Source organism: Acidiphilium rubrum (genome assembly GCF_900156265.1).
Taxonomy (GTDB): domain Bacteria; phylum Pseudomonadota; class Alphaproteobacteria; order Acetobacterales; family Acetobacteraceae; genus Acidiphilium; species Acidiphilium rubrum.
On sequence record NZ_FTNE01000003.1, the window covers coordinates 1 to 54,978 of the forward strand.

Consider the following 54,978-nt stretch of genomic DNA (forward strand, 5'->3'; position numbering starts at 1 on the left):
AAGGAAATCAGCACCCAAATCGCAGCCTCCGCCCACGCGATCCTGGTCTGCGACGGTGCTGGCTGGCACCAGCCAGGCGAACGCCTGATCGTGCCCGACAACATGACCCTGATACCACTGCCGCCCTACGCCCCCGAACTCAATCCAATGGAAAATGTCTGGGATTATCTGCGCGGAAACAAGCTGAGCAGTCTCGTCTGGAACAGCTATCAGGACATGCGCAATGCAGCCAAAAACGCTTGGAACTTCCTCGTCAGCGATCCTGCAAAAATTACCTCAATCGGGACTAGAGATTGGGCACAGGTTACGCGTTAGGGCGGTTGGTATTAAACGTTGAAACTGGAGCGAAGATCAGAGTTTTATGTGCAAAGGCCAGACGCACGAAAAATCTTTTGTTGATTTCCTAGAGTTACCACGGTCGACGTCCGGAGACCGAGTGCCGGTCAGTGACTTCGCGGGCGAATAACTTGAGCGCCTGAGCCAGCACCGCCGCGCTGTTTTCCCCGTATGAGGGGCTTATGCTGGAAGGGGACAAACCAATCTCGATAACGGCAACGGCTGTGTCAGGCGCAGCAACACAAGCGTAGCAAAGTTCAGCATTCGGCGAATTTGTCGCAACCCCTGAACCGGGTGTAGTTTTGGACGTGATTGAACCCCACGAATTGCCTCCGGGATGATGCGACACCGATGGACATTCATGGACAGCAACAAAATGGCGGATGGGGTGGGATTCGAACCCACGGAACGCTTTCACGTTCGGCGGTTTTCAAGACCGCTACCTTAAACCGCTCGGTCACCCATCCAGCGGTACTGCAGCCACCGATGTAACCTGCCCATCGTCTGCACTCAAGGCCGCGCGCTTGCATTGCCTGACGCCGTGAAGCGCCTATACTGGGTGCTCGCGTCAAACGAGTTTCGCCCTGAAAGTCCAAGCCTATGGCCGATGCCCTGGTGTCCACCGACAATCTGTTTCTCCGCGATGTCGCGGCGTTGCGTTCGAGCGCGCAGGGCTTTCTTGCCGCGCGGCCGCGTGCGCCCCAGGCTGCCGCCACGATCGCCCTGCTGCAAACCGCCCTGACCATCGAGATCGTCTGCGTCTGGCGCTACACCATGATGTCGGTCTCCGCTCGCGGCCTGCGTGAAGAACGGGTCGGTTTCGAGTTCCAGGAACAAGCGAACGACGAGCGCAAGCACACGCGGATGGTGGCCGAACGGATCGAGCAACTCGGCGGCGTGCCGGATTTCCAACCCAAGGGCCTGATGTCCGGCCTGGCGATGGATTACAACGCCGATTTCGACGGCATGATCGCCCAGAACCTCAAGGCCGAGCAGTCGGTTGTCGAATACTACACAGACCTGATCAACCATTTTCAGGATTCCGACCCGCAGACCACCGCGATGCTCGAAATCATCCTGCAGGACGAGGAAGATCACGCGACCGATATGCAGGACCTTCTCGCGTAACCAACTCATGGCGTGCACGAAACGAGTTATGTGATACCAATCACAGAAGCTCCGACATGAAATTACTATGGATACCTGGACGGCGACACGATCGCCCTTCACCCGAAAGGTATCCATCATGTACAACCAATATCGTCACATCGTCCTCGCCGAACCCAAAGCAACCCCGGTCAGACCGATCGGTTCAATCGATCATGAATTGGCCAGCTTCACCGCGCCAGCCAAACCTTCGAAACTCCGCGAAATCGCCTCAAACGTAGCACCGGCCATGCCGTTCGTGGTCGCCATCGTGATGATCGCAGGCTTCGCTCTCGCGGCCTATCCGCTCATCGTCCACGATCTGCCGGTCTTCCTCGCCCAAAGCCCGCTCGGCTGATCACGCCACCGGCGAGATCGACGATACCAGCCCCGCTAGCCGGGCGCGATCGAGAATGGTGATCCGCCCTGGCGACAGGGCGATCAGCCCCTGCATCTCGAGGTCGCGCAACCGCCGGTTCACCGTCTCGCGCGCCGACCCGACCACGCGGCCCAGCGCGCTCTGCGTGATATCGATCCGCGCCAGACCCCGCTCGTCATAGCGGCGCAACAAATACATGATCAATCGCTGATTGACGTCCTGAAACACCATCGAATCGAGTTGCGCGATCGTGGCGCGCAGCCGGGCGCAAATGATTTCCACCACCCGGTGCGCGAAGCCGCTGTCCTGCTCCATCAGCCGCAGCGTCGCCGCGCGTTCGATCACCAGCAGCCGGCCGTTGGTCACCGCAACCGCATCGGCACTGCGGGATTTGCCGTCGAACAGGGCAATCTCGCCGAACACCGCGCCCTGGGTCAGCACGTTCAGCACCTGGTCCTGGCCATCCTCGCTCGGCAGCAGAATCCGCACCTCGCCGGCCAGAATTGCCATCATCGAGACGCCGGGATCCCCGCGCTGGAATAGCGTTTCGCCGGCGCGCATCGCCCGCTCATACGCACAGCCGAACAACGCATCGAGATCGTCCGGGCGAAACGGCGCAAACAATGGTATCCGCCCCAGCAACTGCCGGCCGTCGCGGATCACCATGTCAAACCGAGCCTGCGCAAACCGTCATCACGTCATATCAGTAACGAAAACGCGAACGGATCGCAACGTCGGGGCGTACAGGCGCACGGAAAAGGAAGCACTGCTTTTTTGTAAAAAAGCAGCAAAAAACTTTCTTTAATTTGGTGCACGGGCGTTTTCGTAAGCACAGACCCAGACAAATAAAAGTTTTTTGCTTCTTTTTTACAAAAAAGAAGCACTTCCCCTCCTTTCTTTCCTTACAGCAAATCCTCCATCAGAATCGGCGTCTTGCGCACCCGCACACCTGTGGCGTGGTAGACCGCATTCGCAATCGCCGCCGGCATGCCGACAATCCCGACCTCGCCGACCGCCTTGGTGCCGATCGCGTTCACGACGCTATCGTGCTCATCGAGCATCTCCACCACCACCTCGCCGACATCCGCGTTCGCCGCGAAATGATACGACGCCAGATCGGTATTGGCGAAACGCCCGCGCGCCCGGTCGATCTGCGATTCTTCGAGCAGTGCCGAACTCGCGCCCCAGATCATGCCGCCCATCAGATTGCTGCGCGCCGTCCGCGGGTTGATGATCCGCCCGCAGGCAAACACGCCCACCATGCGCGCCACCCGGATGGTGCGCAGCAGCGGATCGATCCGCACCTCGGCAAACTGCGCGCCGAACGAAAACGACACATGCGTCCCACCAACCGGCCCGGCAAACGCCATGCCGCCGGCCAGGCCCTGCTGCATCGTCTTGTCGTCCATATCGGTCGGTTTCCAGTCGGCATGCTCCTCGATCACGCCGCCCGGCAAGCCGCCGATGATATCGCTGATCGCCCGGCGAGACCCATCAGGCAGCACGACGTGCCGATCCGCGAGCGTCATCTTTGAACGATCCTGCCCGGCCGCAACCGTCGCGAACAGGCGTTCGCGCACCGCGCGTGCGGCCATATGCACCGCCGAACCGGCCGAGCCCGTGGTGATCGAACCACCCGAAACCGGGCCGGAGGGATGCCGGCTATGCCCCATCTCGACCGTGACAAGCTCATCCGGCACGCCCAGCACATCCGCCGCCACCTGGCCGAGCACGGTGTAGGCGCCGGTGCCGACATCATGCGCGGCGCAATACACCACGCACGAGCCATCGGCCGAAAGCCGCACCCGCGCCGAGGATGGCGCCATCGCCGAAGGATAGGTCGCGGTCGCGCAGCCGTACCCGATCAATGTGCCATCCGCCGCGACCATCGAACCGGGCTTGGGGTTACGATCGCTCCAGCCGAACAGCGCGGCACCGCGCCGGTAGCATTCCACCAGCAACCGGCTGCTCCACGGCAGCCCGCTCACCGGATCGCGCGCCGGTTCGTTCATGATGCGCAGTTCGACGGGGTCGATCCCGAGCGCGACGGCAAGCTCGTCCATCGCACTCTCGAAGCCAAAGAAGCTCGGCGCCTCGGCCGGTGCGCGCATGAAACCGGGTGAATTCACATCGGTCGCAACGGTTGCCGCGCGCATGCGGATATTCGGCGAGGCATACATTTTCGAGGTCGCCTCCATGCCCGCAAACGCGACATGGTCGATCACCGCGCTCTGGCCGACCTCGTCATGCATCACCGCGGTCAGCTTGCCCTGCCGCGTCGCCGCCAGCCGCACCCGGCTGCGCGCGGCCGGGCGGAAACTGCCCACCGTGAAACCTGCCTCGCGCGGCACCACCAGCTTCACCGGCCGGCCCAACCGCCGGGCTGCCATCGCCACCAGCACGACATGCGGCAGGATCGACGCCTTGGCCCCGAACGCCCCGCCGACATACGGGCTTTCCACATGCACATCCTCGATCGGGATGCCGAACACCTTGGCGAGCCCTGCGCGCGTGCCCATCACCCATTGGCTCGGCAGGTTGATCAGTAATTTGCCGTCCTGCCAGGCGGCCGAGGCGGCGTAGAGTTCAATCGGGTTGTGATGCTGCGCCGGCGTTACATACGTTGCATCCACCTTGACCTCGGCCGCCGCGAACGCTGCCTCGGCGTCACCGACATCGATACCGCTATCGGCTGGTTCCTCGGTCAGCCCGGCATCGTCCATCGATGCCGAAGCCGCCTCGCGCGCGTAATCGATCGCGACCAGCCGCGCCGCTTCCTCCGCCGCCTCCAACGTATCAGCGATCGTCAGCGACACGATCTGCCCGGCGTAGTGGATTTCATCGGAGGTGAGCGGCAGGAACGAGGACTGCATGTGCCCGCCCTTCATCACGAAAGTCTCGTCACCGAGGCTCTCGTTCAGGCTGCGATGGGTCAGCACCATCCGTACCCCGGCAACCGCTTCGGCCGCCGCGGTGTCGAGCCGGCTGATCCGCCCGCGCGCCACCTTGCTCAGCGTCAGCGCCGCATAGGCGGTATTTTCATGCGGAAAATCGGCTGCGTATTGTGCCACGCCAAGTACCTTGGCCATCGCATCGCGGCGCACCACCGGCACACCGATGCCGCCATTACCCATATTGATATCCATGATCAGTGCTTTCCTTTCGCGACCATGGCGGCCCGCGCCACCGTGCGCGCCCCCAGATCGATCTTGAATCCGTTGTGCCGCAACGCCTTGGCATCGGCGAACGCTGCCCTGCCCGCTTCCAGCGCCACCGCCTGGTTCAGCACCTGGCCGACCAGCGCCGCCTCGGCCGCCGGGGCGCGCCACGGCTTGCTCGCAACGCCACCGAGCGAAACCCGCGCGGCGGTGACCCGATCACCATCCAACTCCAACGCGACCGCGGCCGATGTCACCGCATAGGCGTAGCTCTGCCGGTCGCGCACTTTCACATAGGTCGAATGCCGTCCCGCCGGTGTCGCCTGCACCAGAATCGCGGTCACGATCTCGCCCGGCTGCAAAATGCTCTCGCGCGCCGGATCATCGCCATAGGCCACGTGAAAATCCGCGAACTTCACGGTCTTGGTGCCTGCGGCCGAGCTGATCTCGATGCTGGTATCGAACGCCGCCAGCGCGGTTCCCCAATCGCCCGGATAGGTCGCCACACACCGGTCGGAGGCGCCGAACAGAGCCATCTCGCGATCTTCGCCATCCAGCGCCGTACAACCCGAGCCGGGCACGCGCTTGTTGCAGTCGGACACACCGTCGCGGAAATAAACGCAGCGTGTCCGCTGCAACAAATTGCCGCCCAAAGTCGCCGCGTTGCGGATCTGCTGCGAGGCGGCCAATTGCAAACTCTCGACCAGCGCCGGGTAGTTCTGTTTCAGAAACGGCAGCTCCGCCACATCCGCCATCCGCGCCAGCGCGCCGAATCGCAGCACCGGGCCATCCAGCTCAACCTTGGCCAGGCCCGGCAGATGACCGATGTCGATCACGTGCTCGGCCCCTGTGAGATCGCCACGCATCAAATCGACCAGCGTGGTGCCGCCGGCCATGATCGCGGCGTGGCTCTGCGCCGCCTCGCTCATCGCCTGCTCCAGCGACGTCGCACGGCTGTATAGAAACGGGCGCATCAGGCAGCCTCCGCCATGGTCGAACCCGCAACTTCGCGCACCGCCGCAACGATGTTCGGATAGGCCGCACAGCGGCACAGATTGCCGGACATATATTCGCGGATCTCGTCATCCGAACCCGCATGACCCTCCGCCACGCAGGCCACCGCCGACATGATCTGCCCCGGCGTGCAATAGCCGCACTGCAACGCATCGTGTGCCACAAACGCCGCCTGCATTGGGTGCGGCGCACCATCGGCGCCCGCCAGACCCTCGATCGTGGTGATCGCCGAACCCGCCGCCGCCGCCGCCAGCATCAGGCACGACAACTGCCGCCGGCCATCGATATGCACGGTGCACGCGCCGCAGGTGCCGTGGTTGCAGCCGACCTTGGTGCCGGTGAGGCCCAGATGCTCGCGCAGCGCATCGAGCAGCGTCGTGCGCGGATCGAGCTGGATGTCGTGATCCGCGCCGTTTACCGTCAATGTCACCCGCATGCGCGGACCCGTCGCTTCGCTACCCATCGTTTCAATGCCACTCATGAGCCAATGCCCCCTATCGCCAGATATTTGATTTCCAGATAATCCTCGATCCCGTATTTCGAGCCCTCGCGCCCCAGGCCGGAGGATTTCACGCCCCCGAACGGCGCCACCTCGGTCGAAATCAAGCCCTCGTTGATGCCGACGATGCCGTACTCCAGCGCCTCCGCCACGCGGAAAATCCGCCCGACGTCGCGCGCATAGAAGTAACTCGCGAGGCCGAACTCGGTGTCGTTCGCCATCGCCACCGCCTCGTCCTCGGTCTTGAACCGGAACAGCGGCGCCACCGGCCCGAATGTTTCCTCGCGGAAAATCAACGCCGCGCGCGGTACATCCGCCAGCACGGTCGGCTCGAAGAATAGCCCGCCCATCGCATGCGGTTTGCCGCCGGTCACCACGCGCGCGCCGTGCTTCAACGCATCCGCGATATGCTCCTCGACCTTCTCGACCGCCGCGCGGTTGATCAACGGCCCCTGGGTGACACCCTCATCCATCCCGTTGCCGACCTTCAACGCCTCGACGGCGATTTTCAGTTTCGCGGCGAACGCATCGAACACGCCGTCCTGCACCAGCAAACGATTGGCGCACACACAGGTCTGCCCGGCATTGCGGAATTTCGAATCGATCGCGCCCTTCACCGCCGCATCCAGATCGGCATCGTCGAACACGATGAACGGCGCATTGCCGCCCAACTCCATCGAGGTCTTCTTCACCGTCGGCGCGCATTGCGCCAGCAACTTGGCACCCACCCCAGTGCTGCCGGTAAAGCTCAGCTTGCGCACCAGCGGGTTGGCGGTCAATTCCCCGCCGATCGGCCCGGACGGGCCGGTGATTACATTGCACACGCCCGGCGGCATGCCGGCACGCTCGGCCAAAACGCCCAGCGCCAGAGCCGAAAACGGCGTCTGGCTCGCCGGCCGGATCACGCCGGTGCACCCCGCCGCCCAGCCCGGCCCGGCCTTGCGCGTGATCATCGCGGCGGGAAAATTCCACGGCGTGATCGCGGCAAACACGCCGATCGGCTGCTTCTGCACGATGATCCGGCGCCCCTTGGCATTTTCCGGAATCGTATCGCCATAAATCCGCTTGGCCTCCTCACCGAACCACTCGATGAACCCGGCGGCATACGCGATCTCGCCCTTGGACTCCGCCAGCGGCTTGCCCTGCTCCGCCGTCATGATCACGGCCAGATCGTCCTGATTTGCCATCATCAGGTCGAACAATCTGCGCAAAATCCTGGCACGCTCCTTGGCCAGCATTCCCCGCCAACCCGCAAGCGCCGCATCCGCCGCCACAATCGCCCGCCGCGTCTCCGCCGCGCCCATCGCCGGAACCCGGCCGACCAGCGCACCGGTCGCCGGATTCAAAATCTCGATCGTCGCCCCATCATCCGCCCCCACCCACTTGCCGCCAATCAAATTGGCCTCACGCAGCAAGGTCGGGTCACTCAATTTCAGCTTGCTCGGCTGGTCCAGCATGGCATCCTCCACTTCACTGCGGCATCACATAGGGATGCCTCGGTGGAATCAGAACCCGCCAGATGTAAAACAATGCGGTCGGGGTGATCGGGGGAGGAAGTGAGGGAAGGTCTTCTTTTTTGGGAAAAAAGAAGCAAAAAACTTTTGGCCCTCTGGGTTCGCGGCGGTTTTAGCGGCTTGGGCCAGGGATGTCGTGACCGCATTTGGGCGGGTTATTGCGTCGCTGACGAACTCCATGAGTCGAGCAAGCCGCGTATCTTCATTTTAGTCATGCCGCCTGCAAATGGCGGTCCGATGCCGTTACCGGAACGAAGACGCGCAGGATCGGGTCAGTGATATGCGAACTGCTTGAATTATGGCACCGCCGCATCGGTCAAAAATTTGATCACGAAATCAATACCCCCATCAATAACGCTTGGCGCGGCCCATAAGATTTAAGAGCGATCGCTTGACCTGTCACCGCGGTCGCCATGATAACTTCATCTGCGTCATTCTGGACCGATCGTAGTGCGGGTGCGACTCGATTTCCTTGATATCGGATTCTGAGACAGGATAGCCTTGATGAGTTCCCCTGAAATACGTCGTCTTAACAAATCGAAGGCCCTCGATTATCGGACCATCCGTCTTGATGCGCTCAAGCGCTCTCCGGACGCTTTCGGATCGACCTATGAAATAGAGGCGGCTCGAATGATTGAAGAGTTCGAACAAAGATTGACTGATACAGTTGTTTTCGGTGCGTATTTAGGGTCCACAATCGTTGGAATGGCTGGATTTATAAGACAGGTTGGACAAAACATTATCACAAAGCAGTCCTTTGGGGCATGTATGTTCAACCCGAATTTCGTGGTAACGGTATTGGAAGTGCGATTATTAGCGAACTTATTTTATTTTCTAAAACGATGGTTGAACAAATCACTTTGACCGTGGTGAAGGACAATGAATCAGCAGTTGCGCTTTATCGGAAGTTTGGTTTTCAGGTCTATGGGACTGAGCCACGAGCATTGAAAAGCCCATCCGGTTACGTAGACGAAATTCTAATGATAAAATTTTTAAATAATTAATATAGAATTGAATTATAGGTGAAAAATAATTGCGCGTTGATTATGTCGCGCAAAATTCACGCTCAATAAGGTCATTTACTTTTATCCGTAGAACCCTATTTCTTGACCATTGCAAAATCGCGTGCCCGGATACGGTCAGTGACCATCACCGAAAAGAGCACGTCGGTAGCACGGATATGGTGGTGAGCCCTTCCGTACCCAACCGCTCTCACCAGGCTTCAACCTTCTCGTCTTCCGCTAAATTCGCCTCCAAATCCTTGGCAACACGGCGGCATTTGGCGCGCTTGGCGTCGGTTCGTTCGATGTCTTGCGGCGGCTACGTCTGCTATATTGTTTCGTATTCGTAATGAAATAGCTGTGGTGGGGCGGTGGGCTCGGTGTGGGTTGATATTTGTCGGTCCCGGTCCTCCGATGTTTCCGGAACCCAAGCGGTGACCCAGGCGGTGGGAGGGACGCTGGGCGGCGCGGCGGGCGGGGGTTCGGGTTCGTGGTGCGCGGGTTCGGGTTGGGTTGGTTGGGGGATGGCGAGGATGGCCGGGCGTTCGATGCCGAGGGCTTCGAACAGGGGGCGGAGGATGCGGCCGATGGCGGGGTTGGTTTCGATCAGCTCGGCCATCGTGGGATCGGCGAGCAGGTCGTGGAGTTGCTGGGCGGGGTAGGTGACGGCGGCGGGCATGTCGTGCGTGCCGGGGAAGACGCGGGGCAGCCAGCCGAAGCCATCCGGCAGGGATGGGCGTTTGGCGCGGTTGGGCTTGGCTGGCGTGAGGCGCTTCCGGCTTGAGGTGGGGCCGCGCAGGACAGCGCGCGCGAAGCGGGCGGCGATGCCGGTGAGGCGTTGCCAGATGGCGATGATTTTGGCCCCCGGAAGGTGTTGCGCGTGGCCCTGGTTGACGGCGATTTCGGCCAGCATCGCCATGATGAGGGCGAAGCGGTCGAGCAGTGAGATCGTCAGAGGGGTTGGGTTGGTGCGCACCAGGGGAGCTAAGCATGGTGGGCGGGGGGTGAGAAAGGGTTTTGTTAGGGGTTACGTTAGAATCTTGGGTTTGAGCGGTGGCCGGGCTGGATCGCCGCGCTGCGCTCGCGATGACGTGTTGGGGTCCTGGCTGGGCATCGGCGGTTCCAACAGCAACAGCCCAGATTAACAAAGTTTTTTTTGCTTCTTTTTTGTTCACAAAAAAGAAGACTCTTCCTTCCGCGTCTGTCTTGCTTGTGTTCAGTCCGTATAACAGCCTGAAGTCGGCCTCACCGCGCCAGTGCCACCAGCGTCGTCTGCGGTGGCATGCCGGGCTGGACCGTGGGCCAGCGGGTTGCCGGATTGGCGAAGCTTGCGTTCGGTGTGGCGCCGGGGTGCCGGGCGACGGTGAATATCGTGTGTCCCAGCGGGCCGAACGCTGCCGCGCCGATCGCGCCACCGATCGGGGCGAGGTAGAGTTCGGTCAGCGCGTATCGGTCGTAGCCTGTAACGTCCATCACGAACAATCCATCGGCGGTGTCGCTGACCGCGCCGCCTTGGTCGGTGCCGACGTACAGGCGGTTGGCCGGACCGAAATTCAGGGAATAGGGCGCGCGCAACCAGGCTTGCGATCCTGCACCGTAGCGGGCCGAGGGGTCGGTGGTGGGGTCGCCGCCGAGCAGCGCGACCTCGCCGGTGAAGCGCGAGGCGGCGAGATCGCCGCCGGTTGGCCGGAGCGCCAGAATATGGCCGCCGCCGTTGCCGGCGCGTGGATTGAGCGCGTCAACCTGGTTCACGCCGCGACCCGGATTGCCGGAGCACGCGAGGTAAACCGTCCGGTCCGGCCCGATCGCGAGGCCGGCCGGCGCATCGAACCGCGCGCCGTGCCGCCCGGCGGAGAGTGTTGCGGTGATGCTGGGCAGCCCCTCCGGCAGGTCGTGCCAGACGATCGATGTGCCTTCGATCGTCGCCACGGACAGCGTGCCGGCGTCGAGTGCGGCGCTGCCGTCGCCGATCGGTGCTGCGCCTTTGAAGCGGAACAGGCGGCCGATCGGCGCGTCCTCGGTCATGAAGACCACGGCCGAGCCATCGGCTGCGATGCCTGCCGCCACGCCGGCGCGCGGCATTCGGCCCAGCGCGGTGCGTTTGGCGGGGAACGAGGTCGGGCTCAGCGCATCGAGTTCGACCACCCAGCCGAAGCCGGCGCCGACGGTGGGCGCCGCGAAGCCTGCGGTGCGGCCGGCCAGACGGGTGACCCAGGTATCGGTCCGGCCTTCGGGCAGCAGCACGGTGTTCCACGGCGTGACGCAGCCGAGTCCCGGTGCCAGCACGCCTTGCACGCTCGCGCCGATTGTGCTCGCCGCCGGCCCGGTGATCGTGCAGAGCGTGCCATCGGTGATCCGGCGGGACTGATAGCCGCCGTCCACCACCACCCAGCGGCCGCCGCGCTGCGACAAATTCAGCACCGATGCGCCCTGGAGCTTGCCGGCAATCCGTGGCTGATCGCGCCCGCCGGGGAACACCATGCGCGGCGATACATCCGGGTGGCTGACCACCATGACGAGCCGCGCGATGCCGTCCTCGGCCTGCGGCGGTGTGACGATGCCGGCGATGATGCCATCCCAGCCGAATTGGCGCGCGGCCTCGGCTTCGGTCAGGCGGTTCGGGGTGAACGGCGGCGCGTTGGCCAGGACCGGATCACCCCAGCGGATGATCACGTCCCGGCGCAATCCTTCCGCCACCACATCGTTCAATTGCGGCGATTCGGGGTCGGCACCTTGCAGCAGGGGCGATATGGTTTGCGCCCAGGCGCGGGCCGGCACCGCCAAGGGTGCCAGCGCCACGCCCGCCATCAGGCTACGCCGCGTCGCCATGGCTCAGAACCCCGACAATCCGCTGTTGCCGCTGGCACCGCCGATATCGCTCTGGCCGCCGCTGCCGAACCCGCCGGCGCCGGTGCCGCCGAGCGGATTATAGTGCCCGACGCCGCCGACCAGCTGCTGGAACAGGCTCGCGTGGCCGCCCGGGGCGGGGGTGTGGCCGCTTGCCATCGCCACGTTGACGGCCGCTTTCTTGCCGACGTCGTGGATCGATTGGAGCACGCCGGCATTATTGAAGGTGAGTTTGACGACTTTTTGTTTCAGGACACCCTGGGTCTGGCCGATCCGCCGCTTGGTGACCTGGCTGACGTAGAGCCATTGATTCCGGTCGAACGTTTCATGCAGGGTCGGCGAGCCGAGCAGCGCGGTTGCATCGGCTTCGGTCGAGACGCCGGGGGTCAGCTGTTTGATCGCGTGGGCCGAAACGTCGTTGCCGCGATAATGCGGTGCCGCCGAAAATATCGCACATCCGCCGAGCGCCGGCAGCAGCAGCAGGGGCAACAGACGGTGGAGCTTGATGGCTGGTTTGCGCACGCGGCTCGATCCTTACGATAGAAACGTTGGTGATATCAGGCTGTGCGGCCTGATGGCGGTGCCGCCGGCCGCATGCCCATGATCGCCGGTTCTATGGGCGAGCTTCCCGCTTCGCGCAAGATGCGACATGATCGCGCCATGACCGACACGCCAGACCCTATTCTGTCCCATAGTTTCGACCTGTCGCGAGTCGCCGATGTGCGGCGTCGCGATCCGGCGACCGAGATCAGCATCACCGCGACCGAAGCGCAATGCGCCGCGATCGCCGCCGGCTTTGGCGTGCCGGGGATTGCGGCGCTCAGCGGCAGTTTCGCGCTCCGCCGCGCGCCGGATGGGCTGGTGCACGCGACACTGACGCTGCGCGCAAGGGTTACCCAGACCTGCGTTGTTACCATCGAGCCGTTCGAACAGGATGTTGCGGAACGGGCAGAGCTGATTTTGCTCACCGAAGCGCAGGCCGCGGCGCGGCGCGATGCGGGCGCGGACGAAGCAATCGACCCCGACGCGCCGGATGATATTATCGCCACCGGCACCATCATCGATCTGGGTGCGATTCTCACCGAGCAACTCGCCCTCGCGCTCGACCCGTATCCCCGCAAGCCCGATGCGGCGATTCCGGCTGATTTTGCACCCCAGCGCGAAAGCAAGTTCAGCGCCCTCGCGCAGCTGCGCGATATTGCGAATGCTGCCGGAAAGCCGCGCCCGGAATGAGGCGCGGCGCTTGCCGGGTTGGAGTGCCTCTGCTAGACGGCGTGGTCTTGAACCACCCCCATCACGGGGCGGTCGCGCATTGCTGCGCCGCCGATACATGAGATACGAGAGTTGATATGGCCGTACCCAAGCGTAAAACCAGCCCGTCCCGCAAAGGCATGCGCCGGAGCCATCAGGCCCTGGTGATCCAGCCGCACGCCGAGTGCAGCAATTGCGGCGAACTGAAGCGCCCGCATCACGTCTGCGGCCATTGCGGCCATTACGACGGTCGGGAAGTCGTTGCCGCCGGCAAGGACATCAAGGGCACGGTCCGGGTCTGATCTTCCATTGATCGCGCCACCAAAGCCGCCGCGCCAGGCGCGATCATGACATCCGAAGCCAACCAACCTGTCGCAGCGGCACCGCAAGCTGGCCGTGCGGAGGGTGTTGATGCGGCCGACGCCTCGGGCGTTCTGGCGGTTGACGCCATGGGCGGCGATCATGCGCCGGATGTCATTATCGCGGGACTCGATATTGCGGCCGAGCGCCATCCCAAGGCGATCTTTCATGTGTTCGGCGACGCTGCGCTGATCGAGCCGCTGGTGCGCGCCTCGAAGCGGCTGGCGGCCCGGGTTGTCGTGCACGGGACCTCCGAAATCATTGCGGATGATCTGAAACCCACCGCCGCGCTGCGCCTGCGCGACGCCTCGATGCGCCGGGCGATCGATGCGGTCGCCAGCGGGGAGGCCGCCGGCATCATTTCGGCCGGCAACACCGGGGCCATGCTCGCGCTCGCCAAAATCGTGATCAAGACCATGGCGGGCATCGATCGTCCGGCGATGGCCGCCATCGGCCCGTCCGCCAAGGGCGATGTCGTGATGCTCGACCTGGGTGCCAACATGGTCTGTGACGCCCGCAACCTGGTTGAATTCGCGGTTATGGGCGAAATGTTCGCCCGCACCGTGCTCGGCCTGCCGAAACCCACCATCGGCCTGCTCAACGTCGGCTCGGAGGAGATGAAGGGCGACGAGACGCTGAAACGCGCCGCCGAAGCCCTGCGCGCCGGCCCGATCGGGCCGCAATTCCACGGCTTCGTCGAAGGGCATGATATCGCGGGCGGCACCGTCGATGTTGTCGTTACCGATGGTTTTACCGGCAATGTCGCGCTGAAAACCGGCGAGGGTGCGCTTCGCCTGGTCGGCGATTTGCTCAAGCGCGTCTTTACCGCGAGCCTCGCCGCCAAACTCGCCTATCTGTTGGCCAAACCCGGCCTCAACCGCCTGCGCGAATGGCTCGATCCGCGCCGCTACAACGGTGCGGTTCTGCTCGGCCTCAACGGCGTTGTGGTCAAATCGCACGGCGGCACCGATGCCGAAGGCTTTGCCCATGCCGTCGACGTTGCCATGGACATGATCGTGAACCGCTTCAACGAACGCATCAAGGACGGTTTGGGCCAGCACGACAACCGCGACGCTTTGGTCGCCGATGCCGCGCCGCGAATCGCCCCCCTCCCCGCCCCGCCGATCGCCTCTGCCGGATGACCAAGCCGCACACCACGCTGGATGGCGTCGGCGGGTATCTGCCGGAACGCATCGTCACCAATGACGACCTCGCCACCCGCATCGATACTTCGGACGCGTGGATTCGCGAACGCACCGGCATCACCATGCGGCATATCGCGGGACCGCACGAAACCGCCACGTTCATGGGCGAACAGGCCGCCCGGCGCGCGCTGACCCGCGCCGGTGCGACGGCCGAGGACGTCGATGCCATCATTGTCGCGACCGCGACACCCGACCAGGGCTTCCCGGCCACCGCCGTCAGCATTCAGCACGCGCTCGGTGTAACCGGTGGTTTCGCGTTCGATATTTCGGCGGCGTGCTCGGGCTTCGTTTACGCGCTCGCGGTGGCGGATGCGATGATCCGCGCCGGGCAGTGCCGCGGCGTTCTGATCATTGGCACCGAAGTCTACTCCCGCATCCTCAACTGGCAGGACCGCGGCACCTGCGTGCTGTTCGGCGATGGCGCGGGTGCGGCGTTTCTACGCGCCAACACAAACGGTGCGGATCGCGGCGTGATTTCCACGCATATCCATGCCGATGGCCGCTACGGCGATATTCTGTATATCGACGGCGCCACCGGCCAGACCGCCAAACCCCAGCATCTGGTCATGAACGGCCGCGAAGTGTTTCGCCACGCTGTGCCAAAACTCGCCGGTGCGGTCGATGAGGCGCTCAAGGCCAACAACCTCAGTCACACCGATATCGATTGGCTGGTGCCGCATCAGGCGAACCGGCGCATCATCGATGCCATGGGCAAACGCCTGAACCTCGGGCCGGACCAGGTTGTCGTCACCGTCGATCGCCACGCCAATACCTCGGCCGCCTCGATCCCGCTGGCGCTGGACGATGCCATCACCGACGGCCGCATCAAACCCGGCCATCTCGTGCTGATCGAGGCGCTCGGCGGCGGGCTGACCTGGGGCTCCGCGCTGATCCGGATGTGATCGGGCAGCTCGGCGGAGTGGGAGCGCTGGACACCCGATCTGGCTCACCAACCGAGACACCGCCGCCTGTCCCAATCAGTGCGAAATCGTATTTTTTCTTTGATTTCCAGCGACTTTGGTAGGGAGGCCGACATTTCGGTTGACCCGGTTGGCTTTCTTGCTAATCTTGTTTCATGGGCACATTAACGCGCGCGGGTCTGGCGGAATCGATTTATGCAGCGGTCGGTCTGTCGCGCAACGAGAGTGCGGCGTTATTGGAATCGGTGTTGGACCGGATGAAGACGGCGCTGGCCGAGGGTGATTCCATTAAAATCAGTGGCTTCGGCACCTTCTCGGTCCGCCAGAAGGGCCGGCGGATTGGCCGCAACCCCAAAACCGGGGATGAGGTGCCGATCCTGCCGCGCCGGGTCCTGATTTTCCGGGCGAGCCAGATCCTGCGCGAGGCCGTCGATCATGGCGTGCCGGATGGGGCCGTGCGGTCTTGAACGGCGAGACCGGCCCGATGCTGGCCGAAAATGACGAGTCCCGCGGCCGTACCCGCAAATCGGCCGATGCCTACCGCACGATCAGCGAGGTCGCGGATGAGTTGCACGTCCCTCAGCACGTCCTGCGCTTCTGGGAAACGAAATTCCCCCGCATCAAACCCCTGAAACGCGGCGGCGGCCGCCGCTACTATCGGCCGGATGATGTCGTGCTGCTCCGCCGCATCGCGAATTTGCTTTACATTCAAGGCTATACGATCAAGGGCGTCCAACGCCTCCTCAAGGAAGGCGGCGGCGCCCTGCACGACGAAATCCCGCCCGCCTCTGAGGAAGAGCGCGCCGCCGCCGCCGCCGAACGCGCCCAGACGTCCGTCCTCGCCGCCAGCACGCCGCCGCGCGCCGATGTCCCGGAATTGCCGATCCACCACACACCGCCCGCACAAGCCACAACGCCAGCACGGCCCCAAGCCCTCACGACCGACCTCGAGTCGATGCTCGCCCGCAGCCACCACATCAACACCATCCTGCGCACGACACTCCAAACCACCCTCGCCGAACTCGAACACCTCCGCGCCCGCCTGACCGGCTGATGCCGGACATGGGTGGGGTGGCTTTCGGGCAAGCAAGGCCAGGGGCTCTGCCCCTGGACCCCGTTAAAGGCGGAGTCTTTAAAATCCATTAGTTTTAGGCAAGGGGAGGGCGACACAGGCCAGATCGACGGAACCACCGAGGCAGCGCCCTCCCCTTGCCTAAAACTAGCGGGTTCTAAGGGCTCCGCCCTTAGTGGGGGTCGAGGGGGCAAAGCCCCCCGCCTTGCTTGCCCGAAAGCCACCCCACCCTCGGCCTGTGCATCGCCGGGGTGGTGGGGGTTTGCCCTTGGGTGATCTACTTGCTAAGGACCGTGTCGTCGGAGCGTAGCGCAGCCTGGTAGCGCATCAGTCTGGGGGACTGGGGGTCGTGGGTTCGAATCCCGCCGCTCCGACCATTCAAACCCCTCTATATTTCCCGATGGTCTGGCGCATGAACGCGAAGCTCAGCGCGTAGAAGAATGCGCGTTGTGAAGCATCGGCGCCGGCGCCGTGGCCGCCTTCGGCTTGTTCGTAATAGATTGTGTCGTATCCCATCGATTGCAGTTTTGCCGCCATCTTCCGGGCGTGACCGGGGTGGACCCGGTCGTCGCGGCGGGTGGTGTTGATGAAGGCGGGCGGGTAGGTCTGGCCGGCCTGCACGAGCTGGTAGGCCGAAATTTCGTGCAGGAACGCCCAATCTTCGGCGATGTCGGGATCGCCGTATTCGGCGATCCAGGAGTGGCCGGCGAGGAGTTTGGTGTAGCGCCGCATATCGAGCAGCGGCACCGCGCAGATGATGGCGCCGAATGCTGCGGGATGGCGGGTCAGCATGTTGCCGACCAGCAACCCGCCGTTGCTGCCGCCAGAGCCCAGGATGCGGGCTGGGGTCGAAAGTCCGCGGGTCACCAGGTCGGCGGCGACCGCGGCGAAATCATCCTGTGCGATTTTCTTGCCGGCGCGAATGCCGGCCTTGTGCCAGTCCGGCCCGAATTCGCCGCCGCCGCGGATGTTCGCGAGCACGAATGCGCCGCCGGTGCGGCACCACAGCGCGCCTTGGGTGGCGAGGTAATAGGGGGTCAGCGAAACCTCGAACCCGCCGTAGCCGTAGAGGTAGGTTGGAAATCCGCCGGCCGGCGGACCACCTTCGGGGGCGACGAAAAAATAGGGGATTGCCGTGCCATCGGTTGCGGTTGCCTCGTACTGGCGGACCGTGAGGCCGGTTGCGTCGAATTGCGCGGGGAGTTGTTTCAGCAGCGCCGGTGCTTGGTGCGGGCTGCCGAGCATCAGTTGATCGGGCGTCAGGAAGCCGCTGACGTTGAACAGGAGCGCGTCGGACTCGTAATCATCGGCCGATAATTCCCGCACCGAAATCGCGCTGTTCGCCGGCACGCCCGGCACGGGCTGCACGGACCAGCCGGTTGCGGCGTCGGCGAATTCGATCACGCTCGCCACATTGTCCAGCACGGTCAGGACCACGCCGGATTTCAGATTGACCCAGCTTTCGAGCGCGCGCTTCGGCGTCGGCGTGAAGACTGGTGTGAAATCGCGGGAACCGGCGATGAATTCATCGATCCCGATGGTCAGCAGGCTGCCGGGCGGGAATCCGGCGAGCATCGAGCGCGGCCGCACCAGCAACCGCCCGTGCCCGATATCCACATCCGCATCTTCGGGCAGATCGAGCCGCACGCGGTCACCGCCGATCGGCTGATAGAAACACTGGTTGCGATAGAACGCGATTGACCGTGTGAACCACAAGAACCGGTGCGCCGGATCGTGGCTGCACGAGCCCGACGCCGCCATATCGCCGGCTTCGACCTCGAACACGATTGGTGCGTCCTCGATCGCGGTGCCGCGCCGCCATTGCCGGACGGTGCGCGCGTAGCCCGAGGACGTCACGTCCCCGCCATAGGCCGAACCGAGCAGCACGGTATCGGCATCGACCCACGAGACCGCGGTTTTGGCGACCGGCACGATGAACCCATCCGCCACGAAGCGCCGGCTCACCATGTCGAATTCGCGAACCACCCCGGCATCCGAGCCGCCGGGCGAGAGGCTGATCAGCGCGCGCTCATGGCCCGGCGGCAGGGTTTGCGCGCCGTGCCAGACCCAGCTTTCGCCCTCGCTGGCGCACAGCGCATCGAGGTCGAGCAGCACATCCCAATCGGGCGAATCACTGCGATAATCGGCCAGCGTCGTCCGCCGCCACACACCGCGCTGATGCGCCGCATCGGTCCAGAAATTATAGACGAACCCGCCGCGCTGCACGATTGCGGGGATGCGCGCATCGGAATTGAATTGCGCGGTCAGAACCGCCTTGTCGGCCTCGAACCCGGCATCGCACAAGCGGGCGACGCTCGCCCGGTTTTGTGCTTCGACCCATTCGATCGCCCGATCGCCTTCGATCTCCTCAAGCCAGAGGAATTCGTCGGTCTGCGTATCGATATCGTTCATGCCGTGCTCCGCGGGGTGAAAGCCTTACCCGCGAATAGAGCGCGCCCGGCCGGTGAAGTCCACCGTCCGGGCGCGTCAGGCAACAGGCGCCGATCAGTAGCCCGGCGGCGGCGGGGGCGGCGGTCCACCGTTGTAGTAGCCGGGTGGTGGCGGCGGCGGCGGTCCGCCATTGCCGTAGCCTTGGCCGTACCCAGGGCGTTGCCCGCCATAGCCCTGATTGTTGTAACCACCGTGATTGTAGTAAGGCCGCGGCGCCTGCGGTGTGGTCAACGCCCCACCCAGCGCGCCGATCGCGCCGCCGATCAACGCACCACCCGCCGGGCTGCCGCCGGTCGCCGCCCCGATCGCCGCGCCAGCCCCCGCGCCGATCGCCCCGCCGCCCAGCGCGCGCTGGCCCGGACTATAGGGGTTGGTGCAGCCGGCCAGGCCGAGTGCGGCAACCAGCACCACCCCCGCCAACCCGGCACGGCGCGTGCGCCGGCCTGAAATCATCGTGCTCATGGTTTGTCCTCCTCCGAACATGCCAAGTATATGGGGAACGACCATGGCCGGCGCAGGGTCAAATCATGGCGAAATCCGCACGCGCCTCACCGCGGCGGCGGCGGCCCGCCCGGCTGCGCCATCGCGCCGTTCTTGTGAAACTCGATCGGCACGACAAACTGCATCCGCGGCGGCGCATTGGCCGGCAATTGCTTGAGGATAGCCTTGCCGATCGCCGCCAGCGCCAACCGGTCGAGCGAAGCCCGGCCGGACGGCCGCACCACCCATTCGCTCAGCACATGCCCGGCGCGATCGACCGTGAACCCGTAAAACCCGACATGCCGCACCCCCTTCTGTGCCAGCAACTGCGGCACCTGGCGCGCAATCGCCGCCTGGGTTGCCGCACTGATCGGATGCTGCACCGGCGCCTGGGCACGCGCGGCGACTGGAAGCGCCATCATCAACAAACCGACCCATCGACTGCCCCGCATCCGCCACTCCTTCACGACATCATGACAATTCCTCGCAATCGGCCTGCCCGATCCCCACCTGCCGGTCAATTCATCCATCAGGAGAGCCGCATGACCAACATCCTCATCGTCACCACCTCGCACACCAATATCCCCGGTTCGGACGATCGCACCGGCGTCTGGTTCGAGGAATTGGCAACCCCCTACTACGCCTTCATCGATGCCGGCTGCACCGTCACCCTTGCCTCGGTGCGCGGCGGCGAAATCCCGATCGATGGCCGCAGCCTTGCCGAAACCCCCCTGCCCGCCTCGGTGCAGCGCTTCCACGATGATCCCGCCGCGCTCGAAGCCGCCCATCACAGCAAATCCGTCGCCGATCTGACCGCGACCGATTACGACGCGATTTATCTCCCCGGCGGCCACGGCACGATGTGGGATTTCCCGAACAACCCGAGCCTCGCCACCGCCATCACCACCATGCTCGATGCCGGTAAAATCGTCGCCTCGGTCTGCCACGGCCCGGCCGCATTCCTCGGCGTCGAACGGATCGACGGCTCCCCGCTGATCAAGGGCCGCTCGATCACCTGCTTCACCGATGATGAGGAACGCGCCGTCCACCTCGACGACAAAGTGCCGTTCCTGCTGGAATCCAGCCTCCGCGCCGCCGGCGCCCAGGTCGCCACCGGCCCGGATTTCGCGCCGCATATCATGGAGGATGGCAATCTGCTGACCGGGCAGAACCCGAAATCGTCCGAGCCGTTGGCGCACGCGGTGGTGGATGCCTTGAAGGCTCGGAAGTTGCAGGCAGCTTAGGAAGAAGGGTTCTTTTTTGTAAAAAAGAACCAAAAAACTTTTGTTCGTCAGAGCGCGCCGCCCCGCCGTCCCACCGCCGCGCCCAGCCGCAGCCGTAGCGCGTTCAACTTTATGAACCCCGCCGCATCCTGCTGGTTATAGGCGCCTTGGTCATCCTCGAACGTGACCATGCGCGCCGAATACAGCGAATGCGGGCTGTCGCGGCCGATCACGATCACATTGCCCTTGTAGAGTTTCAGCCGCACGGTGCCGGTGACCGAATGCTGGCTGGTGTCGATCAGCGCCTGCAGCATGTGCCGCTCCGGGCTGAACCAGAACCCGTTATAGATCAGCTCCGCATAGCGCGGCATGATGCTGTCCTTCAGATGCGCCGCCTCGCGATCCAGCGTGATGCTCTCGATCGCCCGATGCGCCGCCAACAGGATCGTGCCGCCCGGCGTCTCGTACACGCCGCGCGACTTCATGCCGACGAAGCGGTTTTCCACCAGATCCAGCCGCCCGATGCCGTTGTCGCGCCCGAGCGCGTTCAACCTGGTCAGCAAGGTCGCGGGCGACAAGGTCTCGCCATTGATCGAGACCGCATCGCCCTGCGCAAACCCGATCGAAATCACCGTCGCCACATCCGGCGCCGCTTCGGGGCTGATGGTGCGCTGATAGACGATTTCGTCCGGCTCCTCCGCCGGGTCTTCCAGCAATTTTCCCTCGGAGGAGGAATGCAGCAGATTGGCATCGACCGAAAACGGCGCTTCGCCACGCTTGTCCTTGGCAATCGGAATCTGATGCGCCTCGGCGAATTCCAGCAGCCTCGTCCGGCTGGTCAGATCCCATTCGCGCCACGGCGCGATCACCCGCACATCCGGCTTCAGCGCATAATAGGCGAGTTCGAACCGCACCTGGTCGTTGCCCTTGCCGGTGGCACCATGCGCCACCGCATCGGCCCCGACCAGCTCGGCGATTTCGATCTGGCGCTGCGCGATCAACGGCCGCGCGATCGAGGTGCCCAAGAGATACTGCCCCTCATACAGCGCATTGGCGCGGAACATCGGGAACACGAAATCCTTGGTGAAGGTCTCGCGCAGATCCTCGACGAAAATTTCCTTGACGCCGAACATCTCGGCCTTGCGGCGCGCCGGCTCCAGCTCCTCGCCCTGGCCCAGATCGGCCGTGAAGGTGACGACTTCGGCGTTATATTCGGTCTGCAACCAGCGCAGGATCACGCTGGTATCCAGCCCGCCGGAATACGCCAGCACCACTTTTTTCACGGTCTTGTCGGCCATCGCGCTCACCCTCTGTTCAGAGCGCGCGCCGTATCAGCCCCATGCCGCAACCGCAAGACATCTCAGGTCGGCGTCGTCGCGGCCGGCTTGGCGACGACGCCCGTTGCAGGCCCGATCAGCTGGCGCACCCGCGCGACCGTGCCCGCGCTGTTCCAGTTGCCCGCACCGCTCAGCGTCGCCACCACTTCGCTTTTGCGGTTCACGATCACGGTGAGCGGGATGCCGTTGACCTGGAACGCCTGCAAGGCGCTCGAATTCGGGTTGAACAGCATCGGCACGCCGGTGATCCCATGTGCCTTGTAGTAGGGGGCGACCGCCTGGATGCCGTTGGAATCGACCGAAATCGGCAATACCCTGATGCCCTCGGGCAGCAGCACCTTGTTGATCGCGACCAGCGAGGGCAGCTCCGCGCGGCACGGCGGGCACCAGGTTGCCCAGAAATTCACCACCAGCCCCTCGCCGCGATAATGCGCGAGCGTCAGGCGGCGTCCCGCGGCGTCCATGAAATGAAACGAGGGCACCGGCTGCGGCAGGGTTTCCGCCAGATTCTGGCCGACATCGGGCAATTGTCCCGCCCGCGCCGATTTGCCGAAGCCGGCAAGCGCCGTTAAGTCAGGCAGTATCACCCCCGCGCCCAACGCCGCGAACTGCCGCCGTGAAAGTCCGATTGCCATGAATGCCGATGCTCCACCAGAAAATATCTCTAAACACGCATCTGATCATAACCCGCCGCGTGCGCAATGGGCCAATCTTCAACGGGCCAGTCTGCAATGGGGTGGGCGGTTTTCCGAGGGGCCGGCCGCGATCATGCAGGCGATCAACGCCTCGATCGGGTTCGATTACCGGCTCTGGCGCGAAGATATCCAGGGCAGCCTTGCGCACGCCTCGATGCTGGCCAGCCAGGGCATCATATCACAATCCGACGAGGCCGCGATCAGCGCGGGCCTGACCGAAATCGGCGATGCCATCGCCGCCGGCACATTCACCTTCGACCCCGCGCTCGAAGACATCCACACCAATATCGAGGCCTGGCTGGTCGGCCGCATCGGCGAGGCCGGGCGCCGGCTGCACACCGCGCGCAGCCGCAACGACCAGGTCGCGACCGATTTCAAGCTGTGGGTGCGCAACGCGATCGATGCGACAGATATTCAGCTGCGCGACCTGATGCGCGCCCTGGCCGATCGCGCGGCGGAACACGCCGGCGCGATCATGCCCGGTTTCACCCATCTGCAGACCGCGCAGCCGGTGACCTTCGGGCATCATCTGCTCGCTTATGTCGAAATGCTGGCGCGCGACCGCTCCCGCCTCGCCGACTGCCGCCACCGGCTCAATCAATCGCCGCTGGGGGCGGCGGCGCTGGCCGGTACCACTTTTCCGATCGACCGCAGCATGACCGCGCAGGCGCTCGGCTTCGACCGCCCGACCGCGAATTCGCTGGATTCGGTCTCGGACCGCGATTTCGCGATCGAATTTTTATCCGCTCTGTCGATCATGGCGATGCATCTGTCGCGCTTCGCCGAGGAAATCATCATCTGGGTCAGCGCGCCGTACCGGTTCATCCGCCTGTCGGATGCGTTCACCACCGGGTCCTCGATCATGCCGCAGAAGCGCAACCCGGACGCCGCCGAGCTGGCCCGCGCCAAGACCGGGCGGATTTTCGGCGCGCTGGTGTCGCTGCTCACCGTCATGAAAGGCCTGCCGCTCGCCTATGCGAAGGACATGCAGGAGGACAAGGAGGCGGTGTTCAACGCGGCCGATGCGGCCGAACTCAGCATCGCCGCGATGACCGGCATGGTGCGCGACATGCAGGCCGATGAGGTTCGCATGCGCGACGCCGCCGGGGCGGATTACGCGACCGCGACCGATCTGGCCGATTACCTGGTGCGCGACCTCGGCCTGCCGTTCCGCACCGCCCATCACGTCACCGGCCGCCTCGTCGCCGCGGCCGAAGCCCGCGGCATCGACCTTGCCGACCTGCCGCTCGCGGTGATGCAGGAGGCCGAACCGCGCATTACCCAAGCGGTGTTCGCGACGTTGAGCATCGAGGCCTCGGTTGCCGCCCGCAGCGCCTATGGCGGCACCGCGCCGGCGAATGTGGCGCGCGAGGCCGCGCAATGGCAGGAGAGTCTGCGATGAAATATCTGATCCTGATCCTGGCCTGCGCCGCCCTCGCTGCCTGCGGCCGCGCCGGCGCGCCCACGCAGCCCGGGCCCGCCAGCGCGATCACCTATCCGCACACCTACCCCTCGCAATGAACGACGCGCCCGATCTCGCCCGCGACCAGCCCTGGCACCGGCTGATCGCCGCACGGCCCGCGCTCGCCTGGCACGCGATGGACGGGCTCTGCCTCGATGATGTGCCGCTCGCCGGCATCGCGGCGCGGCACGCCACACCGACCTGGGTGTACAGCGCGGCCACGCTGCGCAGCCGGATGGCGGCGTTGCAGGGTGAATTCGCCGCCCAGGGCCTGACGCCTGCGATCCGCTACGCCATCAAGGCGAACGATCATCTGGCGATCCTGTCGCTGTTGCGCGCTGGCGGTGCGGGTGCCGATGTGACCAGCGCCGGTGAATTCGCCCGCGCCGCGGCGGCCGGGATCGATCCGGCCGCGATGGTGTATTCCGGGGTCGGCAAGCGGGCCGAGGAAATCATCCAGGCGATCGAGGCCGGCATCGGTCAGATCAATGTGGAAAGCGCCGAGGAGCTTGCGATGATCGCGGCACTCGCCCGCGCGCGGGACCGCACCGCGCCGGTGGCGCTGCGGATCAACCCGGATGTCGCGGCCGGCGGGCACGACAAGATCAGCACCGGCCGCGCCACCGATAAATTCGGCATCGCCTATCAGGATACCGCCGCACTGTATCGCCATGCGGCCACGCTGGCGGGGCTCCGGCCGGTCGGGTTTTCGACGCATATCGGCAGCCAGATCTTCGAGATCGCGTCCTACGAGGCCGCCTATACGCGCATTCTCGCCCTGATCGATGAACTCAACGCGGCAGGGACGCCGGTGACGATGTTCGACCTCGGCGGCGGGTTCGGCATTCCGTATGACGATGGCATAGGGTTTCCGCTGCCCGCCTATGCCGCGATGGTCCGGCGGATACTGGCCGGGCGCGATCTGGGCATCGTGATCGAGCCCGGCCGCTGGCTGGTCGCGCCGGCCGGGATTCTGCTGGCGCGGGTAACGCTGACCAAGGCGACCGAGGCCGATGATTTCGTCATTCTGGATGCCGGGATGAACGATCTGCTGCGCCCGGCCCTGTACGATGCGGTGCACGGCATCGTGCCGGTCGGCGCCGTCGAGGCGAGCGGTTGGCCGCGCGCGTGCGAGGTGGTCGGGCCGGTGTGCGAAAGCAGCGACCGGTTCGGCCGCTACGATCTGCCGCCGCTCGCGCCGGGCGCGCTGGTCGCAGTTCTCGATGCCGGCGCCTATGGCGCGGCGATGAGCAGCACCTATAACGGGCGGCCGTTGGCAGCGCAGGTCTTGATCGATCGCGGGCAACCCCATGTGATCAGGATGCGGCAGAGCATCGAACAATTATGGCGTGACGAAATCATCCCGCCGGCATGATGGAGCAGCGCCTCGAACGGTTGCGCCGCCGGGCGCGCATCGTGCTGATGATCGAGGCGCTCGCCATCGCCGCATTGCTGCCGCTCGGCGTGATCGCCCTGTTCCTGATCGCCACCTTGCTCGGTGCGGGCGGCTGGCAGGCGGATGTGGTCGGGCTGATCGCCCTCGCCGCCGCCATCATCCATGCAAAACGCCGCTTCGCACCCCCGCAAGCCGCCGCGATCGATCGGCGGATCGAGCATGATTCCCGGCTGCAACACCGCCCGATCGCGGCCTATGAGGATACGCCCGCCCTGCTCGCTGCCGGTGGCGATAAGCTGTGGCAGGCCCATCGGGCGCGGATTGCGGCCGCGATCGGCGGTGCGCGGATCGGCCGGCCGACGCCCGATTTCGCATCGCACGATCCCTATGCGCTGCGGGCGCTGCTGCTGCTGGCGCTGATCGCCGCCTGGATCGCCGCCGGTGGCGATGCCGGGCGGCGGCTCGCCGCAAGCCTTGCGGTGCCGCACCCGTTCGGCGGCGGCAGCCTCGCGCTGCAAGCCTGGATCACGCCGCCAAGCTGGACCGGCGAGGCCCCGCAACTGGTCGAACCCGGCACCAAACCGATCGCCGCACTCACCGGATCGTCGCTGTCGCTGATCGTGACCGGTGGTGGAGGCGCGGCACCACGTGCCACGATCGATGGCCATGCGCTGAAATTTTCCACCATCGCGACCGGCAGCTATCGCACCACGCGGGTGGTCACCACCTCGGAATCCATCGTGATCGGGCCGTTCTGGGACCGGATTGCGCGCTATGATCTGGTGGTGTCACCGCCCACGCCGCCGCAGGTCGGCTTCACCACGCCGCCCTACGCGGATCCGGACGGCAAGCGCGTCGATTTCGCCTGGCAGGTGGACAGCCGGTACGGGTTGACCGATCTGGCGCTCGCGTTCCGCCCGATCGCGGCACCGCACGCGAAACAAGGCAGCGCCGCCGTGCCGCACCCGAACGCGAGCCATGGCGATGCGCTGCTCACCCTGCTCGCCAGCCCCTATGCCGGCATGGCGGTGGCGGCCGAACTGCGCGCGACCAACCGGGCCGGCCAGATTGCGCATTCGGCAGCCGCCAGCGTGGTGCTGCCCGCGCCGGTTTTGCACAACCGGACGGCCCAGGCGCTCGAAGCGATCCGCCGCGCCCTCGCCCTCACACCGGCGGCGCGGCCGGCGCTGGCCCTCGCGCTCACAACCATCGCGCATGCACCGCCCGGCCCGATCACGCCGGGGACCGCGCGTGATCTGGCTTCGTTCGCGCAAGGCTTCGCGGCAAACACCGCCGCCGCTGATCACCCCGAGGCCAGGCTGTGGACGCTGGTGCAGCGCGCCGAGCAGGGCGCTGCCTTTCGCGCCGCCCAACAACTCGCCCAGGCAAGGCAGGCGCTGGAGGCCGCGCTGCAGAAGGCGCTCGCCGGACAATCGCCCAGCGCGCAGCAATTGCAAAAGCTCCTGTCGCACCTCAACGCCGCCGCCCAGGCCCACAGCGCGGCCCAGGGCCAGCAGCAATCGACCAGCGCGCAGATGATGCAGATGTCCGCGATCAGCCGGCTCGCCCAGCAGATCGCCCAGGAAGCCGCCGCCGGACAGACGGCACAGGCGCAGCGCGACCTTGCAAAACTGCGCGCCATGCTGCGCCAGTTGCAGAACGCGAAAGCCGCCTCCGCCGCCCAGCAAGCCCGGCAACAGGCGGCGCAACAAGCCTCGAAATCGCTGTCATCGGTGATGCGCCGCGAAGCCGATCTGATGGACCATACCGCACGGCAGGATACCCCGCCCCCGATGGGCAATCAGGCCGGCAACCCGCCCAGCGCGCAAAGCCAGGCGCTGGCAAACCAACAGCACGCGCTGGAACAACAGCTCCAGATGGCGGCGCAAGCCATGGCCCAGGCCGGGATGACGCCCTCACCCCAGATCGGGCAAGGCGAAAGTGCCATGCAAAGCGCGCAGGCGCAGCTCAAACTGGGCAACCAGCCCGGTGCGCTGCCCAGCGAACGCGCTGCCATCAGCGCGCTGCAACAAGCCCAGAACACGCTGCAAGCCATGCAGATGGGCCACGGCACCGGCAGCGGCCCCTCCGGCCTCGGCCAACGCGCCGCCGGCGGACACGGCGAATACGGCAACCAAAGCCACAGCACCATCAGCCTTGGCCGCGCCGGCGCCCACTCCGACGCCCGGACCATCCAGAACGAACTGATCCGCCGCGACGCCGAACCAGACCTGCCCGCGCCGGCACATTCGTATTACCACCGCCTGCTAGGGTCCGATTTCTAGGGCTGGAAGCAAGCAAGGCGGGGGGCTTTCCCTCCGCCTTGCTTGGCTCAGGCACCCAACCCACAAACGGTTCACTCCGGCGCGGGTGGCGCGATTTCGGTTTTGCGCATGGTTTGGGCCCATAGTTTGATGCGCAGGGTGGCTTCCGGGTTGAGGGCGCGGCGCGGCAGCACCAGGACCGCGCGCAGACCCGGGCGGTTGTCTTCCAGCCTGAGGACGCCGCCGTGCAGATGTGCGATGGCGGCGACCAGCGCGAGGCCGAGGCCGGTGCCGGGGGTCGAGCGGGCTTGTTCGCCTCGGTAGAACCGTTCGGTCGCGCGCGGGCGATCGGCTTCCGGGATGCCCGGTCCTTGGTCGGCGATGTGGATTTCGATCTGCTGGGCGTCCATGCGCGCCGAAATCGAGACGTGATGATCCGGTGGGGAGAATTTGATCGCATTTTCGAGCAGGTTGGCGATGGCCTGCTGGATCATGTCGCGATCACCGGTCATCGGCAGGTCCGGCGGCCAGGCGGTATCGATCGTGATATGGCGCTCTTCGGCCACCGCGTCGAAAAACTCGGCGAGGTCTTCAAGCACCGGGGTGAGGTTGATGCTGGCGAAGGCGGAGCGGCGGGCGCCGGCCTCGATTTCGGCGATGCGCAGCAGCGCCTGGAACACTTTGACCACGCCATCGAGTTCGCTGGTCGCGCGATCGACCGCGCTGCGCAGTTCATCCTCGGTTCGGGCGTGGGAGGCGGCGTCTTCCAGCCGGGCGCGGGCGCGGGTGATCGGCGTGCGCAGATCATGCGCGATCGAGTTGGAAACTTCGCGCACGCCATCCATCAGGCGGGTGATGCGGTCGAGCATGTCGTTGATGGTTTCCGCCAGCTCGTCGAATTCGTCACCGTGGCCGGAGCGGCGCACGCGCTGCGTCAGGTCGCCGCGGGCGATCGCGCGGGACGTGGCGGAAATATCGGCGAGCGAGCGTTTGAACAGGCCGCGGATCACCAGCGCGCCGAGCGCACCCAGCAGCAGCATGGCGGCGAGCGCCCAGATCAGCCCATCGCGCAGCACCCGGCGCAGTTGCGAGCGCGTGCTGACATCGCGCCCGACCAGCAATTGAAAGCCGCCTGGCAGTTCGTAATAGCGCATCAGCGCGTGCGAGCGTTTACCGGCGCGCTCCACCGGCACCTGATACCACGCGTTGGGGGTGGCAATGCCGGTCGGCCAGCGGCTCATGTTGCCGGCGACGCGATTACCGAGCGGATCGACCAGCAGATAGATCGCGTTTTCGTTGATATCCTCGTTGATCCGGCTGTCGAGCGTCAGCACCAGCGCGGGCAGGCCGCCGGTCTTGAAATGCGCCGCGAGCCCGCGCGCATCGCCGCGGATGGCTTCATGGGTCTGCCGGTCGAGCAGGCCGATCGTGGAATAGCGCAGCGAGGCGGCGAGCAGCACGGTCGAAACACCGAACACCAGCGCATACAGCACCGCGAACCGCACACCCGCCGAGCGCAGCAGCCGCCGGCGTTTCGGCGGTCTGGCGCCGGCGGGTTTCGCCTCGGTGACGATGGGCGTGAAGGCGCTCACACGGCGGGCCTCAGGGCTCCTCGACCCGCAGCATGTACCCAGCATTGCGGACGGTATGGAGCAGCGGGGCGTCGAACGGCTTGTCGATCTTCTGGCGCAGGCGCGAGATATGCACGTCGATCACATTGGTCTGCGGGTCGAAATGATAGTCCCACACGCCTTCGAGCAGCATGGTGCGGGTGACCACCTGGCCGGCATGGCGCATCAGATATTCCAGCAGCCGGAATTCGCGCGGCTGCAGATCGACCTTCTGCCCCGCGCGCTTCACGCCGCGCGACAGCAGGTCCATTTCCAGATCACCGACGTTGAGCCGCGTGGTCGGCCCCTCGCCCTTGCCGCGGCGCGACATCGCCTCGACCCGCGCGAGCAATTCGGCGAAGGCGAAAGGCTTGGTCAGATAATCATCGCCGCCGGCCTTCAGCCCCTTGACCCGGTCATCGACCTGACCGAGTGCCGAGAGAAACATCACCGGTGTTGCGTTGTCCTGCGCGCGCAGCGTTTCCAGCAGGCGCAACCCATCGATGCCGCCGGGCAGCATCCGATCGAGAATGATCGCGTCGAAATTCTCCGATGCCGCCATGAACAGCCCGTCGCGCCCGTTATCGGCGTGTTCGACGGTGTGACCAGCCTCGCGCAGACCCTTGACCACGAACCCGGCCACGTCCTTGTCGTCTTCCACAATAAGTATACGCATCAGTCACTCCCCAATTCCGCCGGCCTTCGGCCGACCGTTACTGAAAGGTCGAACAGTCGACCGTCCCGATCCATCCGCAGATGTTCCACCGTTCCCGGCGGCACCGAGGCGATGGCGCGGATCAGCGCGCTCGCGTCGTTCACCGGCAGATGGTTAATCGCGATCACAATGTCACCGGGCTGTAATCCGGCCGCACCGGCCGGCCCCGAAGAATCGACCCGGGTCAGCCGCACGCCGGGCTGACCGGTCGGCAGATCGCTGACCGACACACCCAGCCAGCCGCGCGGGATGCTGCCGTGGGCGATCAGCGCATCGACGATGCGGCGCGCCATGTTCGACGGAATGGCAAACCCGATGCCGACCGACCCGCCGGAAGGCGAGACGATGGCGGTGTTCACGCCGATCACATGCCCCGTCATGTCGAACGAGGGGCCGCCGGAATTGCCCGGGTTGATCGGCGCATCGAGCTGCAGGAAATGATCGAACGGACCATCGCCGATCTGGCGGCCGCGCGCCGAGATGATGCCGGCGGTGAACGATGTACCGAGGTCGAACGGGTTGCCGGCCGCCAGGATCCAGTCACCGACCTGCATATGCGCCGAATTGCCCCAGGCGATGCGCGGCAGGGCTCGGCCTGCCTCGACCTTGATGATTGCCAGATCGGTCAGCTGATCCGCCCCGATCACCCGCGCCCGCAGGCGCTGGCCATCATCGAGCGTGACGATGATGCGCTGCGCATCGCCCACCACGTGGTTGTTCGTGACGATGATGCCCGAGGCGGAGACGATGAAACCTGAACCCGCAGCCCTGCTGACCGCGGTGGCCCCGGCGTAATCCTGCCGTTGCGGCCGCGTCTGCGACAGGACGGGCGGTGCGGGCCTTGCCTGTCCGTTGAACTGGGTGACCGCGACGCCGACCACCGTCGGCGCGACCTGGCGCACCAGCGGCGCGAAGCTCGAGGGCATTGCCGCCACGCCATGCGGCCGCAGCGCCCAGGGCGCGACGGCAAGACCTGCGATAATCGCGCGGCGGTGAGCCGGCATACACGAATCCTATGGTTGGGCCGGTTCAAGACATGACAGTGAGCATCACCCCACGCAAGATTCCACCAGCGGGCGTTTCGTGAGCGTTACGGCGACGTTACGAGCTTGGCATGTTCGCGTCACGCCCCGGTTCGATCAGGCGCGCGCGGCGATCCAGCGGCGGGCGGAGGCCAGCGATTGGTTGATCACCTGATCCATGTCCAGATACTGATACGTGCCGCACCGGCCGATAAATGCCATTTCCGATGAGCTTTCATCGGCGATTGCCTTGTATTTGTTGTATATCGCCTGAAACCGGTTGTCGGCGGTCTTGACCGGGTAGTAGCGCTCGCGGTTATTGTCGCGGTAATCGCACGGCTCCTCGGCGGTAATCGTGCGCCGGCCGGTTTCCTGCACGATATGGTGGGGCAGGCAGTCCCAGCGCGTCTCGCGGGTCAGCGCGCCCGAGTCGGTGTAATTGGTCACGCTCCAATCCTGCGCCGGTGCGTCGGTGATCGTGCGGGTATGGAAGCGGATCGAGCGGTATGGCAACTCGCCTGCGCTGAAATCGAAATAGGCATCGATCGGCATGGCGTTGAAACAGAAGGCATAATCGGCCAGCATCGCGCGGTCGAACGCGGTCTCGAGCGCAACCGTAATCAGCGGGTGATCGAACAGGCGCTGAAACACCGCCGTGTAGCCGTCGCGCGGCATCATCTGGATCTCGTCGTCGGCGAAATACGTATCGGTCCGGTCGCTGCGCAGGGGAATCCGCTTGACCACGGCAGAGGCCATGTCCTCGAGGTCGAACTGCCACATTTTTTTGGTGTAGGGCCGAAAAAACAGATCGGTCAGGTCGCGGCCGATGTGGGCGTACAGATATTCCGCCGCATTCGCCGGTTTGGCGATCGGCACGGCGACCCGGGCAAGGTGATCGGCCACCTGCTCGGGCGTGGTGTAGGACGTACCGAACACCAGATTGACGGTATCCAGATTGATCGGCAGCGGCGCCATGATGCCGGAGGGCAGAAGCGCGCGCACCTTGTGCGTGTAATCGACGAACGTGCCGAACTGGCGCAACCAATCGGCGATCGGCTTGTTTTTGGTGTGAAACAGATGCGGGCCATAGGCGTGCACCCTGATGCCGTTGGCATCGACATGATCATAGGCATTGCCGCCGATATGCGGCCTGACATCGATGACATCGACCCGATACCCCGCCTCGGCGAGCAGGCGCGCGTGCACGGCACCGGAAAACCCGGCCCCCACGATCAGAACCGGCTTGGTGGTCGTCACACTGCTCTCCTTGGCCTCAGGCGCGGTTTCTATGGCAAATTCTGCATTCTATAGGCAAGAATTCAGAGTCATTCTGAAACATAGCGAGGCTCTGCGAATACCCGCAATCTGAAGTTGATAAACCGCGCCGCTATTTAAGCGACCACGTCTTTCATGGCAATATCTTACAAAATCATAAAGATTTGGAATTAACTGTGCGACCTCCCCCTTTTGTTTCTGCCTGAAACTTGCCACAATCAGGACACGATGGCTTTTCACGGTTCCTGCGCGGCGTTTGGCGATGATGCAATTGTGCTGCTCGGTTCGCCGGGGTCTGGCAAATCTGATCTGTTGTTGCAGCTGATCGACCGTGGATTTGCTCTGGTCGGCGATGACCAACTCGTGATCGAGGACGGGCGCGTGAGGGCCGCCGTGCCGCTGAGCGGCCTGTTCGAGGTGCGCGGTGTCGGCATTTTCCAGGTGCCCTGCCGGGCAAGCGCGCATCTGCGCCTGATCGTGACCCTCGGGGTCGAGGCAATCCGTCTCCCCTCCCCCGCGATCGATGCCGCTTTGGGCGTTGCCACAATCACGATCGATCCGCGCGCGGCGAGCGCCGCCGTGAAAATCGCCTGGGCTCTCGATGCGATCTGCGGCCGAAAAACCCAGTATTGCGGTGCCTTCGCGGCATGAGCGCGCCTAATCCCAGGCTGGTCGTGGTCAGCGGCCTCTCGGGAGCGGGCAAGAATTCGGTGCTCCGAGCACTCGAAGACCTTGGCTACGAAGCAGTCGATAATCCGCCGTTGCGCCTGGTCGAAACGCTGATCGGGGCTGCAAAACCCCTCGCCGTCGGGCTCGATGCGCGCAATCGGGATTTCTCGGCCGGCGATATCATCGAAACCCTGGCCCGCCTGCGGCAATCGCACATCGTGCAACCCGAGCTGATCTTCGCGATCGCCTCGGACGAGGTGCTGCAACGCCGCTTCACCGAGACCAGGCGGCGCCATCCGCTGGCGCTGCAAGGCACGGTGAGCGAGGGAATCGCGACCGAACAAGCACTGACCCGCCCGCTGCGCGACGCGGCGGATTGGGTGGTCGATACGTCCGACCTGCCGCTGGCGGCGCTGCGCCAGATGATCGAGAGGCGGTTCGGCACCGATAACCCGGGCCTCGCGATCACGCTGGTCTCCTTCGCCTTCCCCGCCGGCATCCCCCGCGAGGCCGATATTGTCCTCGATGCGCGCTTCCTGCGCAACCCCCATTACATACCCGACCTGCGTCCGCAGACCGGGCTCGCGCAACCGGTTCGTGCCTATATTGAAACCGACCCCGATTATGCCGAGTTCATCGAACGCGTCGCTGGTCTGGTCACATTCCTGCTGCCGCGCTTTGTGCGGGAAGGCAAAAAATACGCAATGATTGCGATCGGCTGCACCGGCGGGCGGCATCGCTCGGTGGCCTCGATCGAGGCATTGGGCGGCATCCTGCGGTCGCAGAACTGGGTGGTCCAGATCGACCACACCGCCATCCGGTCTGAGATCGGCGGACGTGACTTGGATTCCAACATGACTGCGCCCAGCGCTGACCATCCCGCCGAACCGGCGGCATCGGTGCAGCGTACGGCGGCAAACCTGCCCTCGGCGCCCGGAAAATCGGGCGAAGTTCGGAGATATTTTATGAGCGGAGCGTCGAAATGATCGGCCTCGTTTTGGTCAGCCACGGCAACCTCGGCGTCGCGCTGCGCGATGCGATGGAGCATGTGGTGGGGCCGCAGCGCAATGTCGCAACCGTTTCGGTCGAAGCGGATGCCGATATCGAAACCCAGCGAATCGAAATCGCCGCCAAGGTGGCCGAAGTCGACACCGGCGACGGCGTGGTGGTCCTGACCGACATGTTCGGCGGCACGCCGTGCAATCTGTCGATGTCGATGCTCGATCGCTCCCATGTCGAGGTGATCGCGGGGGTCAACCTGCCGATGCTGGTCAAACTCGCGAAAATCCGCGGCACCCATACCCTGACCGATGCGGTCCATATCGCCGAGGCGGCCGGGCGCAAATACATCGCCTGCGGTTCGGAAGTGGTGCACACGATCTCGCCGCGCCGCGCCTGCGGCTGAGCCTCATCATGTCCGAAGACGGCGGCCCTTCGTCCACACGCCTGGTGCAGACCGCGACCATCCGCAATACGCGCGGCCTGCACGCGCGGGCGGCGGCCAAGCTGGTGACGCTCGCCGAAAAATTCAGCGCCTCGGTCGAGATTTCACGTGATGGCCAGTCGGTCTCGGCGCAATCGATCATGGGGTTGATGATGCTGGGGGCCGGCCAGGGCTCGGTGATTGAAATCGCCGCCGATGGCTGGGATGCCAAGGAAGCCTTGGCCGCGGTGGCCGGGCTGATCGACGCGGGGTTTTACGAGACCGGCTGATCGCGCGCGTCTGCCCATCAAACCGGCGACTGCATCTTTATTTGGCAATCGTCTCGCGCGTCTGTAGTGTTACACAATGAACGCCATCGAGTCGCCATGAAACCGGCCGGCCCGCGCGGCCGCCGCCAGACGCGGTTGGCCGGCACACCGATCGTGCCGGGCATCGGCATCGGCGCTGTCACCTTCGCCGATGAGCCGGCGCTCGCGATCACGCGCCAGAAAATCGCCGCCACCGACATCGCCGCCGAACTGCACCAGTTCGAAGCGGCGGCAGCACAGTCGCGCAAGCAGCTCAACCGGTTGAACGAACGCCTCGCCGGGCTGCCGGACGCGGCCCAGGCCGAAATCGCGCCGCTGCTCGACGCGCATATCCATATGCTCGGCAATTCGCGGCTGATGCGCGCGATCCGCACCGCGATTGGCGAACGCCTGGTCTCGGCGGCGACCGCGGTGATCGACATCACCGAGGATCAGGCCCAGGCCGTGCGCAATGGGCCGCGCCATGGCGACGATGGCGCCGCCGCGCGTCAGGCTGATGAGATCCGCGATATCGGCCGGCGCCTGTTGCGCAATCTGACCCGCCTGCCGTTCCGCAGCTTCGCCGATCTGCCGCAGGGCAGCGTGCTGGTGGTCGAACGGCTGCGCCCGGCCGATGCGGCGCTGATCAACCCGGCGCAGTTCGCCGGCATCGCGACTGAAGAGGGTTCGGCCGAGGATCATACCGCCGTCATGCTACGCGCGATCGGTGTGCCCGCCGTGCTGGGCATCGCCGGTCTGCTCGCCGCCGTGCGCCAGGATGCCACGGTCGTGCTCGATGGCGAGGCCGGCACGCTGATCGTCAACCCGAGTCCGGCCAGCCTCGATGAGGCGGCGCGCCTGCGCGCGGTGTTTGCCCGTGGCCAGCGCAGCCTGGGGCGGCTGCGGCGGCTCGCCTCGGAAACGCTCGATCATGTGCCGATCGAGCTGCAGGCCAATCTGGAACTGCCGTTCGAGCTGCCGATGGTCGCGCAATCGGGTGCCACCGGCATCGGGCTGATGCGCAGCGAGTTCCTGTTCATGAACCAGGACATCCTGCCCGATGAAGACCGCCAGTTCGCCACCTATCGCGAGGCGGTGCTGGCGATGGACGGCGACCCGGTGACGATCCGCCTGCTCGACTGGGGCGGCGACAAGCAATCGGATGGGCCGGGCGCCGAGCTGATCCCCAACACCCACGAGACCAACCCGGCGCTGGGGCTGCGCGGCGTGCGGCTGCTGCTGCAACACAAGACGCTGCTGGAAACCCAGCTGGCGGCATTGCTGCGCGCCGCCGCGTTCGGCCCGGTGCGGATCATGATCCCGATGGTCAGCTGCCTGACCGAGCTGATCGCGGTGCGCCAGGCGATGCGGCTGGTGTGGCGCCGGCTGGAGGTAGCACAGATCCGGCTGCCGGCCGAACCGCCGCCGCTGGGGGTGATGATCGAAACACCGGCGGCGGCACTGAACGCGGCCACGCTGGCGCGCGAATCGGCGTTTTTCGCGATCGGCACCAATGATCTGACGATGTACACGCTCGCGGTCGATCGTGCGGTGGCCGGCACGGTGGCACTGTATGATCCGCTCGATCCCGCCGTGCTGAAGCTGATCGGCATGACGATCGCGGCGGCGCGGCAGGCCGGGATTCCGGTCTCGCTGTGCGGCGAGCTGGCCAGCCGCACCGGCGCGGTGCCGCTGCTGATCGGCCTCGGGCTGCGGCAGTTTTCGATGCACGGCGGTGCCGTGCTCCGGATCAAGCGGGCGGTCCGCGCAACCGACAGCCGCAGTTGCGCCGATCTGGCCGCGGCCGCGCTGGCCGCAACCGGCGCGGCCGCGGTGCACGCGCTGATCGACGGCGCGGCGGCTTAACCGGCCAGCGCGTCGATCAAGCGGCGCAGCACCGCGCGGAACCGCGCCGCGACCGGCGCATGTTCATGATGCCGCCCGCCCGACACCACCAATCGCCCGCCGGCATAGACCCGATCGATCAGCCGCGTGCCTCCGACGAACACGAAGTGATCGAGCCAGCGGGCCGGCGGCAGCGCCGCCAGATCGGTGCCGGCGTGGTCGAGCACCACGATATCGGCGCGGTTACCGATCGCGAGCGCGCCGATCGGCTGGCCCATCGCCTGTGCGCCGCCCTGCCAGGCGCCGCGCAGCAGAACCTCACCGGCCGAACCATGCGGGCTGAGCACCACCCGGCGCTGGTCGCGCAAGCGCTGCGAGGTATCGAGCTGGCGCAGTTCCTCGGTGGCATCGATCCGGATCAGTGAATCACTGCCGATGCCGAACCGCCCGCCCGCTTGCAAAAACGCGGGGCCGGCGAAAATCCCATCGCCCAGATCGGCCTCGGTCAGCGGGCACAGCCCGGCAACCGCGCCGCTGGCGGCGAGCCGCGCGGTCTCGGACGCGGTCAGATGCGTCGCATGGATCAGGCACCAGCGCTGATCGACCCCGGCATGATCGAGCAGCCAGGCGACCGGCGGCGCACCGAGGGAGGTGAGGCAATCATCCACCTCGATCATCTGTTCGGCGGCGTGGATGTGCACCGGGCCGGTCGGAAACAGCCCACCGATCGCCGCGACATCCGCGGGCCTTGCCGCGCGCAGCGAATGCGGCGCGACGCCGAGCACGGCATCCGGCATCGCGGCGCGCAGTAGGTCAGCGGTTTCGTCGTGCAGGCGCAGAAACGCATCGCGATCGTTGATGAAGCGGCGCTGGCCCGGCTCGGCCGCGCGGCCGATGCCGCCGGCGCTGTACAGGCAAGGCAGCATGGTCAGGCCGATGCCGCTCGCCTGGGCGGCGGCGATCACCCGCCCCGCCAGCTCGGCGCGCGCGGCGTAGGGTTTGCCGGTGGGATCGTGATGGACGTAGTGGAACTCACCGACCGTGGTGAAACCGGCCTGCAACATCTCGACATAGGCCATGGTGTTGACCGCCTCGATCTCGTCGGGGTCGAGCGCGTTGACCACCTGATACATCACGTGCCGCCACGACCAGAAATCCTCGCCCGGCCGGTTGCCGCGTTCGGCGAGCCCGGCCATCGCGCGCTGAAACCCGTGGCTGTGCAGATTGGCGAGGCCCGGCATCGCGATACCGGGCACGATGTCGCAACCGCCCTGCCCTGCCCCGGCGGTGATGCCGGTGATGATGCCGGCATGATCGATCGTGAGGACGACATCCCGCTGCCAGCCATCCGCCAGCCAGGCCCAGGCGAACCACAAACTCCGCGCCATCGTTTTGCTCCACAATCAGGCTTGAACCGAAATCAGAACCGGTTGTATATACAACTCGTTCGACCTTGTCAGGAGCAAAGTTTTGCACTGCGACCGCCTCTGGACCCACGTCCATATCGCGACCTGCCCGACCGACGCAGCGGGGCTGGGCATCATTCATGACGGCGCGATCGCGGCGAAGGACGGGCGGATCGTCTGGTGCGGGACGCGCGCGGCGATGGGCGATATCACCGCGGCGGAAACCATCGATTGCGGCGGGCGCTGGATGACGCCGGGGTTGATCGACTGCCACACCCATCTGATCTTCGCGGGCGACCGCTCCGATGAATTCGCCCGCCGCCTCGCGGGCGAATCCTATGCCGATATTGCGCGCGGCGGCGGCGGCATCGTCGCCAGCATGCGCGCGACCCGTGCGGCCGACCCGGCGGCGTTGTATGACGCGGCATCGCACCGGCTTGCGGCCTGGGAGGCGGAGGGTGTCACCACGATCGAGATCAAATCCGGCTATGGTCTCGATGTCGACACCGAACGCGCCGTGCTGCGCACCGCGCGCGCGCTGGGCGCCACCGGGCGGATGCGGGTGGCGGCCACCTATCTTGGCGCGCACGCCATGCCGCCGGATCGGGCGCGGGCGGAGTATCTCGATCTGGTGTGCGATCACATGATCCCGCTGATCGCGCGTGAAGATTTGGCCGATGCGGTCGATGGATTCTGCGAAACCATCGCCTTCACGCCCGCCGAGATCGAGCGGGTGTTCACCGCCGCCACGACGCATGGGTTGGCGGTGAAACTGCACGCCGATCAACTGACCGAAGGCGGTGGCGCGGCGCTGGCGGCGCGCTACGGCGCGATTTCAGCGGATCATCTTGAATACGCCTCGGAATCGGGCATCGCGGCGATGGCGGCGCGCGGCACCGTCGCGGTGGTGCTGCCGGGTGCGTATTACGTGCTGCGCGAACCCACGGCACCGCCGGTTGCCGCGATGCGCCGCGCGGGTTGCGCGATCGCGGTGGGAACCGATTGCAACCCGGGCACCTCGCCGATCATGTCGCTGCGCCTGTCGGCCCATATGGCCTGCGTGCTGTTCGGCCTGACCTTCGATGAGGCGTGGCGCGGCATCACCATCAACGCGGCCAGGGCGCTGGGGATGGCCAGCGAGACCGGTTCGATCGTTGAAGGCAAATCCTGCGATCTTGCGATCTGGTCGGTCGACTCCCTGGCGGAGGTGCTGGCCTGGATCGGCCCGGCGCCGTTGTACCGGCGCATTCTGAAAGGCAATGATCTATGATGGTTCTGACGCCGGGCGCGATGCGCTATGGGGATTGGCGCGCGCTGTATGATGGGGCGGATTTCACGCTCGAACCCGCGTGCCGCGCGGGTGTCGCTGCGAGTGCCGCGGTGGTCGCGGCCATCGTCGATAAGGACGATGCGGTGTATGGCATCAACACAGGCTTCGGCTTGCTCGCCTCGACGCGGATCGACCGCGCCGATCTCGCGACCTTGCAGCGCAATCTGGTGCTCTCGCATGCCGCCGGCGTGGGCGATCCGTTGCCGGCAAAGCTGGTGCGGCTGATCCTGATTTTGAAAATCGCGAGCCTGGCCCAAGGAGCTTCGGGCATCAGACCCGAGACGCTCGATGCGCTGATGGCGCTGGTGACGCATGACATCATGCCGATCATTCCAGCACAGGGTTCGGTCGGCGCATCGGGCGATCTTGCGCCGCTCGCGCATCTCGCCTGTGGATTGTTAGGGATCGGCGATGTGCTGGTGGCGGGTGTGCGCAAACCGGCGGCCCAGGCGCTCAGCGAGGTCGGGCTGGCGCCGGTCACGCTCGGACCCAAGGAAGGTCTCGCGCTGCTCAACGGCACGCAGGTCTCGACCGCGATCGCCCTGGTCGGCTTGTTCGAGGCGGATGATCTGTGCCGCGCGGCGCTGATCACCGGGGCGCTGAGCACCGATGCGGCGCGCGGTTCGGATGCGCCGTTTGATGAGCGGATTCATCAATTACGTGGCCACGCCGGGCAGATTGCGGTGGCGCGCGCGCTGCGCAGCCTGATGGCCGCGAGCCCGATCCGCGACTCCCACCGCACCGGCGATCCGCGCGTGCAGGACCCGTATTGCCTGCGCTGCCAGCCGCAGGTGATGGGGGCGGTGTTCGACCTGCTCGCGCAGGTGCGGCGGACCTTGAGCATCGAGGCCAATGGCGTTTCGGACAATCCGCTGGTGTTCGCTGGCACCAACGAGGTGATTTCGGGCGGCAATTTCCACGCCGAACCGGTGGCGTTCGCGGCCGATTTGTTAGCGCTCGCGATCGCCGAGGCCGGCTCGATCGCGGAACGGCGGATCGCGATGCTGGTCGATCCCGCGCATTCGGGCCTGCCGGCGTTTCTGACCCGCAAGCCCGGGTTGAATTCGGGCTATATGATCGCGCATGTCACGGCGGCGGCGCTGGTTTCGGAAAATCGGATGCTGGCCCATCCTGCCAGCGTCGATTCGATTCCGACCTCGGCCAATCAGGAGGATCATGTCTCGATGGCGACGCACGGTGCGCTGCGCAGCCTGCGGATGGCGGGCAATCTGGCCTCGGTGCTCGGCATCGAATATCTGGTCGCCTGTCAGGCACTCGATTGCCTGGCACCGTTGCGGACGAACGAAATGCTGGGACGCGCGCATGGCTTGCTGCGCGCGGCGGTGCCCGAACTCGGCGATGATCGGTTGCTGGCACCTGACATCGCCGCGGCGCGCGCGCTGGTGGTGAGCAATGAAGTCGCCCGTAGTGTCGCTTGTGACGAACTGCCCGTTCTGGAGCGCGATTTCGCATGAGCGATCCTGCATTTCTGGCGATCCGCCCCGGCAATTCACGCCTGATCCTCAGCATTCCCCATGCCGGCATCGAGATTCCGGCGGCACTGGCGGATCGCTATGTCTCGCGCTGGCAGGCGCAGGCGGATGCCGATTGGTGGTTGCCGCAGCTTTACGATTTTGCCGAAGATCTCGATATCACCATCATCCGGACGGCAATCTCGCGCAGCGTGATCGATGTCAATCGCGATCCAAGCGGTGTGTCGCTCTATCCCGGCATGGCGACCACCGGCCTGTGCCCGACCGAAGATTTCGATGGGCGGCCGCTGTACCATCCGGGCACGTCACCCGGCGATGATGAGATCGCCGAACGGTTGGCCGGCTATTTCGCGCCCTATCATGCGGCCTTGCGCGACGCGATCGCGCGGGTGCGCGCCCTGCACGACAATATCGTGTTATTCGATGCCCATTCGATCCGGTCGGTGATCCCGCGCCTGTTCGAAGGCGTGCTGCCGGTGTGCAATCTGGGCACGAACGACGGCGCCTCGGCATCGCGCGATCTGCTGACGGCGCTGGCCGCGCGCTGTGGCGCGAGCGGGTTCAGCCACATCACCAACGGGCGGTTCAAGGGCGGCTATATCACGCGGTTTTACGGCAATCCGGCCGGTGGTGTTCATGCCGTGCAGCTTGAACTCGCGTGCCGTGGCTATATCGACGAGCCGGATGGCGCGATTGCGCCCGATAATTGGCCGACCGCCTATGATGCCGCGCGTGCCGCGCCGATGCGCGCGCTGTTGCGCGAGCTGTTCGACGCCTGCCTTCAACACGATTTATCATCCTAACGGAGTGCGACCATGCAGACCCGCCTTGATAACGCACGTGTCATTCGCGCGCCGCACGGCACCACGCTGAGCGCGAAATCCTGGCTGACCGAGGCGCCGCTGCGCATGCTGATGAACAATCTGGACCCCGATGTTGCCGAGCGGCCGGAGGAGTTGATCGTCTACGGCGGCATCGGCCGTGCCGCGCGCGACTGGGAGAGCTATGACCGGATTCTGGCCTCGCTGCGCAACCTCGAATCCAACCAGACGCTGCTGGTGCAATCGGGCAAGCCTGTTGGCGTGTTCACCACCCATGCCGATGCGCCGCGCGTGCTGATCGCCAATTCCAACCTGGTGCCGCACTGGGCGAATTGGGAGCATTTCAACGAGCTCGATCGCAAGGGGTTGATGATGTACGGCCAGATGACGGCTGGATCATGGATCTATATCGGCTCGCAGGGCATTGTGCAGGGCACGTATGAAACCTTCGTCGAAGCCGGGCGGCAGCATTACAACGGCGATCTGACCGGGCGGTGGATACTAACAGGCGGGCTCGGCGGCATGGGCGGCGCGCAGCCCTTGGCGGCGACCATGGCGGGCGCTTCGATGCTGGCGGTGGAGTGCTCGGCCTCGCGCATCGATATGCGGTTGCGCACCCGTTACCTCGATGCGCAGGCCCGCACGCTCGATGAGGCGATGGCGATGCTCGATCATGCACGCGCGAGCGGCAAGCCCATCTCGATCGGGCTGCTCGGCAATGCCGCTGAAATTTTCCCGGAGATTCTCGCGCGCGGCATTCGCCCGGACATGGTGACCGACCAGACCTCCGCGCATGATCCGGTCAACGGTTATCTGCCCGCCGGCTGGAGCCTTGCGGAATGGGAGGATCGGCGCGTCAGCGATCCCGCCGGCGTGACGGCGGCGGCCAAACGCTCGATGGCGGATCAGGTGCGCGCGATGCTCGGCTTCTGGCGCCTGGGGATTCCGGTGCTCGACTACGGCAACAACATCCGCGCGATGGCAAAGGATGTCGGTGTGGCCGATGCGTTCGACTTTCCGGGTTTCGTGCCAGCCTATATCCGCCCGCTGTTCTGCCGCGGCATCGGCCCGTTCCGCTGGGCAGCACTTTCGGGCAATCCCGAGGATATCTACCGCACCGATGCCAAGGTGAAGGAGCTGATCCCCGATAATCCGCATTTGCATCACTGGCTCGATCTGGCGCGCGAGCGCATCGCGTTCCAGGGCCTGCCTGCCAGAATCTGCTGGGTGGGGCTGGGGGATCGGCATCGGCTGGGTCTGGCGTTCAACGAGATGGTCGCCTCCGGCGAGCTTTCAGCACCGGTGGTGATCGGGCGGGATCATCTGGATTCCGGTTCGGTTGCGAGCCCCAACCGCGAGACCGAGGCGATGCGTGATGGATCGGATGCAGTCTCGGACTGGCCCTTGTTGAACGCGTTGCTGAACTGCGCCTCCGGTGCGACCTGGGTTTCGCTGCATCATGGCGGCGGCGTCGGCATGGGGTATTCGCAGCATGCCGGCATGGTGATCGTGGCGGATGGCACCGAGGCGGCGGCCCAGCGGATCGCGCGCGTGTTATGGAACGACCCCGCCACCGGTGTGATGCGCCATGCCGATGCCGGCTACGACAGCGCGATCGATTGCGCGCGCAGCCACGGGCTCGATCTGCCGTTTCTCACCCGCTAGGCAGCGTGCTCGACTGGCTGCCGAGGCTGTAGCGCGAGCCTGGATGGATGAATTCGCTCTGCGTCGCCGGAATGCCGTTGCTCCAGGTCCGGCGCAGCAGCACGAGGCAGGCCGGGTCATCGCCCGGGCCGAGTTCGAGCAGGCGGCGGATCGGCGCGGACGGGGTCATCGCGTAGGCAGTGTGCTCGACTTCGGTGGCGGGGCCTAGGCTTAACAGGTATCGCGCCGTGGTCTGCGCGGTGAGATCGGCTTCGAGATACCCCGGTGCGAAGCGCGGCGAAACGAAGCGGTCTTCGAGTTGGACCGGCACATCATCCTCGAAATGCAGGACGGTGGAGTGAAAGATTTTCGAGCCCGGGCGCAGCTGAAACCCGAGCGCCTGGGGCGGCAGGGCGCGTACCGCTTCGAGCGCGATCAGCGCCATGTGATGGCGATGGCCGCGCGCGGTGATGTCTTCCGCGATATCGTGGATTCGCAAAAACTCCTGGCGTGGCCTGCGTTCCATCGCGAAGGTGCCGACGCCCTGCACGCGCGAGACGATGCCTTCGGCGGATAATTCGCGCAGCGCGCGATGCACCGTCATGCGCGAGACGCCGAAGGCGGCGGTGAGTTCATGTTCGGAGGGCAGCCTGCCATCGGTGCCCCAGGTGCCGGCGGCGACGCGCGCCGCGATGTCGCGCTTCACCCGCAGATAGAGCGGCAGGCGCGGTTCGGCGGCGGGGTCGTCATCATCAGTCATTGCGGTTTGATAGCATTATTCAAAAGATCGTCGAGAACCGGTCGGCGGTGCGCCAGAGTTCTGGACTGTGGATGCTCAGATCGATGCGGTAGTCCTGCGTCTCGCGGCCGGCGCGACTTTCGATCACCCGGTCGAGATGCGCGCGCAGCGGGGCGGATTGGCGCTCGGCCGTGATGTCGCTCAGCCGGTCGGGACTGGCGAAGCCGTGCAGTATCGCGAGCCAGCGCTCATCGGTGAGGCGCTGGTGGCTCGCCTGATCGGGGTGCGACCAAGGCTGGCTGCGCGAGCGGTGCAGGCGCTGCAAGCCGATGTCGCGATCGACGTAACGCAGATGAAACAAATACAGATCATCGAACACCGTATCGGCTTTCATGCAGTGAAAACCGGGCGACCAGCCGAGCGGGCCGCGGGTGAAATTGGGCTTGCAGAGCGCGCTGTTGAACCAGACGTGCCGGCGCTGTGCGAGGATCGGTTGTGACGGGTCGAGCGGGGCTTCGCGGTCTGGGATGTGCTGGAGTTCGAGGCCGATCATCGAAATCAGTTCGGATTCGCAACGCGCAGCATAATTGGCGAGCGAGGCGTAGGCGGCCGGGTCGGCGACCACGAACTCATCGAGATCGACATGCAGCACATAGCGATAGCGTGTGAGCAGTTCGGCGCACATTGTCTTGATGACCCGCAGATGGTGGTAATCGTCCTGCGGCGAGCGGATCAGCCGGATGACATTGGCGGCACCGAGCGCGCGGGCCGAACCATCATCGGTGCCGTGATCGAGCAGATAGCAATTCGCAAGCCCGACCTGGCGGCCGTAATGGCCGAGCCAGAGCGGCAGATAGGCGGGCTCGTTGTAGAATTTCGTGACGATTGCAAGCGGTTTCACGGCAGCGCGCCCTGGCTGCGCAGCACTTCACCCACCAGTGATTTCGCATCCAGAATGGTATCGAGATCGGCACCGGGCATCGCCTCGCCGGCGAGATCGCGGATGGTGCGGCCGCTGGCGAGCGCCATTTTCGCCAGCGCCGAGGCGCGCTCGTAGCCGATGAACGGCACCAAAGCGGTGACTGTCGCGGTGCTGGCTTCGAGATGCTTCATGCAATTCGCCTCGTTCGCCTGAATACCATCGACGCAGAGGGTTGCGAACACTTCGACGGAATTGCGGATGAGTTTCATGCTGTTGAGCGTGTTGTGCGCGATCAGCGGTTCGAACGCGTTCAGTTGCAGCTGCCCGGCTTCCGCCGCCATGGTGATCGCAAGATCATGCCCGATCACCTGAAAGCAGACGATGCTGATCATTTCAGGAATGACCGGATTGACCTTGCCGGGCATGATCGAGGAGCCGGGTTGCAGGGCGGGCAGGCTGATCTCGCCGAAGCCGCCGCGCGGGCCCGAGGAGAGCAGGCGCAGATCATGCGCGATCTTCGATAGTTTGGTGGCGATGCGCTTGAGCACGGCGGAAAACATGATGAAGCCGCCCATGTCCCAGCTGGCTTCCAGCAAATTCGACGATTGGGTGAATTCGATGCCGCTGATGCGCGAGAGGGATTCGATCGCGAAGGGGCCGTAGGCGGGATCGGCGTTGATGCGGGTGCCGATGGCGGTGCCGCCGAGGTTGATTTCGGTGAGCAGTTTGGCGACTTCATCGAGCCGCTGGATATCCTCGCGGATCGTGCTGGCGAAGGCGCCGAATTCCTGGCCCAAGGTCATCGGCACGGCATCCTGCATTTCGGTGCGGCCGAGTTTGACGATATTGGCGAATTCGCCTGATTTGCGCTCGAACGATGTCGCCAGCTGATCGAGCCGCTGGCTCAGCGCGTCCTTGCCGAGCAGCACGGCGAGGCGCACCGCGGTCGGGTAGGTGTCGTTGGTCGATTGCGACATGTTCAGATGATCGTTGGGATGCACGCGGTAATCGCCGCGCGCGCCACCGAGCAATTCCGAGGCGCGGTTGGCCAGCACTTCGTTCATGTTCATGTTGGTCGAGGTGCCGGCGCCGCCCTGGATGACATCGACCGGGAATTGATCGTGCAAGCCTCCCTCGATGATTTCGTTGGCGGCTTTGGCGATCGCTTCGGCGATCACGGGGTCGAGCTTGCCGAGCCGTGCGTTGGCGCGCGAGGCGGCGAGCTTGACCATGGCGAGCGCGACGATCAGATGGCGGTGCTGGCCGATCGTGAGATCCGAGATCGGGAAATTGCGCAGGGCGCGCGCGGTGGACGCGCCCCAATATGCCTCGTCCGGAACTTCGATGGTGCCGAGACTGTCATGATCGTTGCGGTTCATGGCGTTTCCCTTGTGGTGATTGTCGTGGTGCGGTCAATCCGAAGCGTGACGCTGTAATCGCACATAGGTGAACACCTGCGAAACCCCTGAGGGCGTCACATGGGTGTGGATCATGTGGTCGCGCATCGCAAAGGCGGGTGCGAACCGGGCGGCCAGATCATCGGCCCCGTAGCGCTGCACGGCGAGGCCGCTGCATCGCTCGGGGCCTGTGGGGGCGAAGGTCGCGAGGATGAGAAACCCGTGCGGGCGCACCGATTCTGTCGCAAGTGCGATGTAGCGGTCGCGCTCGTGCGGGTCGGTCAGGAAATGGAACACCGCCCGGTCGTGCCAGAGGTCGAAACGCTCGCCGGGAACCCAGCTCGTGATATCGGCGCAGACAAAGTCGATCCGCCCGGCCGCCGTGCCGAACGCGGCTTGTGCGGCATCGAGCGCTGCCTGCGACAGATCGACCACGGTGACCGCGCCGAAGCCGCGTTCGAGCAGCGCCGGGGCGAGGTGCGCGGTGCCACCGCCGACATCGACCGCGGAGGCACGCGGCTTGAGGCTGCACGCATCGATCATGGCGAGCGAGGCGGCGGGCGATGCCTCGTACCAGCTCAGGCGATCGGGTTCGGTGCGGCGATAGGCGGCGTCCCAATGGTCGCTGCGGGGTTCAGCCATGTTCGGGTGCTCCCTGATCGCGCGCGCCGGGACGGCCGTGGGCAAGCTCGGTGATGATGCCGTGCAGGGTGCGCAATTCCTGCTCGGTCACTTCGCCGCGCTGGAAGAAATGGCGGATGTTGCGGACCATGCCGGGGCGTTTCGGCGCGTTGCGCAGAAAGCCCGAGGCGTCGCATTCGGCGATCAGGTGGGTGAGGAAGTTTTCGAGTTCGCCCTTGGTCGCGACATGGGTTTTATGGGTGATCATGTCGCGCGCGGGTGTTGCGTCACGCGCCATCCACCATTCATGCGCCATCACCATCACCGCCTGGGCGAGGTTGAGGGACATGAAATCGGGGTTGAGCGGGTAGCGGATCAGGCTGTCGGCATGGGCGATGTCGTCATTGTCGAGCCCGGCGCGTTCGGGGCCGAACAGCAGGCCCATGCGCAGGCCGCGATTGCCAATCTCGCGCAGTTCGGCGGCGGCACCGCGCGCGGTGAGCAGGGGTTTGACGATGTGGCGCGGCCGCGGGCAGGTGGCGAAGACGCGGTGCAGATCGGCCACCGCATCGGCCACGGTTTCGTGCACGGTGGCGGATTCGAGAATCCGATAGGCGCCGGAGGCGGTGCGCATGGCGCGGTCTTGCGGCCAGCCGTCGCGCGGGGCGACCAGGCGCAAATGGAACAGCCCGCCATTGCCCATGGCGCGGGCGACCGAGCCGATGTTTTCGGCAAGCTGCGGGCGGACCAGCACGACGACCGGCGAGGGATCGATCGGGTGGAGATCGGCACCCTCGTCGCGCGCGGTCATGCGCGGCGCCAGGTGGTGCCGCCAGCGCTGTCTTCGAGGATGATGCTGCGTGCGGCGAGTTCGGCGCGGATTTCATCGGCGCGGGCGAAGTTTTTCGCGCGGCGGGCGGCGATGCGCTCGGCGATCAACTGGTCGATCGTCGCGGCGATCCGATCGGTGTCCGCACCGGCCGGTGCCTGGAACCAGGCGGCGGGGCTGACGTTGAACAGGCCGAGCAGGGCGCCGGTTGCCTGCATTTTCGAGGCGGCCAGCGGATCGCCGCCCAGAGCGGCATCGGCCAGGCCGTGCAGTGCCGCGATTGCGCCCGGCGTGTTCAGGTCATCGGCCAGGCGGTCCAGCACGACGGGGGGGATTTCGGTGGTGGCCGGTGCGTCGGGGTGTTTTTGCAAAGCGCGGTAGAAGCGATCGAGTTCGCGTTTCGCGTCATCGAGTCCGGCCCAGGTGAAATCGAGCGTGCTGCGGTAATGGGTTTTCAGCAGCAGGAACCGCACGGCCTCGCCCGGCGCATGGGCCAGGGCTTGTTCGAGCGTGATGAAATTGCCGAGCGATTTCGACATTTTCTCGCCGTTGACCAGCAACATGCGGTTATGCATCCAGTAATTGGCGAAACCCGAACCGGGAAACGCGCAGGTCGATTGCGCGATTTCGTTTTCATGGTGCGGAAAGATCAGATCATCGCCGCCGCCGTGGATATCGAAATTTTCGCCGAGATGCTTCCAGATCATCGCGGAGCATTCGATGTGCCAGCCCGGCCGGCCGCGGCCCCAGGGGCTGTCCCAGCCCGGGAGATCGCCGCTCGATGGTTTCCACAGCACGAAATCGCCGGGATCGCGCTTGTAGGCGGCGACATCGACCCGCGCGCCGGCGAGCAATTCCTCGGGGTTGCGGCCGGAGAACGCGCCATAGGCGGGGTCGGAGGCGACGGCGAACAGCACGTGGCCTTCGGCTTCGTAGGCGTGGTTGTTCGCGATCAGGCGGGTGATCAGGGCAATGATATCGTCGATATGGGTGGTGACCAGCGGTTCGATATCGGGCGGTGCGGCGAACAGCGCCGCCATGTCGCGATGATACCATGCGGTGGTGCGCGCGGTGAGTGCCGCGATCGACTCGCCGGCTTCATGGGCGCGGGCGTTGATCTTGTCTTCGACGTCCGTGATGTTGCGAACATAAGTGACGCGCGGATACAGGTGGCGCAGCAGGCGCACCAGCACATCGAACACCACGACCGGGCGAGCGTTGCCGATATGGGCGTGGTCGTAGACGGTCGGGCCGCAGACGTAGAGTTTCACATGGCCGGGATCGATCGGGGTGAAGACCTCGCGATGTCTTGATTTGGTGTTGTGCAGCCTGATTTCGGTCATGTCTGGCATTTCCGCCGCAGGCCAGGGGATGTCAACCGGATCGGCGCTGAGATGCGCCATGCGGAACTTGGATGGTGCGTTGACAGGACCGGGGCCGTCCGATATCCGGAACGCGTTCAAATGAGAATAATTCTCAATCTTTGACGCCAGGAGATCGCCTTGTCGCAGACCACCACACGCCCGCAGCAACGCCGCCGGCGCCTGCCGTTTCTGGCGGTGTTCGGGCCGGGGCTGGTGGTGATGCTGGCCGATACCGAGGTCGGCAGCATCATCACGGCATCGCAATCCGGGGTCGCGTGGGGCTATCGGCTGCTGCTGCTGCAATTCATTCTGATGCCGATTTTGTACGTGGTGCAGGAATTGACGGTGCGGCTGGGGATTTTTACCGGCAAGGGCCATGGCGAGTTGATCCGCGATACGTTCGGCAAGGGCTGGGCCTGGCTTTCGGCGGCAGGGCTCGCGGTGGCGACGGTGGGGGCCCTGCTGTCCGAGTTTTCCGGGGTCGCCGGCGTCGGCGAGCTTTATGGCGTGCCGCGCGGGGTGACGCTGACGCTGGCGGTGGTGTTTCTGCTGGTGGTCGCTTTCACCGGGTCGTATCGGCGGGTCGAACGGGTCGCGATCGCGCTGGGTCTGTTCGAATTCGTGTTTTTCGGCATCGCCTTCGTCTCGCACCCGAGCCTGACCGCGATTGCGGATCAGACATTCCGGCCGGCGCTGGGCAATGCCGGCTATATGTATCTGGTGGCGGCGAATATCGGCGCGGTGATCATGCCGTGGATGATTTTTTATCAGCAATCGGCGGTGGCCGATAAGAAACTGACGCCGGCCGACTTCAAATACGCGCGCTGGGATACCGCGATCGGGGCGGTGGTGACGCAATTGGTGATGGCGGCCGTGCTGGTCGCGACGGCGGCGACGATCGGCCGGCACGACCCGACCGCGAGTCTCAATTCGGTGGGCGATATCGCCAATGCGCTGACGCCGTTTCTGGGCGTTACGGTGGGGAAACTGGTGTTCGGCATCGGCGTGCTGGGGGCGGCGCTGGTTGCGGCAATCGTGGCATCGCTCGCGCTGGCATGGGGGTTGGGCGAGGTCGCCGGGTATCGCCGCTCGCTCGAGGATCATCCGCTGCAGGCCAAATGGTTCTACGGGGTCTATGCGGCGTGCCTGATCATGGGGGCGGTGCTCGTCGCCGTGGTGCCGAATTTGGTTATTCTGAACATCGCGGTCGAGGTGATGAACGCGCTGCTACTGCCGCTGGTGCTCGGGTTTCTGGTGATGCTGGGGCTTTATGCGCTGCCGCCTCATTTGAAGCTCAAGGGTTGGTATATGGCGGTGACGATTTTTCTGTCGGTGATCACCGCGTCGCTCGGGGTATATGGCGGGCTGACCGGGGCGGGGTTGTTCTGATGACGGCGTTGCGCGCGCTGATTTTCGATGTCGATGGCACGCTGGCGGAGACCGAGGAGTTGCACCGGATCTGCTTCAACGCGAGTTTTGCCGAATTCGGGCTGGATTGGGATTGGGATCAGGCGCTGTATCGCGAATTGCTGGCGGTGACCGGCGGCAAGGAGCGGATCAAATACTATATCGACGAGTTCGATGGCAGCGTGGACATTCCGCCGGCGGGGATACGCCAGATCCACGAGCGCAAGACCGCGCTCTATACCGAACGGATGGCCGAGGGCGCGCTCGGGCCGCGGCCGGGGGTGCTGCGGTTGATCGATGAGGCGCGGGCGTCTGGCGTGCTCTGTGCGATTGCGACCACGACCAGCCGGCCGAATGTCGATGCGCTGCTGCAATCGGCCTTCGCGCCGGATGCGGTGGGCTGGTTCGCCGCGATTGCCGCGGGGGACGAGGTCGCGCGCAAGAAGCCGGCGCCGGATGTGTACGCGCTGGCGCTGGAACGGCTGGGGCTGGCGGCGGATGCGTGCCTGGCGATCGAGGATTCGCGCAACGGGTTGGAGTCGGCGCGGGCGGCGGGGTTGGGGTGTGTGATCACCGTGAGCCCTTATACGGATGGGCAGGATTTTTCGGCCGCCCTGCGAACCGTGGCGCATCTGGGCGATTTCGAGACGCATAATCGGGCGATCGAGTGGGGCATGGTGACGCTGGCGATGCTGCGGGACTGGCATGCGGCGTGGGTCAGCCGATCAGCGTGACGAGTTCGGAATAGCGGACGAGGATGGGATCGGCCGTGTAGAGGCGGGCCGGTTCGGTCATGGCCTGGGCGAGCAGCAGATGGTCGAACGGGTCGCGATGATGGGACGGCAGGTTCGCGACCATGGCGGCGGCGGCGAGGCTGGTTCAGCCGGTGCGGGTCGGTGAGCGCCCAGAGCAGGACATGCGTGTCGAGCAGGATGCGCATCAGCCCTGTTCGAAACTGTCCAGCACATGATCCGGCAAGGGTGCGTCGAAATTATCGGGCACGATGAATTGCCCCGCGAGGAGGCCGAGTTGGCGCTGTGGCGGGGCGGGGTTGAGCGGTACCAGCTTGGCCACGGGGCGGCCGGCGCGGGCGATGATGGTTTCGCGACCGGCCTCGGCTTCGTCGATCAGGCGGGAGAGCTGGGTTTTGGCGGCGTGGATGTTGATGGCGTTCATGGGGGCGCTCGATTGGGAGTGGACTAGACTTAGTCCGGGGGGTGGGGTTGGGGCAAGTCAAAAGCGCAGCCTTGCCATGGTGATACTGTCGATGAAGACGCCGTCGCGCAGGACATCGCCGCGCAATATGCCTTCGGTTTCGAAGCCGAATTTGCGGTAGAGGTGGATGGCGCCGTGGTTGTCGGCGTTGACGGTGAGGCTGACGCGGCGGAGGCCGTGAACGGTATCGGCGAGGGTGAGCACTTCGGTGAGCAGGGCGGTGCCGACGCCGGTGTTGATATGGGCATCGTGGACGAAGAGCAGGATCGAGCCGGTGTGGGCGGTTCGGTCGCGGCCTTGCATCAGGACCGTGACGCCGATGATGGTGTCGTGCCGCACCGCCAGCAAAAAGGTGTTGGTGGGGCCGGTGGCCCAGGTTTCGACGAAGGATTTGGTCACGAAGGGTACGCGCAGCGTGCCGTGGCGGACGCCGGGGAGGTTCATCAGGGCCGCGATGGCGGCGGCATCGGATGGTTCGCGAGCGCGGATGGTGAGGTCGGTCATGGGGTGGCGACGTAGTTCGGCGGGTCGATCAGGCGGGCCATGGCGTGGGAATCGACGAATGTGCCGTCGCGGAACATCTGCCGGCGCATGGTGCCTTCGATTTCGAAGCCGAATTTCCGGTAGAGCGCGATGGCGGGTGCGTTATCGGTGAAGACGTTGAGCGTGATGCGGGTGAGGCCGAGCCAGTTGTCGGCGGTGTCGAGCATCGCGGTCATCAACGCGGCACCGACGCCGCGACGCCACCAATCCTCGTGCACGGCGAGGCCGAACCAGGCGCTGTGGGATTGGAACCTGGTGTTGCGGAACAGCGCGATGTGCCCGATCACCGCGCCATCGGCATCGCTGACGGCCACGATATTGGCGCCGTTGACCGGTGCCGCCATGTGCTCGGTGGCGGTGGCGAGCGGCGTGTAGGGTGCAAAGACCATGGTGCCGTGGCGGACCGCGGGGCGCATCAGCAGGGCGGCGGTGGCCGGGGCATCGTCCTTTTCATGCGCTCGCAACGCAAATCCGCTCATCCCCTGCCCTTCCCTGTTCCATGTGCCGCGACTATCTCTCATCCACCATAACCAAGGGGGTGGGCAATGAACAATTCATCGATCGAGGCGGTTCTGGCGCATATCGATGCCAATATTGATGCATCGCGGGCACGGTGGTTCGATTTGTTGCGCATCCCTTCGATCAGCGCGCAGGCGGCACATAAGGGCGATTGCATTCGCGCGGCCGAGCATATGCGGGATCTGCTGGCGGGCATGGGATTCGAGGCGCGGCTAGCGGAGACGGCGGGTTTGCCGGGGGTGATTGCGACGCATCATCATGCCGGGGGCAATGCGCCGCGGGTGTTGTTTTATGGGCATTACGATGTGCAGCCGGCCGACCCGATCGGGTTGTGGCATGCCGATCCGTTCGATCCGCAACTGGTCGATGGACCGGGCGGGCCGCGCGTGGTGGCGCGGGGGGCGGTGGACGACAAGGGCCAGGTGATGATGGTGCTGGAGGCGATCCGCGCGCATCTGGCGGTGAACGAGGGGTTGCCGGTCAATCTGACGGTGCTGCTCGAAGGCGAGGAGGAGTGCGGCAGTCCTTCGCTCGATGCGATGCTGGAGGCCGAGCGGGCGGCGCTGGCGGCGGATTTCGTGCTGGTGGCCGATACCAATATGTGGAACCGCGATACGCCGGCGATTACGACGAGTTTGCGCGGGCTGGCGGCGGTGGAGGTGAAGATCACCGGGCCGAACCGGGATTTGCATTCGGGATTGTTCGGCGGGCCGGCGCTCAACCCGATCCGCGCGTTGACGCGGATTCTGGGCGATTTGTTCGATGCGACGGGGCGGATTGCGATTCCGGGATTTTATGACGGGATTGCCGAAATTCCGGCCGATGTGCTGGCATCGTGGCGGGCGACCGGGTTCGACGAGGCGGGTTGGCTCGGCGGGATCGGGTTGCAACAGGCGAGCGGCGAGCACGGGTTTTCGGTGCTGGAGCAGAATTGGGCGCGGCCGACCGCGGAGATCAACGGGATTTTCGGCGGCTATCAGGGTGATGGCAGCAAGACGGTGATTCCGGCGGAGGCGGGTGCGAAGCTGACGTTTCGGCTGGTGCCGGGGCAGGACCCGGCGCGGGTGATCGATGGATTTCGCGCGTTCGTGCAGCAACGGTTGCTGCCGGATGCGCAGGCGCAGTTTCAGGTTTACGGCGCATCGCCGGGGCTGATGGTGCCGATCGATGCGCCGTTCGTGCGGGCGGCGCGGCGGGCGCTGGCGGATGAGTTCGGCAAGGCGCCGGTGCTGGCCGGGTGTGGCGCTTCGATTCCGGTGGTGGAGGCGTTCGAGCGGCAGTTGGGGTTGCAGACGCTGCTGGTGGGATTTGGGCTGGATGATGATTGCATTCATTCGCCGAACGAGAAATTCGAGATGAAGTGCTTTCATCGCGGGATGCGGGCGGAGGCGCGGATGCTGGCGGCGTTTGGGATGGCGGAGTGAGGGGGAAGGAAGGCTTCTTTTTTGTAAAAAAGAAGCAAAAAACTTTCGTTCATCTGGGCCACGGGCGTCCCCAACAGCACAGTCCCAAAGTCAAAAAGTTTTTTTGCTTCTTTTTTTACAAAAAAAGAAGTGCTTCCCTCGCCTTCTCGCCATGAGACTAACAGCCGAGGGCCTAACCGGCGCCGCCGGCGGCCCATTTGATTTTTCGCTAGGCGCCGGCGAGGCAATGGCGATTACCGGCCCGTCGGGCGCCGGGAAATCGGTATTGTTGCGGATGATTGCCGATCTGGACCCGCATGAGGGCGACGTTTCGCTCGATGGGGTGGCGCGGGCGCAAATGGCGGCGCCGGCCTGGCGGCGGCGCGTGGCGTATCTCGCGGCGGAGCCGGGGTGGTGGCATGACGAGACGGCGGCGCATTTTCCAGAG

Annotated in this window: 57 protein-coding genes and 2 tRNA genes (1 of these 59 only partly in view); 30 read left to right on the top strand and 29 right to left on the bottom strand. The window is 65.1% G+C overall.

What is annotated here, in order from left to right:
- On the top strand, positions 1 to 315 hold a 315-nt coding region (locus BW994_RS02885; protein WP_175612080.1), incomplete at its 5' end, for a transposase.
- Between the two features lie 398 nt (positions 316 to 713).
- Here the strand turns inward: BW994_RS02885 and BW994_RS02890 are convergent.
- Positions 714 to 803: transfer RNA gene (locus tag BW994_RS02890), tRNA-Ser, on the bottom strand.
- A 133-nt stretch (positions 804 to 936) separates the two neighbouring features.
- Between BW994_RS02890 and BW994_RS02895 the strand changes: the two genes are divergently transcribed.
- Positions 937 to 1,464: a ferritin-like domain-containing protein gene (locus BW994_RS02895; protein ID WP_029311531.1), complete on the top strand. Its 528-nt coding sequence runs from the start codon at positions 937 to 939 to the stop codon at positions 1,462 to 1,464.
- Between the two features lie 118 nt (positions 1,465 to 1,582).
- A complete protein-coding gene (locus BW994_RS02900; protein ID WP_029311532.1) occupies positions 1,583 to 1,840 on the top strand; it encodes a hypothetical protein in 258 nt (85 codons plus the stop codon).
- On the opposite strand, the gene BW994_RS02905 is transcribed toward BW994_RS02900, so the two are convergent.
- The 5 genes from BW994_RS02905 to BW994_RS02925 form a co-directional block, all read right to left on the bottom strand.
- Positions 1,841 to 2,527 (bottom strand): Crp/Fnr family transcriptional regulator, encoded by a 687-nt coding sequence (locus BW994_RS02905; protein WP_245594095.1) that lies wholly within the window; start codon positions 2,525 to 2,527, stop codon positions 1,841 to 1,843.
- Positions 2,528 to 2,763: 236 nt separating this feature from the next.
- A complete protein-coding gene (locus BW994_RS02910) occupies positions 2,764 to 5,007 on the bottom strand; it encodes a xanthine dehydrogenase family protein molybdopterin-binding subunit (protein WP_029311534.1) in 2,244 nt (747 codons plus the stop codon).
- A 2-nt stretch (positions 5,008 to 5,009) separates the two neighbouring features.
- On the bottom strand, positions 5,010 to 5,993 hold the full coding sequence (locus BW994_RS02915; RefSeq protein ID WP_029311535.1) for an FAD binding domain-containing protein: 984 nt from the start codon (positions 5,991 to 5,993) through the stop codon (positions 5,010 to 5,012).
- Positions 5,993 to 6,514: a (2Fe-2S)-binding protein gene (locus tag BW994_RS02920; protein WP_245594096.1), complete on the bottom strand. Its 522-nt coding sequence runs from the start codon at positions 6,512 to 6,514 to the stop codon at positions 5,993 to 5,995. Before BW994_RS02920 ends, BW994_RS02915 begins: the two co-directional genes overlap by 1 nt.
- Entirely contained in the window at positions 6,511 to 7,989 is a 1,479-nt protein-coding gene (locus BW994_RS02925) for an NAD-dependent succinate-semialdehyde dehydrogenase (RefSeq protein ID WP_029311537.1), read from the bottom strand. The genes BW994_RS02920 and BW994_RS02925 overlap by 4 nt, the downstream gene beginning before the upstream one ends.
- A 561-nt stretch (positions 7,990 to 8,550) precedes the next feature.
- On the opposite strand from BW994_RS02925, the gene BW994_RS02930 reads away from it, so the two are divergent.
- Together BW994_RS02930 and BW994_RS20505 are read left to right on the top strand one after the other, a co-directional pair.
- A complete protein-coding gene (locus BW994_RS02930) occupies positions 8,551 to 8,910 on the top strand; it encodes a hypothetical protein (protein WP_211252773.1) in 360 nt (119 codons plus the stop codon).
- Entirely contained in the window at positions 8,811 to 9,050 is a 240-nt protein-coding gene (locus BW994_RS20505) for a GNAT family N-acetyltransferase (RefSeq protein WP_211252771.1), read from the top strand. Before BW994_RS02930 ends, BW994_RS20505 begins: the two co-directional genes overlap by 100 nt.
- A gap of 325 nt (positions 9,051 to 9,375) precedes the next feature.
- Here the strand turns inward: BW994_RS20505 and BW994_RS02935 are convergent, their stop codons facing one another.
- The 3 genes from BW994_RS02935 to BW994_RS02945 all read right to left on the bottom strand — a co-directional run bounded on the left by BW994_RS02935 (position 9,376) and on the right by BW994_RS02945 (position 12,416).
- On the bottom strand, positions 9,376 to 10,023 hold the full coding sequence (locus BW994_RS02935) for a hypothetical protein (protein WP_051657290.1): 648 nt from the start codon (positions 10,021 to 10,023) through the stop codon (positions 9,376 to 9,378).
- Between the two features lie 269 nt (positions 10,024 to 10,292).
- On the bottom strand, positions 10,293 to 11,876 hold the full coding sequence (locus tag BW994_RS02940; protein ID WP_029311539.1) for a PhoX family protein: 1,584 nt from the start codon (positions 11,874 to 11,876) through the stop codon (positions 10,293 to 10,295).
- Between the two features lie 3 nt (positions 11,877 to 11,879).
- Positions 11,880 to 12,416 (bottom strand): outer membrane protein assembly factor BamE, encoded by a 537-nt coding sequence (locus BW994_RS02945; protein ID WP_029311540.1) that lies wholly within the window; start codon positions 12,414 to 12,416, stop codon positions 11,880 to 11,882.
- A gap of 138 nt (positions 12,417 to 12,554) precedes the next feature.
- Here BW994_RS02945 and BW994_RS02950 point away from each other — a divergent pair, with 138 nt between their 5' ends.
- The 7 genes from BW994_RS02950 to BW994_RS02980 all read left to right on the top strand — a co-directional run bounded on the left by BW994_RS02950 (position 12,555) and on the right by BW994_RS02980 (position 17,079).
- A complete protein-coding gene (locus BW994_RS02950) occupies positions 12,555 to 13,127 on the top strand; it encodes a DUF177 domain-containing protein (protein WP_162176792.1) in 573 nt (190 codons plus the stop codon).
- 116 nt (positions 13,128 to 13,243) lie between these two features.
- Positions 13,244 to 13,447 (top strand): 50S ribosomal protein L32, encoded by a 204-nt coding sequence (gene rpmF, locus BW994_RS02955; RefSeq protein WP_029311542.1) that lies wholly within the window; start codon positions 13,244 to 13,246, stop codon positions 13,445 to 13,447.
- Positions 13,448 to 13,594: 147 nt separating this feature from the next.
- Complete coding sequence (gene plsX / locus BW994_RS02960; protein WP_035228700.1) at positions 13,595 to 14,647, top strand: phosphate acyltransferase PlsX; 1,053 nt, start codon at positions 13,595 to 13,597, stop codon at positions 14,645 to 14,647.
- Entirely contained in the window at positions 14,644 to 15,612 is a 969-nt protein-coding gene (locus BW994_RS02965) for a beta-ketoacyl-ACP synthase III (RefSeq protein ID WP_029311544.1), read from the top strand. The genes plsX and BW994_RS02965 overlap by 4 nt, the downstream gene beginning before the upstream one ends.
- Positions 15,613 to 15,785: 173 nt before the next feature.
- A complete protein-coding gene (locus BW994_RS02970) occupies positions 15,786 to 16,097 on the top strand; it encodes an integration host factor subunit alpha (RefSeq protein WP_029311545.1) in 312 nt (103 codons plus the stop codon).
- On the top strand, positions 16,094 to 16,684 hold the full coding sequence (locus BW994_RS02975; RefSeq protein WP_456303717.1) for a MerR family transcriptional regulator: 591 nt from the start codon (positions 16,094 to 16,096) through the stop codon (positions 16,682 to 16,684). The genes BW994_RS02970 and BW994_RS02975 overlap by 4 nt, the downstream gene beginning before the upstream one ends.
- Before the next feature lie 318 nt (positions 16,685 to 17,002).
- Positions 17,003 to 17,079, top strand: a tRNA-Pro gene (locus BW994_RS02980).
- Between the two features lies 1 nt (position 17,080).
- On the opposite strand, the gene BW994_RS02985 is transcribed toward BW994_RS02980, so the two are convergent.
- From BW994_RS02985 to BW994_RS02995, 3 genes are all read right to left on the bottom strand, one after another.
- The gene (locus BW994_RS02985) at positions 17,081 to 19,114 is read right to left on the bottom strand and encodes a prolyl oligopeptidase family serine peptidase (RefSeq protein WP_029311547.1); all 2,034 of its coding nucleotides are present in this window, start codon (positions 19,112 to 19,114) and stop codon (positions 17,081 to 17,083) included.
- Positions 19,115 to 19,207: 93 nt separating this feature from the next.
- The gene (locus BW994_RS20090) at positions 19,208 to 19,615 is read right to left on the bottom strand and encodes a hypothetical protein (RefSeq protein WP_076454354.1); all 408 of its coding nucleotides are present in this window, start codon (positions 19,613 to 19,615) and stop codon (positions 19,208 to 19,210) included.
- 86 nt (positions 19,616 to 19,701) lie between these two features.
- Positions 19,702 to 20,085, bottom strand: coding sequence for an energy transducer TonB family protein (locus BW994_RS02995; protein WP_051657291.1), 384 nt, complete (start codon positions 20,083 to 20,085; stop codon positions 19,702 to 19,704).
- Between the two features lie 90 nt (positions 20,086 to 20,175).
- On the opposite strand from BW994_RS02995, the gene BW994_RS03000 reads away from it, so the two are divergent.
- Entirely contained in the window at positions 20,176 to 20,877 is a 702-nt protein-coding gene (locus tag BW994_RS03000) for a type 1 glutamine amidotransferase domain-containing protein (RefSeq protein ID WP_035228681.1), read from the top strand.
- Between the two features lie 47 nt (positions 20,878 to 20,924).
- Here the strand turns inward: BW994_RS03000 and BW994_RS03005 are convergent, their stop codons facing one another.
- The gene (locus BW994_RS03005; RefSeq protein ID WP_029311551.1) at positions 20,925 to 22,154 is read right to left on the bottom strand and encodes an argininosuccinate synthase; all 1,230 of its coding nucleotides are present in this window, start codon (positions 22,152 to 22,154) and stop codon (positions 20,925 to 20,927) included.
- Positions 22,155 to 22,216: 62 nt separating this feature from the next.
- Positions 22,217 to 22,828 (bottom strand): TlpA family protein disulfide reductase, encoded by a 612-nt coding sequence (locus BW994_RS03010; protein WP_029311552.1) that lies wholly within the window; start codon positions 22,826 to 22,828, stop codon positions 22,217 to 22,219.
- Here BW994_RS03010 and argH point away from each other — a divergent pair.
- The 4 genes from argH to BW994_RS03025 are packed head-to-tail and all read left to right on the top strand — an operon-like array spanning position 22,827 to position 28,031.
- Positions 22,827 to 24,290, top strand: a complete 1,464-nt coding sequence (gene argH, locus BW994_RS03015; RefSeq protein WP_029311553.1) for an argininosuccinate lyase — start codon at positions 22,827 to 22,829, stop codon at positions 24,288 to 24,290. The two genes, BW994_RS03010 and argH, sit on opposite strands and share 2 nt — an antisense overlap.
- Entirely contained in the window at positions 24,287 to 24,409 is a 123-nt protein-coding gene (locus tag BW994_RS20345; RefSeq protein WP_281174436.1) for a hypothetical protein, read from the top strand. Before argH ends, BW994_RS20345 begins: the two co-directional genes overlap by 4 nt.
- A complete protein-coding gene (gene lysA, locus BW994_RS03020) occupies positions 24,406 to 25,725 on the top strand; it encodes a diaminopimelate decarboxylase (RefSeq protein WP_029311554.1) in 1,320 nt (439 codons plus the stop codon). The genes BW994_RS20345 and lysA overlap by 4 nt, the downstream gene beginning before the upstream one ends.
- A complete protein-coding gene (locus tag BW994_RS03025; RefSeq protein WP_029311555.1) occupies positions 25,722 to 28,031 on the top strand; it encodes a DUF4175 family protein in 2,310 nt (769 codons plus the stop codon). Before lysA ends, BW994_RS03025 begins: the two co-directional genes overlap by 4 nt.
- Before the next feature lie 71 nt (positions 28,032 to 28,102).
- Here BW994_RS03025 and BW994_RS03030 read toward each other — a convergent pair whose 3' ends face one another.
- From BW994_RS03030 to BW994_RS03045, 4 genes are all read right to left on the bottom strand, one after another.
- Positions 28,103 to 29,602: a HAMP domain-containing sensor histidine kinase gene (locus BW994_RS03030; protein ID WP_245594097.1), complete on the bottom strand. Its 1,500-nt coding sequence runs from the start codon at positions 29,600 to 29,602 to the stop codon at positions 28,103 to 28,105.
- Between the two features lie 10 nt (positions 29,603 to 29,612).
- On the bottom strand, positions 29,613 to 30,296 hold the full coding sequence (locus BW994_RS03035) for a response regulator transcription factor (protein ID WP_029311557.1): 684 nt from the start codon (positions 30,294 to 30,296) through the stop codon (positions 29,613 to 29,615).
- Positions 30,296 to 31,339 (bottom strand): S1C family serine protease, encoded by a 1,044-nt coding sequence (locus BW994_RS03040; protein ID WP_029311558.1) that lies wholly within the window; start codon positions 31,337 to 31,339, stop codon positions 30,296 to 30,298. Before BW994_RS03040 ends, BW994_RS03035 begins: the two co-directional genes overlap by 1 nt.
- Before the next feature lie 135 nt (positions 31,340 to 31,474).
- Entirely contained in the window at positions 31,475 to 32,614 is a 1,140-nt protein-coding gene (locus tag BW994_RS03045) for a UDP-galactopyranose mutase (RefSeq protein WP_029311559.1), read from the bottom strand.
- A 246-nt stretch (positions 32,615 to 32,860) separates the two neighbouring features.
- Here BW994_RS03045 and BW994_RS03050 point away from each other — a divergent pair, with 246 nt between their 5' ends.
- The 5 genes from BW994_RS03050 to ptsP all read left to right on the top strand — a co-directional run bounded on the left by BW994_RS03050 (position 32,861) and on the right by ptsP (position 36,898).
- Positions 32,861 to 33,283 (top strand): HPr kinase/phosphorylase, encoded by a 423-nt coding sequence (locus tag BW994_RS03050; protein WP_029311560.1) that lies wholly within the window; start codon positions 32,861 to 32,863, stop codon positions 33,281 to 33,283.
- Positions 33,280 to 34,287, top strand: a complete 1,008-nt coding sequence (rapZ, locus tag BW994_RS03055; RefSeq protein ID WP_051657292.1) for an RNase adapter RapZ — start codon at positions 33,280 to 33,282, stop codon at positions 34,285 to 34,287. Before BW994_RS03050 ends, rapZ begins: the two co-directional genes overlap by 4 nt.
- Complete coding sequence (locus tag BW994_RS03060) at positions 34,284 to 34,706, top strand: PTS sugar transporter subunit IIA (RefSeq protein ID WP_029311562.1); 423 nt, start codon at positions 34,284 to 34,286, stop codon at positions 34,704 to 34,706. The genes rapZ and BW994_RS03060 overlap by 4 nt, the downstream gene beginning before the upstream one ends.
- Before the next feature lie 8 nt (positions 34,707 to 34,714).
- A complete protein-coding gene (locus tag BW994_RS03065; protein WP_029311563.1) occupies positions 34,715 to 35,014 on the top strand; it encodes an HPr family phosphocarrier protein in 300 nt (99 codons plus the stop codon).
- 96 nt (positions 35,015 to 35,110) lie between these two features.
- Entirely contained in the window at positions 35,111 to 36,898 is a 1,788-nt protein-coding gene (ptsP, locus tag BW994_RS03070; protein ID WP_029311564.1) for a phosphoenolpyruvate--protein phosphotransferase, read from the top strand.
- On the opposite strand, the gene BW994_RS03075 is transcribed toward ptsP, so the two are convergent.
- The gene (locus tag BW994_RS03075) at positions 36,895 to 38,265 is read right to left on the bottom strand and encodes a formimidoylglutamate deiminase (protein WP_029311565.1); all 1,371 of its coding nucleotides are present in this window, start codon (positions 38,263 to 38,265) and stop codon (positions 36,895 to 36,897) included. The two genes, ptsP and BW994_RS03075, sit on opposite strands and share 4 nt — an antisense overlap.
- A gap of 82 nt (positions 38,266 to 38,347) precedes the next feature.
- Here BW994_RS03075 and hutI point away from each other — a divergent pair, with 82 nt between their 5' ends.
- From hutI to hutU, 4 genes are read left to right on the top strand one after another with little or no spacing between them, the layout of a single operon-like run.
- A complete protein-coding gene (gene hutI / locus BW994_RS03080; RefSeq protein WP_029311566.1) occupies positions 38,348 to 39,553 on the top strand; it encodes an imidazolonepropionase in 1,206 nt (401 codons plus the stop codon).
- Positions 39,553 to 41,088, top strand: a complete 1,536-nt coding sequence (gene hutH / locus BW994_RS03085; protein WP_029311567.1) for a histidine ammonia-lyase — start codon at positions 39,553 to 39,555, stop codon at positions 41,086 to 41,088. The genes hutI and hutH overlap by 1 nt, the downstream gene beginning before the upstream one ends.
- Complete coding sequence (hutG, locus tag BW994_RS03090) at positions 41,085 to 41,909, top strand: N-formylglutamate deformylase (protein WP_029311568.1); 825 nt, start codon at positions 41,085 to 41,087, stop codon at positions 41,907 to 41,909. The genes hutH and hutG overlap by 4 nt, the downstream gene beginning before the upstream one ends.
- A gap of 12 nt (positions 41,910 to 41,921) precedes the next feature.
- On the top strand, positions 41,922 to 43,592 hold the full coding sequence (hutU, locus tag BW994_RS03095; protein WP_029311569.1) for a urocanate hydratase: 1,671 nt from the start codon (positions 41,922 to 41,924) through the stop codon (positions 43,590 to 43,592).
- Here the strand turns inward: hutU and hutC are convergent.
- The 6 genes from hutC to cysS are packed head-to-tail and all read right to left on the bottom strand — an operon-like array spanning position 43,582 to position 49,422.
- Positions 43,582 to 44,331: a histidine utilization repressor gene (hutC, locus tag BW994_RS03100; protein ID WP_051657293.1), complete on the bottom strand. Its 750-nt coding sequence runs from the start codon at positions 44,329 to 44,331 to the stop codon at positions 43,582 to 43,584. The genes hutU and hutC overlap by 11 nt on opposite strands.
- A 19-nt stretch (positions 44,332 to 44,350) precedes the next feature.
- Positions 44,351 to 45,211 carry a glycosyltransferase family 2 protein gene (locus tag BW994_RS03105; RefSeq protein ID WP_029311571.1) on the bottom strand — a complete coding sequence of 287 codons (861 nt, stop codon included), beginning with the start codon at positions 45,209 to 45,211 and terminating at the stop codon, positions 44,351 to 44,353.
- Positions 45,208 to 46,611: an aspartate ammonia-lyase gene (locus tag BW994_RS03110; RefSeq protein WP_029311572.1), complete on the bottom strand. Its 1,404-nt coding sequence runs from the start codon at positions 46,609 to 46,611 to the stop codon at positions 45,208 to 45,210. The genes BW994_RS03105 and BW994_RS03110 overlap by 4 nt, the downstream gene beginning before the upstream one ends.
- A 33-nt stretch (positions 46,612 to 46,644) precedes the next feature.
- On the bottom strand, positions 46,645 to 47,271 hold the full coding sequence (locus BW994_RS03115; RefSeq protein WP_029311573.1) for a class I SAM-dependent methyltransferase: 627 nt from the start codon (positions 47,269 to 47,271) through the stop codon (positions 46,645 to 46,647).
- Positions 47,264 to 48,061 (bottom strand): RNA methyltransferase, encoded by a 798-nt coding sequence (locus BW994_RS03120; protein WP_029311574.1) that lies wholly within the window; start codon positions 48,059 to 48,061, stop codon positions 47,264 to 47,266. Before BW994_RS03120 ends, BW994_RS03115 begins: the two co-directional genes overlap by 8 nt.
- Entirely contained in the window at positions 48,058 to 49,422 is a 1,365-nt protein-coding gene (cysS, locus tag BW994_RS03125; protein WP_076454375.1) for a cysteine--tRNA ligase, read from the bottom strand. The genes BW994_RS03120 and cysS overlap by 4 nt, the downstream gene beginning before the upstream one ends.
- 159 nt (positions 49,423 to 49,581) lie before the next feature.
- On the opposite strand from cysS, the gene BW994_RS03130 reads away from it, so the two are divergent.
- Both BW994_RS03130 and BW994_RS03135 read left to right on the top strand, forming a co-directional pair.
- A complete protein-coding gene (locus BW994_RS03130; RefSeq protein WP_029311576.1) occupies positions 49,582 to 50,832 on the top strand; it encodes an NRAMP family divalent metal transporter in 1,251 nt (416 codons plus the stop codon).
- Complete coding sequence (locus BW994_RS03135) at positions 50,832 to 51,584, top strand: HAD family hydrolase (RefSeq protein WP_035228685.1); 753 nt, start codon at positions 50,832 to 50,834, stop codon at positions 51,582 to 51,584. The genes BW994_RS03130 and BW994_RS03135 overlap by 1 nt, the downstream gene beginning before the upstream one ends.
- Here BW994_RS03135 and BW994_RS20510 read toward each other — a convergent pair.
- The 4 genes from BW994_RS20510 to BW994_RS03155 form a co-directional block, all read right to left on the bottom strand.
- Positions 51,568 to 51,708 (bottom strand): PIN domain-containing protein, encoded by a 141-nt coding sequence (locus BW994_RS20510; RefSeq protein ID WP_029311578.1) that lies wholly within the window; start codon positions 51,706 to 51,708, stop codon positions 51,568 to 51,570. The genes BW994_RS03135 and BW994_RS20510 overlap by 17 nt on opposite strands.
- Positions 51,709 to 51,789: 81 nt before the next feature.
- Positions 51,790 to 52,026, bottom strand: coding sequence for a type II toxin-antitoxin system Phd/YefM family antitoxin (locus tag BW994_RS03145; RefSeq protein ID WP_029311579.1), 237 nt, complete (start codon positions 52,024 to 52,026; stop codon positions 51,790 to 51,792).
- Between the two features lie 57 nt (positions 52,027 to 52,083).
- Positions 52,084 to 52,569, bottom strand: a complete 486-nt coding sequence (locus BW994_RS03150; RefSeq protein ID WP_029311580.1) for a GNAT family N-acetyltransferase — start codon at positions 52,567 to 52,569, stop codon at positions 52,084 to 52,086.
- Positions 52,566 to 53,087, bottom strand: coding sequence for a GNAT family N-acetyltransferase (locus BW994_RS03155; RefSeq protein ID WP_051657294.1), 522 nt, complete (start codon positions 53,085 to 53,087; stop codon positions 52,566 to 52,568). The genes BW994_RS03150 and BW994_RS03155 overlap by 4 nt, the downstream gene beginning before the upstream one ends.
- A gap of 66 nt (positions 53,088 to 53,153) precedes the next feature.
- On the opposite strand from BW994_RS03155, the gene BW994_RS03160 reads away from it, so the two are divergent.
- Together BW994_RS03160 and BW994_RS03165 are read left to right on the top strand one after the other, a co-directional pair.
- Entirely contained in the window at positions 53,154 to 54,551 is a 1,398-nt protein-coding gene (locus tag BW994_RS03160) for a dipeptidase (RefSeq protein ID WP_029311582.1), read from the top strand.
- Between the two features lie 151 nt (positions 54,552 to 54,702).
- Positions 54,703 to 54,978, top strand: the beginning of a protein-coding gene (locus BW994_RS03165) for an ABC transporter ATP-binding protein (RefSeq protein ID WP_029311583.1). Its footprint extends 318 nt past the window's final position; the window shows 276 of its 594 coding nt (coding positions 1-276); the start codon lies at positions 54,703 to 54,705; its stop codon lies off the right edge, out of view.

What these genes read in the sequence shown, in the direction of transcription:
- BW994_RS03050 (WP_029311560.1), top strand. Translation starts at nt 32,861, where the DNA reads ATGGCTTTTCACGGTTCCTGCGCGGCGTTTGGCGATGATGCAATTGTG.
- BW994_RS20510 (WP_029311578.1), bottom strand. Translation starts at nt 51,708, where the DNA reads ATGGTCGCGAACCTGCCGTCCCATCATCGCGACCCGTTCGACCATCTG.
- BW994_RS03065 (WP_029311563.1), top strand. Translation starts at nt 34,715, where the DNA reads ATGTCCGAAGACGGCGGCCCTTCGTCCACACGCCTGGTGCAGACCGCG.
- plsX (WP_035228700.1), top strand. Translation starts at nt 13,595, where the DNA reads ATGGGCGGCGATCATGCGCCGGATGTCATTATCGCGGGACTCGATATT.
- BW994_RS20505 (WP_211252771.1), top strand. Translation starts at nt 8,811, where the DNA reads ATGTATGTTCAACCCGAATTTCGTGGTAACGGTATTGGAAGTGCGATT.
- BW994_RS03075 (WP_029311565.1), bottom strand. Translation starts at nt 38,265, where the DNA reads ATGGCGCGGAGTTTGTGGTTCGCCTGGGCCTGGCTGGCGGATGGCTGG.
- hutC (WP_051657293.1), bottom strand. Translation starts at nt 44,331, where the DNA reads ATGACTGATGATGACGACCCCGCCGCCGAACCGCGCCTGCCGCTCTAT.
- BW994_RS03110 (WP_029311572.1), bottom strand. Translation starts at nt 46,611, where the DNA reads ATGAACCGCAACGATCATGACAGTCTCGGCACCATCGAAGTTCCGGAC.
- BW994_RS02925 (WP_029311537.1), bottom strand. Translation starts at nt 7,989, where the DNA reads ATGCTGGACCAGCCGAGCAAGCTGAAATTGAGTGACCCGACCTTGCTG.
- hutG (WP_029311568.1), top strand. Translation starts at nt 41,085, where the DNA reads ATGAGCGATCCTGCATTTCTGGCGATCCGCCCCGGCAATTCACGCCTG.
- BW994_RS02905 (WP_245594095.1), bottom strand. Translation starts at nt 2,527, where the DNA reads ATGGTGATCCGCGACGGCCGGCAGTTGCTGGGGCGGATACCATTGTTT.
- BW994_RS02965 (WP_029311544.1), top strand. Translation starts at nt 14,644, where the DNA reads ATGACCAAGCCGCACACCACGCTGGATGGCGTCGGCGGGTATCTGCCG.
- argH (WP_029311553.1), top strand. Translation starts at nt 22,827, where the DNA reads ATGAATGCCGATGCTCCACCAGAAAATATCTCTAAACACGCATCTGAT.
- BW994_RS03115 (WP_029311573.1), bottom strand. Translation starts at nt 47,271, where the DNA reads ATGGCTGAACCCCGCAGCGACCATTGGGACGCCGCCTATCGCCGCACC.
- BW994_RS02950 (WP_162176792.1), top strand. Translation starts at nt 12,555, where the DNA reads ATGACCGACACGCCAGACCCTATTCTGTCCCATAGTTTCGACCTGTCG.
- rapZ (WP_051657292.1), top strand. Translation starts at nt 33,280, where the DNA reads ATGAGCGCGCCTAATCCCAGGCTGGTCGTGGTCAGCGGCCTCTCGGGA.
- BW994_RS03000 (WP_035228681.1), top strand. Translation starts at nt 20,176, where the DNA reads ATGACCAACATCCTCATCGTCACCACCTCGCACACCAATATCCCCGGT.
- BW994_RS03040 (WP_029311558.1), bottom strand. Translation starts at nt 31,339, where the DNA reads ATGCCGGCTCACCGCCGCGCGATTATCGCAGGTCTTGCCGTCGCGCCC.
- lysA (WP_029311554.1), top strand. Translation starts at nt 24,406, where the DNA reads ATGAACGACGCGCCCGATCTCGCCCGCGACCAGCCCTGGCACCGGCTG.
- BW994_RS03035 (WP_029311557.1), bottom strand. Translation starts at nt 30,296, where the DNA reads ATGCGTATACTTATTGTGGAAGACGACAAGGACGTGGCCGGGTTCGTG.
- BW994_RS02910 (WP_029311534.1), bottom strand. Translation starts at nt 5,007, where the DNA reads ATGGATATCAATATGGGTAATGGCGGCATCGGTGTGCCGGTGGTGCGC.
- BW994_RS03155 (WP_051657294.1), bottom strand. Translation starts at nt 53,087, where the DNA reads ATGAGCGGATTTGCGTTGCGAGCGCATGAAAAGGACGATGCCCCGGCC.
- cysS (WP_076454375.1), bottom strand. Translation starts at nt 49,422, where the DNA reads ATGACCGAAATCAGGCTGCACAACACCAAATCAAGACATCGCGAGGTC.
- BW994_RS03005 (WP_029311551.1), bottom strand. Translation starts at nt 22,154, where the DNA reads ATGGCCGACAAGACCGTGAAAAAAGTGGTGCTGGCGTATTCCGGCGGG.
- BW994_RS02920 (WP_245594096.1), bottom strand. Translation starts at nt 6,514, where the DNA reads ATGAGTGGCATTGAAACGATGGGTAGCGAAGCGACGGGTCCGCGCATG.
- BW994_RS03160 (WP_029311582.1), top strand. Translation starts at nt 53,154, where the DNA reads ATGAACAATTCATCGATCGAGGCGGTTCTGGCGCATATCGATGCCAAT.
- BW994_RS20090 (WP_076454354.1), bottom strand. Translation starts at nt 19,615, where the DNA reads ATGAGCACGATGATTTCAGGCCGGCGCACGCGCCGTGCCGGGTTGGCG.
- BW994_RS03150 (WP_029311580.1), bottom strand. Translation starts at nt 52,569, where the DNA reads ATGACCGACCTCACCATCCGCGCTCGCGAACCATCCGATGCCGCCGCC.
- BW994_RS02930 (WP_211252773.1), top strand. Translation starts at nt 8,551, where the DNA reads ATGAGTTCCCCTGAAATACGTCGTCTTAACAAATCGAAGGCCCTCGAT.
- BW994_RS02915 (WP_029311535.1), bottom strand. Translation starts at nt 5,993, where the DNA reads ATGCGCCCGTTTCTATACAGCCGTGCGACGTCGCTGGAGCAGGCGATG.
- rpmF (WP_029311542.1), top strand. Translation starts at nt 13,244, where the DNA reads ATGGCCGTACCCAAGCGTAAAACCAGCCCGTCCCGCAAAGGCATGCGC.
- hutH (WP_029311567.1), top strand. Translation starts at nt 39,553, where the DNA reads ATGGTTCTGACGCCGGGCGCGATGCGCTATGGGGATTGGCGCGCGCTG.
- BW994_RS03060 (WP_029311562.1), top strand. Translation starts at nt 34,284, where the DNA reads ATGATCGGCCTCGTTTTGGTCAGCCACGGCAACCTCGGCGTCGCGCTG.
- BW994_RS03145 (WP_029311579.1), bottom strand. Translation starts at nt 52,026, where the DNA reads ATGAACGCCATCAACATCCACGCCGCCAAAACCCAGCTCTCCCGCCTG.
- BW994_RS02970 (WP_029311545.1), top strand. Translation starts at nt 15,786, where the DNA reads ATGGGCACATTAACGCGCGCGGGTCTGGCGGAATCGATTTATGCAGCG.
- BW994_RS02940 (WP_029311539.1), bottom strand. Translation starts at nt 11,876, where the DNA reads ATGGCGACGCGGCGTAGCCTGATGGCGGGCGTGGCGCTGGCACCCTTG.
- BW994_RS03135 (WP_035228685.1), top strand. Translation starts at nt 50,832, where the DNA reads ATGACGGCGTTGCGCGCGCTGATTTTCGATGTCGATGGCACGCTGGCG.
- BW994_RS02995 (WP_051657291.1), bottom strand. Translation starts at nt 20,085, where the DNA reads ATGCGGGGCAGTCGATGGGTCGGTTTGTTGATGATGGCGCTTCCAGTC.
- BW994_RS02900 (WP_029311532.1), top strand. Translation starts at nt 1,583, where the DNA reads ATGTACAACCAATATCGTCACATCGTCCTCGCCGAACCCAAAGCAACC.
- BW994_RS03010 (WP_029311552.1), bottom strand. Translation starts at nt 22,828, where the DNA reads ATGGCAATCGGACTTTCACGGCGGCAGTTCGCGGCGTTGGGCGCGGGG.
- BW994_RS03120 (WP_029311574.1), bottom strand. Translation starts at nt 48,061, where the DNA reads ATGACCGCGCGCGACGAGGGTGCCGATCTCCACCCGATCGATCCCTCG.
- hutU (WP_029311569.1), top strand. Translation starts at nt 41,922, where the DNA reads ATGCAGACCCGCCTTGATAACGCACGTGTCATTCGCGCGCCGCACGGC.
- BW994_RS20345 (WP_281174436.1), top strand. Translation starts at nt 24,287, where the DNA reads ATGAAATATCTGATCCTGATCCTGGCCTGCGCCGCCCTCGCTGCCTGC.
- BW994_RS03025 (WP_029311555.1), top strand. Translation starts at nt 25,722, where the DNA reads ATGATGGAGCAGCGCCTCGAACGGTTGCGCCGCCGGGCGCGCATCGTG.
- ptsP (WP_029311564.1), top strand. Translation starts at nt 35,111, where the DNA reads ATGAAACCGGCCGGCCCGCGCGGCCGCCGCCAGACGCGGTTGGCCGGC.
- BW994_RS02895 (WP_029311531.1), top strand. Translation starts at nt 937, where the DNA reads ATGGCCGATGCCCTGGTGTCCACCGACAATCTGTTTCTCCGCGATGTC.
- BW994_RS02985 (WP_029311547.1), bottom strand. Translation starts at nt 19,114, where the DNA reads ATGAACGATATCGATACGCAGACCGACGAATTCCTCTGGCTTGAGGAG.